General features: G+C 62.1%; 55 protein-coding genes (2 of these 55 only partly in view). 37 read left to right on the forward strand and 18 right to left on the reverse strand.

What is annotated here, in order from left to right; translation table 11 throughout:
- The 10 genes from ccoN to FXN63_RS05580 form a co-directional block, all read left to right on the forward strand.
- On the forward strand, positions 1–26 hold the end of the coding sequence (ccoN, locus tag FXN63_RS05535) for a cytochrome-c oxidase, cbb3-type subunit I (RefSeq protein WP_148813519.1). It extends 1,456 nt beyond the left edge of the window; 26 of the gene's 1,482 nt are visible here — the last part of the coding sequence; its start codon lies beyond the left edge, outside the window; it ends in the stop codon at positions 24–26.
- A 15-nt stretch (positions 27–41) separates the two neighbouring features.
- A complete protein-coding gene (gene ccoO / locus FXN63_RS05540; RefSeq protein ID WP_148813521.1) occupies positions 42–647 on the forward strand; it encodes a cytochrome-c oxidase, cbb3-type subunit II in 606 nt (201 codons plus the stop codon).
- Positions 648–657: 10 nt separating this feature from the next.
- A complete protein-coding gene (locus tag FXN63_RS05545; RefSeq protein ID WP_187395116.1) occupies positions 658–858 on the forward strand; it encodes a cbb3-type cytochrome oxidase subunit 3 in 201 nt (66 codons plus the stop codon).
- Complete coding sequence (gene ccoP, locus FXN63_RS05550; RefSeq protein ID WP_148813523.1) at positions 851–1,798, forward strand: cytochrome-c oxidase, cbb3-type subunit III; 948 nt, start codon at positions 851–853, stop codon at positions 1,796–1,798. Before FXN63_RS05545 ends, ccoP begins: the two co-directional genes overlap by 8 nt.
- Positions 1,795–3,315 carry a cytochrome c oxidase accessory protein CcoG gene (gene ccoG, locus FXN63_RS05555; protein WP_148813525.1) on the forward strand — a complete coding sequence of 507 codons (1,521 nt, stop codon included), beginning with the start codon at positions 1,795–1,797 and terminating at the stop codon, positions 3,313–3,315. Before ccoP ends, ccoG begins: the two co-directional genes overlap by 4 nt.
- Positions 3,269–3,493, forward strand: coding sequence for a hypothetical protein (locus FXN63_RS05560; protein ID WP_148813526.1), 225 nt, complete (start codon positions 3,269–3,271; stop codon positions 3,491–3,493). Before ccoG ends, FXN63_RS05560 begins: the two co-directional genes overlap by 47 nt.
- A 102-nt stretch (positions 3,494–3,595) precedes the next feature.
- The gene (locus FXN63_RS05565; RefSeq protein ID WP_148813528.1) at positions 3,596–4,168 is read left to right on the forward strand and encodes a sigma-70 family RNA polymerase sigma factor; all 573 of its coding nucleotides are present in this window, start codon (positions 3,596–3,598) and stop codon (positions 4,166–4,168) included.
- Positions 4,165–5,169, forward strand: coding sequence for a FecR domain-containing protein (locus FXN63_RS05570; protein WP_148813529.1), 1,005 nt, complete (start codon positions 4,165–4,167; stop codon positions 5,167–5,169). The genes FXN63_RS05565 and FXN63_RS05570 overlap by 4 nt, the downstream gene beginning before the upstream one ends.
- Positions 5,170–5,297: 128 nt before the next feature.
- The gene (locus tag FXN63_RS05575) at positions 5,298–7,733 is read left to right on the forward strand and encodes a TonB-dependent siderophore receptor (RefSeq protein ID WP_148813531.1); all 2,436 of its coding nucleotides are present in this window, start codon (positions 5,298–5,300) and stop codon (positions 7,731–7,733) included.
- A 3-nt stretch (positions 7,734–7,736) separates the two neighbouring features.
- On the forward strand, positions 7,737–8,972 hold the full coding sequence (locus tag FXN63_RS05580) for a PepSY-associated TM helix domain-containing protein (protein WP_187395117.1): 1,236 nt from the start codon (positions 7,737–7,739) through the stop codon (positions 8,970–8,972).
- Here the strand turns inward: FXN63_RS05580 and FXN63_RS05585 are convergent.
- From FXN63_RS05585 to fnr, 3 genes are all read right to left on the reverse strand, one after another.
- Positions 8,957–9,325 carry a ribbon-helix-helix domain-containing protein gene (locus FXN63_RS05585; RefSeq protein WP_148813535.1) on the reverse strand — a complete coding sequence of 123 codons (369 nt, stop codon included), beginning with the start codon at positions 9,323–9,325 and terminating at the stop codon, positions 8,957–8,959. The genes FXN63_RS05580 and FXN63_RS05585 overlap by 16 nt on opposite strands.
- Before the next feature lie 71 nt (positions 9,326–9,396).
- Positions 9,397–9,978, reverse strand: a complete 582-nt coding sequence (locus FXN63_RS05590; RefSeq protein WP_148813537.1) for a DJ-1/PfpI family protein — start codon at positions 9,976–9,978, stop codon at positions 9,397–9,399.
- 181 nt (positions 9,979–10,159) lie between these two features.
- A complete protein-coding gene (gene fnr, locus FXN63_RS05595) occupies positions 10,160–10,912 on the reverse strand; it encodes a fumarate/nitrate reduction transcriptional regulator Fnr (RefSeq protein ID WP_148813539.1) in 753 nt (250 codons plus the stop codon).
- 93 nt (positions 10,913–11,005) lie between these two features.
- Here fnr and hemN point away from each other — a divergent pair, with 93 nt between their 5' ends.
- Positions 11,006–12,439, forward strand: coding sequence for an oxygen-independent coproporphyrinogen III oxidase (gene hemN / locus FXN63_RS05600; protein WP_148813541.1), 1,434 nt, complete (start codon positions 11,006–11,008; stop codon positions 12,437–12,439).
- Positions 12,439–13,239: a sulfite exporter TauE/SafE family protein gene (locus FXN63_RS05605; protein ID WP_148813543.1), complete on the forward strand. Its 801-nt coding sequence runs from the start codon at positions 12,439–12,441 to the stop codon at positions 13,237–13,239. The genes hemN and FXN63_RS05605 overlap by 1 nt, the downstream gene beginning before the upstream one ends.
- A 94-nt stretch (positions 13,240–13,333) precedes the next feature.
- Here FXN63_RS05605 and FXN63_RS05610 read toward each other — a convergent pair whose 3' ends face one another.
- The 5 genes from FXN63_RS05610 to yjgA all read right to left on the reverse strand — a co-directional run bounded on the left by FXN63_RS05610 (position 13,334) and on the right by yjgA (position 16,716).
- The gene (locus tag FXN63_RS05610; protein ID WP_148813545.1) at positions 13,334–13,840 is read right to left on the reverse strand and encodes a S8 family serine peptidase; all 507 of its coding nucleotides are present in this window, start codon (positions 13,838–13,840) and stop codon (positions 13,334–13,336) included.
- A gap of 321 nt (positions 13,841–14,161) precedes the next feature.
- Entirely contained in the window at positions 14,162–14,623 is a 462-nt protein-coding gene (locus FXN63_RS05615) for a universal stress protein (protein ID WP_148813547.1), read from the reverse strand.
- A gap of 132 nt (positions 14,624–14,755) precedes the next feature.
- Positions 14,756–15,430, reverse strand: coding sequence for an alpha/beta hydrolase (locus FXN63_RS05620; protein ID WP_148813548.1), 675 nt, complete (start codon positions 15,428–15,430; stop codon positions 14,756–14,758).
- Positions 15,427–16,065, reverse strand: a complete 639-nt coding sequence (mog, locus tag FXN63_RS05625) for a molybdopterin adenylyltransferase (protein WP_148813549.1) — start codon at positions 16,063–16,065, stop codon at positions 15,427–15,429. Before mog ends, FXN63_RS05620 begins: the two co-directional genes overlap by 4 nt.
- Before the next feature lie 33 nt (positions 16,066–16,098).
- A complete protein-coding gene (gene yjgA, locus FXN63_RS05630) occupies positions 16,099–16,716 on the reverse strand; it encodes a ribosome biogenesis factor YjgA (protein ID WP_187395118.1) in 618 nt (205 codons plus the stop codon).
- Positions 16,717–16,863: 147 nt separating this feature from the next.
- Between yjgA and pmbA the strand changes: the two genes are divergently transcribed.
- Positions 16,864–18,249: a metalloprotease PmbA gene (gene pmbA / locus FXN63_RS05635; protein ID WP_148813551.1), complete on the forward strand. Its 1,386-nt coding sequence runs from the start codon at positions 16,864–16,866 to the stop codon at positions 18,247–18,249.
- Between the two features lie 196 nt (positions 18,250–18,445).
- Positions 18,446–19,789 (forward strand): NAD(P)/FAD-dependent oxidoreductase, encoded by a 1,344-nt coding sequence (locus tag FXN63_RS05640; protein WP_148813553.1) that lies wholly within the window; start codon positions 18,446–18,448, stop codon positions 19,787–19,789.
- A gap of 159 nt (positions 19,790–19,948) precedes the next feature.
- On the opposite strand, the gene FXN63_RS05645 is transcribed toward FXN63_RS05640, so the two are convergent.
- Complete coding sequence (locus FXN63_RS05645) at positions 19,949–21,043, reverse strand: NADH:flavin oxidoreductase/NADH oxidase (RefSeq protein ID WP_148813555.1); 1,095 nt, start codon at positions 21,041–21,043, stop codon at positions 19,949–19,951.
- Positions 21,044–21,212: 169 nt separating this feature from the next.
- Positions 21,213–21,695, reverse strand: a complete 483-nt coding sequence (gene moaC, locus FXN63_RS05650) for a cyclic pyranopterin monophosphate synthase MoaC (protein WP_148813557.1) — start codon at positions 21,693–21,695, stop codon at positions 21,213–21,215.
- Positions 21,696–21,834: 139 nt separating this feature from the next.
- Here moaC and FXN63_RS05655 point away from each other — a divergent pair, with 139 nt between their 5' ends.
- Entirely contained in the window at positions 21,835–23,337 is a 1,503-nt protein-coding gene (locus FXN63_RS05655; RefSeq protein ID WP_148813558.1) for a M48 family metalloprotease, read from the forward strand.
- Positions 23,338–24,543: 1,206 nt separating this feature from the next.
- On the opposite strand, the gene FXN63_RS05660 is transcribed toward FXN63_RS05655, so the two are convergent.
- On the reverse strand, positions 24,544–26,514 hold the full coding sequence (locus tag FXN63_RS05660; RefSeq protein ID WP_148813560.1) for an APC family permease: 1,971 nt from the start codon (positions 26,512–26,514) through the stop codon (positions 24,544–24,546).
- A 281-nt stretch (positions 26,515–26,795) separates the two neighbouring features.
- On the opposite strand from FXN63_RS05660, the gene FXN63_RS05665 reads away from it, so the two are divergent.
- The 4 genes from FXN63_RS05665 (at position 26,796) to FXN63_RS05680 (ending at position 31,012) form a co-directional block, all read left to right on the forward strand.
- Entirely contained in the window at positions 26,796–27,185 is a 390-nt protein-coding gene (locus tag FXN63_RS05665) for a Rid family detoxifying hydrolase (RefSeq protein WP_148813562.1), read from the forward strand.
- A complete protein-coding gene (gene recG / locus FXN63_RS05670) occupies positions 27,186–29,324 on the forward strand; it encodes an ATP-dependent DNA helicase RecG (protein WP_425468662.1) in 2,139 nt (712 codons plus the stop codon).
- A 26-nt stretch (positions 29,325–29,350) separates the two neighbouring features.
- Positions 29,351–30,295 (forward strand): LysR substrate-binding domain-containing protein, encoded by a 945-nt coding sequence (locus FXN63_RS05675; protein ID WP_148813564.1) that lies wholly within the window; start codon positions 29,351–29,353, stop codon positions 30,293–30,295.
- A gap of 153 nt (positions 30,296–30,448) precedes the next feature.
- A complete protein-coding gene (locus FXN63_RS05680) occupies positions 30,449–31,012 on the forward strand; it encodes a Dps family protein (RefSeq protein ID WP_148813566.1) in 564 nt (187 codons plus the stop codon).
- Between the two features lie 89 nt (positions 31,013–31,101).
- Here FXN63_RS05680 and FXN63_RS05685 read toward each other — a convergent pair whose 3' ends face one another.
- Entirely contained in the window at positions 31,102–31,644 is a 543-nt protein-coding gene (locus FXN63_RS05685) for a MarR family winged helix-turn-helix transcriptional regulator (protein WP_148813568.1), read from the reverse strand.
- Between the two features lie 62 nt (positions 31,645–31,706).
- On the opposite strand from FXN63_RS05685, the gene FXN63_RS05690 reads away from it, so the two are divergent.
- The 3 genes from FXN63_RS05690 (at position 31,707) to FXN63_RS05700 (ending at position 34,011) form a co-directional block, all read left to right on the forward strand.
- Entirely contained in the window at positions 31,707–32,579 is an 873-nt protein-coding gene (locus tag FXN63_RS05690; RefSeq protein WP_148813570.1) for an EamA family transporter, read from the forward strand.
- 348 nt (positions 32,580–32,927) lie between these two features.
- A complete protein-coding gene (locus FXN63_RS05695) occupies positions 32,928–33,290 on the forward strand; it encodes a CidA/LrgA family protein (RefSeq protein ID WP_187395119.1) in 363 nt (120 codons plus the stop codon).
- The gene (locus FXN63_RS05700) at positions 33,283–34,011 is read left to right on the forward strand and encodes an LrgB family protein (protein WP_148813572.1); all 729 of its coding nucleotides are present in this window, start codon (positions 33,283–33,285) and stop codon (positions 34,009–34,011) included. The genes FXN63_RS05695 and FXN63_RS05700 overlap by 8 nt, the downstream gene beginning before the upstream one ends.
- A gap of 1,115 nt (positions 34,012–35,126) precedes the next feature.
- Here FXN63_RS05700 and FXN63_RS05705 read toward each other — a convergent pair.
- Both FXN63_RS05705 and FXN63_RS05710 read right to left on the reverse strand, forming a co-directional pair.
- Positions 35,127–36,725 carry an ABC transporter substrate-binding protein gene (locus tag FXN63_RS05705; protein WP_222864005.1) on the reverse strand — a complete coding sequence of 533 codons (1,599 nt, stop codon included), beginning with the start codon at positions 36,723–36,725 and terminating at the stop codon, positions 35,127–35,129.
- Positions 36,726–36,748: 23 nt separating this feature from the next.
- A complete protein-coding gene (locus FXN63_RS05710) occupies positions 36,749–37,282 on the reverse strand; it encodes a MarR family winged helix-turn-helix transcriptional regulator (protein WP_148813573.1) in 534 nt (177 codons plus the stop codon).
- A 344-nt stretch (positions 37,283–37,626) separates the two neighbouring features.
- Here FXN63_RS05710 and FXN63_RS05715 point away from each other — a divergent pair, with 344 nt between their 5' ends.
- The 5 genes from FXN63_RS05715 to FXN63_RS05735 all read left to right on the forward strand — a co-directional run bounded on the left by FXN63_RS05715 (position 37,627) and on the right by FXN63_RS05735 (position 42,581).
- Positions 37,627–38,598 carry an ABC transporter permease gene (locus FXN63_RS05715; protein WP_148813575.1) on the forward strand — a complete coding sequence of 324 codons (972 nt, stop codon included), beginning with the start codon at positions 37,627–37,629 and terminating at the stop codon, positions 38,596–38,598.
- Entirely contained in the window at positions 38,595–39,530 is a 936-nt protein-coding gene (locus FXN63_RS05720; RefSeq protein WP_246165041.1) for an ABC transporter permease, read from the forward strand. The genes FXN63_RS05715 and FXN63_RS05720 overlap by 4 nt, the downstream gene beginning before the upstream one ends.
- Positions 39,527–40,522 carry an ABC transporter ATP-binding protein gene (locus tag FXN63_RS05725; RefSeq protein WP_148813577.1) on the forward strand — a complete coding sequence of 332 codons (996 nt, stop codon included), beginning with the start codon at positions 39,527–39,529 and terminating at the stop codon, positions 40,520–40,522. The genes FXN63_RS05720 and FXN63_RS05725 overlap by 4 nt, the downstream gene beginning before the upstream one ends.
- Positions 40,519–41,610 (forward strand): ABC transporter ATP-binding protein, encoded by a 1,092-nt coding sequence (locus tag FXN63_RS05730; RefSeq protein WP_246165042.1) that lies wholly within the window; start codon positions 40,519–40,521, stop codon positions 41,608–41,610. Before FXN63_RS05725 ends, FXN63_RS05730 begins: the two co-directional genes overlap by 4 nt.
- Before the next feature lie 83 nt (positions 41,611–41,693).
- Positions 41,694–42,581 carry a polysaccharide deacetylase family protein gene (locus FXN63_RS05735; protein ID WP_148813579.1) on the forward strand — a complete coding sequence of 296 codons (888 nt, stop codon included), beginning with the start codon at positions 41,694–41,696 and terminating at the stop codon, positions 42,579–42,581.
- 146 nt (positions 42,582–42,727) lie between these two features.
- Here FXN63_RS05735 and FXN63_RS05740 read toward each other — a convergent pair whose 3' ends face one another.
- From FXN63_RS05740 to ugpB, 4 genes are all read right to left on the reverse strand, one after another.
- Entirely contained in the window at positions 42,728–43,810 is a 1,083-nt protein-coding gene (locus FXN63_RS05740; protein WP_148813581.1) for a sn-glycerol-3-phosphate import ATP-binding protein UgpC, read from the reverse strand.
- 74 nt (positions 43,811–43,884) lie between these two features.
- Positions 43,885–44,733 carry a sn-glycerol-3-phosphate ABC transporter permease UgpE gene (gene ugpE / locus FXN63_RS05745; RefSeq protein WP_148813583.1) on the reverse strand — a complete coding sequence of 283 codons (849 nt, stop codon included), beginning with the start codon at positions 44,731–44,733 and terminating at the stop codon, positions 43,885–43,887.
- A 78-nt stretch (positions 44,734–44,811) separates the two neighbouring features.
- Positions 44,812–45,714 carry a sn-glycerol-3-phosphate ABC transporter permease UgpA gene (gene ugpA / locus FXN63_RS05750; protein WP_148813584.1) on the reverse strand — a complete coding sequence of 301 codons (903 nt, stop codon included), beginning with the start codon at positions 45,712–45,714 and terminating at the stop codon, positions 44,812–44,814.
- Positions 45,714–47,039: a sn-glycerol-3-phosphate ABC transporter substrate-binding protein UgpB gene (gene ugpB / locus FXN63_RS05755; RefSeq protein ID WP_148813586.1), complete on the reverse strand. Its 1,326-nt coding sequence runs from the start codon at positions 47,037–47,039 to the stop codon at positions 45,714–45,716. The genes ugpA and ugpB overlap by 1 nt, the downstream gene beginning before the upstream one ends.
- A 129-nt stretch (positions 47,040–47,168) precedes the next feature.
- Here ugpB and ubiA point away from each other — a divergent pair, with 129 nt between their 5' ends.
- From ubiA to FXN63_RS05805, 10 genes are all read left to right on the forward strand, one after another.
- The gene (gene ubiA, locus FXN63_RS05760) at positions 47,169–48,047 is read left to right on the forward strand and encodes a 4-hydroxybenzoate octaprenyltransferase (RefSeq protein ID WP_148813587.1); all 879 of its coding nucleotides are present in this window, start codon (positions 47,169–47,171) and stop codon (positions 48,045–48,047) included.
- 161 nt (positions 48,048–48,208) lie between these two features.
- The gene (locus tag FXN63_RS05765) at positions 48,209–48,910 is read left to right on the forward strand and encodes a YggS family pyridoxal phosphate-dependent enzyme (protein WP_148813589.1); all 702 of its coding nucleotides are present in this window, start codon (positions 48,209–48,211) and stop codon (positions 48,908–48,910) included.
- A 144-nt stretch (positions 48,911–49,054) separates the two neighbouring features.
- A complete protein-coding gene (proC, locus tag FXN63_RS05770) occupies positions 49,055–49,888 on the forward strand; it encodes a pyrroline-5-carboxylate reductase (RefSeq protein WP_148813590.1) in 834 nt (277 codons plus the stop codon).
- A 96-nt stretch (positions 49,889–49,984) separates the two neighbouring features.
- A complete protein-coding gene (locus FXN63_RS05775; protein WP_148818978.1) occupies positions 49,985–50,515 on the forward strand; it encodes a VUT family protein in 531 nt (176 codons plus the stop codon).
- A 131-nt stretch (positions 50,516–50,646) separates the two neighbouring features.
- Complete coding sequence (locus FXN63_RS05780) at positions 50,647–51,765, forward strand: branched-chain amino acid ABC transporter substrate-binding protein (RefSeq protein ID WP_148813592.1); 1,119 nt, start codon at positions 50,647–50,649, stop codon at positions 51,763–51,765.
- Between the two features lie 88 nt (positions 51,766–51,853).
- Positions 51,854–52,780, forward strand: a complete 927-nt coding sequence (livH, locus tag FXN63_RS05785; protein WP_148813594.1) for a high-affinity branched-chain amino acid ABC transporter permease LivH — start codon at positions 51,854–51,856, stop codon at positions 52,778–52,780.
- Positions 52,780–54,030, forward strand: coding sequence for a high-affinity branched-chain amino acid ABC transporter permease LivM (locus FXN63_RS05790; RefSeq protein ID WP_148813596.1), 1,251 nt, complete (start codon positions 52,780–52,782; stop codon positions 54,028–54,030). Before livH ends, FXN63_RS05790 begins: the two co-directional genes overlap by 1 nt.
- The gene (livG, locus tag FXN63_RS05795; RefSeq protein ID WP_148813598.1) at positions 54,027–54,833 is read left to right on the forward strand and encodes a high-affinity branched-chain amino acid ABC transporter ATP-binding protein LivG; all 807 of its coding nucleotides are present in this window, start codon (positions 54,027–54,029) and stop codon (positions 54,831–54,833) included. Before FXN63_RS05790 ends, livG begins: the two co-directional genes overlap by 4 nt.
- The gene (locus FXN63_RS05800; protein WP_148818980.1) at positions 54,833–55,534 is read left to right on the forward strand and encodes an ABC transporter ATP-binding protein; all 702 of its coding nucleotides are present in this window, start codon (positions 54,833–54,835) and stop codon (positions 55,532–55,534) included. The genes livG and FXN63_RS05800 overlap by 1 nt, the downstream gene beginning before the upstream one ends.
- Before the next feature lie 72 nt (positions 55,535–55,606).
- Positions 55,607–56,201: the 5' portion of an IMPACT family protein gene (locus tag FXN63_RS05805; RefSeq protein ID WP_148813599.1), read on the forward strand. It continues 2 nt past the right edge of the window; 595 of the gene's 597 nt are visible here — the first part of the coding sequence; the start codon lies at positions 55,607–55,609; the stop codon is cut by the window's right edge — 1 of its three bases falls inside, at position 56,201.

A 56,201-nucleotide genomic window follows, 5' to 3' on the forward strand; every position in this document is an offset into this window, starting at 1 on the left:
CCGCGCCTGCCGTGGCGACGGTCTGAGCGAAAGGAATCGACATGGCATTCACACACGAAAAAATCGAGACCAACAGCTGGCTGATGGTCGTCCTGATTCTGCTGGTGGTCGCCGTCGGCGGCCTGGTGGAAATCGTTCCGCTGTTCTTCCAGCGTTCCACCACGCAGGCCATCGAGGGCGTGAAGCCCTTGACGGTGCTGCAACTGGCCGGCCGCGACATCTATCTGCGTGAAGGTTGCTACAACTGCCACTCGCAGATGATCCGCCCGTTCCGTGCAGAAACGCTGCGCTACGGCCCGTACTCAGTCGCTGGCGAATTCGTCTTCGACCACCCCTTCCAGTGGGGCAGCAAGCGTACCGGTCCTGACCTGCATCGCGTCGGTGGTCGCTACAGCGACGAGTGGCACCGCCTGCACATGAACAACCCGCGTGACGTGGTGCCCGAGTCGAACATGCCGGGTTATCCGTGGCTGCAAAAGACCGCGATATTCGCTGACGAAATGCCGGCGCGCATGCGTGCACTGCGCCGCGTGGGTGTGCCGTACAGCGATGAAGAAATCAACGGCGCTGCGGATGCCATCCGTGGCAAGACCGAACTCGACGCCTTGATTGCCTATCTGCAGAGCCTGGGCCTGGCCCGGAAGTGAGCACCCCATCATGGAAATCGATCTGAACACCCTGCGTTCCACCGTCACGGTGCTGGCATTTGCCTGCTTCATCGGGATTTTCCTGTGGGCCTGGTCCGGCCGCAATCGCGCGAGTTTCGACGAAGCGGGGCGGCTGCCTTTCGCCGACGACACGCGCCCCGCGCCGGACGCGGGCAATGTGCCTAACCTCAGGAACAGCAATCATGTCTGACGCCGATTTTTTCAACGAGTTGTGGACGTACTTCATCGCCATCATCACGGTGGTGGGCATGTTGGCCTGTGCCCTGTTGCTGTGGCAGCAAGGCCGCCAGAAAGTGGCTGCACCGGGCGATGCCGACAACACCACCGGCCATGTCTGGGATGGTGACCTGCGTGAACTGAACAACCCGCTGCCGCGCTGGTGGATGTGGATGTTCTACCTGACCGTGGTCTTCAGCCTGGGTTACCTGGTTGTGTATCCGGGCCTGACGACTTACCGCGGCAGCTTTGGCTGGACCTCTGCCGGTGCCTATGAGCTGGAACGCGCTGCGCTGGAAAAGCAGATTGCACCGCTGTATGCAGGCTTCACGGCGAAGTCGGCTGAACAGCTGGGCCAGGACCCGGAAGCCATGGCCGTCGGTGGTCGCCTGTTCCTGAACAACTGCGCGCAATGCCACGGTTCGGACGCACGAGGCAGCAAGGGCTTCCCCAACCTGACCGACAGTGACTGGTTGTACGGCGGCAGCGCCGAGGCGATCCGCACGTCGATCACCGATGGTCGCAACGGCTTCATGCCGCCGATGGGCGATGCCATTGGTGGTGAAGACGCTGCACGCAACGTGGCGCAATACGTGCTGTCGCTGTCAGGCCGCGAGAACGATCCGGTACGTGCCAATCTTGGCCGGTCCAAGTTCTCTGCCTGCGCTGCCTGCCACGGTGCTGACGGCAAAGGCAATCCGCTGCTGGGTGCGCCCAACCTGACTGACCGCATCTGGCTGCATGGCGGGCGCGAAGCCGACATTGTCCAGACCATCATGCAAGGTCGCTCGGGCACCATGCCGGTTCACAAAGACCGCCTGACCGAAGCACAGATCCACGTGCTGACGGGTTATCTGATGAAAATTTCGGGCGCGTCTGAAGCGGCGACACCGGTCGCGAGCACCAAGCCATGAAACCACCCGATGGACCGACAGAATCGCGCTTGGGTCGAGTGATTCCGATCGTCGAAGCCAGGCGCGAAGCTCAATCAGATGACACGCGTGAAAAATCGCGTGGCAAGGGTGGGGACAAGGCAAGCGAGCCCGAACTGGTCTCGCTTTACGAGAAGCACCGCAAGATCCACCCGCGCTCGGTCAGCGGCTTGTTCGCGACCTGGCGCTGGGCGATGGTCTGGGCGACGCAGATCTTTTTCTACGGTCTGCCCTGGCTGACCTGGAACGGTCGCCAGGCCGTGCTGTTCGAGCTTGAGACGCGACGCTTTTATCTGTTCGAACTGGTGTTCTACCCGCAGGACTTTGTGTACCTGGCGGGCTTGCTGGTGATCAGTGCGCTGGCCTTGTTCCTGTTCACGGCGGTGGCTGGTCGGGTGTGGTGCGGCTACGCTTGTCCACAGACGGTCTACACCGAGTTGTTCATGTGGATCGAGCGCCGCGTCGAAGGCGAGCGCCATCACCGCATGCGCCGCGACGCCGGACGCATCAACGCCGATTACGTGTGGCGCAAGACCCTGAAGCACATCATCTGGGGCTTGCTGGCCTTGTGGACCGGTTTCACCTTCGTGGGCTACTTCGTGCCCATCCAGGTACTGGGCTTCGACCTGCTGTCCTTGCGCATGGGGCCGTGGGAAGGCTTCTGGGTGCTGTTCTATGCGTTCGCCACTTACGGCAACGCCGGCTGGCTGCGCGAACAGGTCTGCAAGTACATGTGCCCGTATGCGCGCTTCCAGAGCGCGATGTTCGACAGCGGCACCCTGATCGTCGGCTACGACACCAAACGCGGCGAACCGCGCGGTGCGCGCTCGCGCAAGCAAGACCCGGCCACGCTGGGCCTGGGCTCGTGTGTGGACTGCACCTTGTGCGTGCAGGTCTGTCCGGTCGGCATCGACATCCGCGACGGGCTGCAGTACGAGTGCATCAGTTGCGCCGCCTGTATCGACGCCTGCGACACCGTGATGAAACGCGTGGGTTATGCCCCTGGCCTGATCCGTTATGCAACCGAAGACACACTGGCCAACCCGGGTGGCAATCGCAGCCTGCGCAAGACCTTGCTGCGGCCGCGCGTGCTGATCTACAGCGGCTTGCTTGCTGCCATCTGCCTGGCCTTTGTACTGAGCATGTGGCTGCGTGTACCGCTGAAGGTCGACGTGATCCGGGATCGTGCCACGCTCAGTCGCGTGATCGAAGATGGCGTGATCGAAAACGTGTATCGCCTGCACTTGATGAACGCATCAGAGAAAGCACAGCGTCTGCGTATCGACGTGTCGGGCTTGCCCGGACTGTCCGTGCCCGAGGCTGAACGTCTGTCTCCGTTGCTGGCACCGGCACAGGCCGTCAACGTGGTGATCCACGTGCATTTGTCCCCCGATGAAGTGCTGGCCGCTGGCTCGCACCCCATCCAGTTCACCATTCAGGAGATTGACGCTCATGACATCCGCGTCCTCGAAAAATCCGTCTTCCTCGTCCCCCGCTGAGACCTTGTCGGCAGGGTGGTGGCGCACGCCGTGGATGTGGCTGGTGGTAGGCGGCCCGGCGGTGGTGATCGTGGCCAGTTTCATCACGCTGGCGATTGCGATTGCAGGTGCTGATCCGGTGGTGGGCGGCTCGTCGGTGCAACCGGCGCATCTGCGTCAGGCCACCGGCAACCAGTGACGCGAGTGATCTGACCCGGTTGGCGCGTGTCTTGGCGCGTATCCCCTGGTGCTTGGTGTCATGCAATAATGGGTATCATTATCATTTCTGAGATGCATCACCGTGAGCGACCCGGGGTACGCCTTCACCGACTCGGTGCGGAGTCTCTATAGCGATCATTTCCGCTGGTTGCAGGCTTGGTTGCATCGTCGTCTCGACGATACGCATCAAGCTGCCGATCTCGCGCAGGACACCTTCGTCAAAGTACTGGCACGCCGGGGCTTTGCTGCGCCGGTGTCCGAGCCGCGCGCGTTTCTCAGCACCGTTGCGCGGGGCTTGTTGATCGATTTCTGGCGTCACCGCGACATCGAGCAGGCATGGTCAGACACGCTTGCCATGTACCCCGAGGCCTTGCATCCATCTCCTGAAGATCAGGCGCTGGTCCTTGAGGCGTTGGTTGCGATTGATCGCAAGCTTGCCCGCCTGGGCACGCGCACCCGGCACGCCTTTTTGCTGCACAAGATTCACGGCATGACGCACCCGGCAATCGCCGCCGAGTTGGGCGTGTCGGAGCGGATGGTACGCAAGTATGTCGCGCAGGCGATGCTGGCTTTTCTGGTGGATGACGCATCGTCTACTGACAGGGTTGGTTCGTCAGCTTCCCCACTTGCTGTCGGGGCAGACTTCCAGCAATGAGCCTCGCTCACGACAGCGTGCCGCTCGACCACAAAGTGCTGGCAGCCGCGGCAGAATGGTATGCGCTGCTTAGCTCGGGGCAGGTCACCGAGCGTGATCGGTCGGACTGGCAGCAGTGGTTCGAACGCAGTGCGGCGCACCGTGCCGCCTGGCAGCGGGTAGAAGCCGTCAGCCAACAATTCGAGCCGGTAGTCGCTGGACGCATCGAACGCATGGCAAGTGTGGCGGGGCTGGATACCGCCGCCAGGCAGCGCCGGCAACGACGCACCGTGCTGCGGTCGTTTGCGTTGCTGGGCACGACCGGCGCATTGGTCTGGGGCGGCGCGCAAACCGCGCCGGGGCAGCGTTTGCTGGCGGCTGCGCGTGCCGATCATGCCACTGGCGTAGGTGGCTTCCTGGCGCTGCGCCTGGAAGACGGCACGCAAGTGTGGCTCAACACCGATACCGCCTTGCGTGTCGATTACCGCAGCGACCTTCGCCAGCTTGTCTTGTTGCGCGGAGAAGTCTCGATTGCCACGGCTGCCGATGCGGCGCGGCCGTTTGTTGTGCTGACTACCGAGGGGCATTTTCAGGCATTGGGCACGCGCTTCAATGTGTCGTCGTCGGCCGACGAAACCAGTTTGTCGGTGTTTGAAGGGCTGGTGCGGGCGCGCTTTGCGCCTGCTGGCGAAGCCGCTGCACCGGCCTACGACGTGGCCGCAGGCATGCAATTGCGTGGCAATCGGCGGCAGGTGTCTGCAATGACTGCGGTGACAAACGATGCCGGTGCCTGGACCCGTCGCATCCTGCAGGTGCAAGAGGCACCGCTGGCCTCTGTGGTGGCCCACCTGGCGCGCTATCGGCCCGGCCATCTTGGTTATTCCGATGACATCGCTGCCTTGAGTGTGACCGGAACCTTCCCGCTCGATGACATCGATCGTGCGCTGCATATGCTGACGCTGGTGTTGCCGGTGCAGGTGCGATCACCGCTGCCTTGGTGGACGACGATTCAAGCGCGTTGATTGTGCGTAGGGCAGGCTGAGCATTCATCGTTGTCCGTGAATCCTCGCCACTGTTACAAATTCGTGTTCCGGTTTTGGGAATCCCATCCGGCCTATGGGTAGTTCCCCATCCACGAGATCCCGCGTCCATGTCTTCTCTCTTTCCCGCCCGGTCTTCGCGATTCCGGCTTTCGTCGCGCCTGTTGTGGGTCGCAGGCTTGGCCATCGCCGCGCCGGTATCTGCACAAAATGCGGCCGATGCACGCAGTTTCTCGATTGGCCCCGGCCCGCTTGCACAGGTGTTGAATCAGTTCTCGGCTGAAGCGGGTGTGTTTGTCGCCAGTTCTGGCGAGCTGACACAGGGCAAGCTCAGCGCGGGCTTGGTGGGACGGTATGGCGTGGAGCAGGGGCTGGAAACCTTGCTGCGCGGCACGGGATTGCACGCGGTGACGCGGTCGCAGGGGGCGTATGTATTGCAACCCATTCTGCAACCCGCACAACAGCCCGCCGTATCGGGCGCAGCCAACGGCGTAACCCGCCTGACCCCGGTAGCCGTGACCGCCTCCCAAGAGCGCCCCGACGGGCCGTTGCTGGGGCTGGTCGCCACGCGCAGCGCCACGGCAACGAAAACCGACACGCCCATCATTGAGACACCGCAGTCGATCTCGGTGGTGGGGGCCAGCCAGATCCGCGACCAGAAAGCGCAGTCTCTGCAAGAAGCACTGGGCTACACCTCGGGCCTGATGTCGGGCATCGTCGCCAAAAGCTCGATGTTCGAAGACACCATGAGCATTCGTGGCTTCGAGGCCAATCCGCAGACGGGCAGCTACTACCGCGACGGCATGCGTTACATGATCAACCAGTACAACGGCAAACAAGAGCCGTATGGGCTGGAACGCATCGAAGTGCTCAAAGGACCATCGTCGGTGTTGTACGGCGCGGCCGCACCGGGCGGCATCGTGAACACCGTCAGCAAGCGTCCGACCTCTGAGCGCCTGCGCGAAATCAACGTCGATGCGGGCAGTTTTTCGCGCCGCCAATTGTCTGCGGATTTCGGCGGGCCGCTGGATGACGAAGGTGTGTGGTCGTACCGGTTGACAGGCCTGGTTCGGGACGCCAGGCAGTTTGTCGACCACAGCCGCGACGACCGGACCTATCTGGCACCGGCCTTGACCTGGCGACCGTCGGCCGCAACGTCCTTGACCTTGTTGGCAGCGTATCAGCGCAGCGAAAGTGTGTACCCCACTGCGGTGCCCGTGACGGGTTCCCTGCGGTCCAATCCGAACGGCCAGATTGCCCGCGAACGTTTTCTGGGCGAGCCCAATCACAACACCTTCGAGCTGGAATCGACCTCGGCATCTTTGCTGTTCGAGCACGCGTTTTCCGACAGCCTGAAAATCCGCCAGTCGGTACGCCAGTACAACGCGGATCTGAATCTTCGGTATGTGCTGCTGCAAGGTGACGTGGATCGCGCAACGCAGCGTCGGGTGGCACGATCGGCGCGTGGTTTCGACGACACCACGGGCGTGTTCACCAGCGACACCAATATCGAAAAACGATTCCAGACCGGTCGGGTAACGCAGACGGTGCTGGCCGGCATGGACTACACACGCTCGACCTATGACAGCGACCGGCTGCGTGGCAACTTGCCTGCCATCGACATCTACAACCCGGTCTATCAAAACGGCACGGTCACGGCCTTGCCGTGGCAACAGCGCCGCAACAAGGAAGCGCGCCTGGGCTTTTATCTGCAGGACCAGATCAAGATCGACGACAAGCTCGTGATTCTGGTGGGCGGCCGCCGCGATCAGGTCCGTGCTGAAAATCGGGCGTTGCATGCACCGTCCACCGACAGCAATGAAAAGGATTCGGCATTCACCGGTCGTGCCGGCGTGGTGTACTTGGCCGACAACGGCTTTGCACCCTATGCAAGCTTCAGCCAGTCGTTCGAACCCACGTCTGGCCGTGACCGCAATGAAACCCGCTTCGATCCCAGCCGGGGTCAGCAGGTCGAAGTCGGTGTGCGCTACCAGCCAAAGGAATCCGACACCTTGCTGAGCGCCAGCGTGTTCGACCTGACGCGCAAGAACGTACTAAGCCCGGACGCGGTAGACCCGACCTTCCTGGTGCAGACCGGCAAGGTGCGCTCACGCGGCGCGGAATTCGAAGCACGTGCACGCGTGACACGCGAACTGGATGTCATCGCCGCCTATACCTACACCGATGCCAAAGTGCGTGCCAGCAACGTGCCGGGCGAAGTCGGTGAACGCTTCAACACGCCGCGCCACATGGCGTCGCTGTGGGCCGATGTGAACCTGTCGTCGGCCGGATTGCCGGGCTGGCGCACCGGCATGGGCATCCGCTACGTGGCCGCACGACCCGACCGCCCCGCCAGCGGCTCGTTCGGCGGCCCGGGTTACACCTTGCTCGATGCCCGACTGGAATACGAAAACGGTCCGTGGAGCTATGCACTGAACATCAGCAACCTGACCGACAAGACCTACATTCCGTCCATTTGCTACAACAACGTGTGCGACTACGGCGAGCCGCGACGCATCATCGGGACCGTCAGCTACCGCTGGTAAATCGTGCGCGCACGACTTGTCCTGCTGCACCGATGGCTGGGTCTGGCCACGCTGGCATTTTTGATTCTGGCATCTGCCACCGGGTCGATACTGGCGTGGCATGACGAACTCGATGCCTGGGTTGCGCCGGAACTGCTGCGCACACCCGCCACATCAGTAGCATTGGCACCGATGGTGCCGGCCGTGCTGCGCGACATCGTGGTTGCCGCGTATCCGCAGGGGCGGGTGCTGGCCATCCCGCTTGCGCGGCATCCCGGCAAGACCGTGGCCTTTCCGGTCTGGCTGACCGACCCCGGGTCAGCATCGCCGGTGTTGCTGGAAGTGTTCATCGACCCGGCGACCGGCCTGATACAAGGTGACCGTCGCTGGGGTGACCCCACCGATGGGCTGAAAAATCTGCTGCCTGTGATCCACCGGCTGCACACCTCGTTATTGGCCGGCTCGACCGGTGAATGGGTGCTGGGCGTGGTGGCCTTGCTCTGGACGCTGGACTGTTTCATTGGCGCATTTCTGACCTTCCCCGCGCGGGCAGCAAAACGGCGCGCGGGTGGCCCGGCCAAGTCGTGGTTGGCGCGATGGCGCGCTGCGTGGGCATTGCGCGTCAGCAGCCGTGGCTACAAGCTGGGCTTCGATCTGCACCGGGCGTCCGGCCTGTGGTTGTGGGTGTTGCTGCTGGGCATGGCCTGGAGCAGTGTCGCCTTCAACCTGCCAGCGGTATACCGACCGGTGATGGGGGTCTGGTTGGATCAGCAGCCCGACCTTCGCCGCGCGCTCAGGCAGTCTGCGTCTGGATCAAAGACGAGCATGGACTGGGAGCAAGCCCTGACGCAAGGGCGTCGTCACATGGCGACCATGACGGAGGAAAAGCAGCTTGGGATCGTTGGCGAACATTGGCTGGCTTTCGATCCGCGCGCCAATCTCTATCGTTACACCGTGCGCAGCACGCAGGACATCCGCGACAAGACGGGTAGCACCCACGTGTTCTTCGATGCCGCAGACGGAAAGCTGCGCGGTGTTCAGTTACCCACCGGTGGCGTGGCGGGCGACACCGCGACCCTGTGGCTGACCAGCCTGCACATGGCGGCGCTATGGGGATGGCCGTTGCAATTGGCGGTGTCGATACTGGGGATCGTGGTCGTTGTCTTGAGCGTGACCGGGTGGATCATCTGGCGTCGAAAACGGCAGGCGCGCACCACGCGTCCGGTGCACGCTGCCCCTCGTGCTCAAGCTGCGCGGTGAGCCTCGGCAGCTTGCATTGCCTCTGCCGGTTCAACCGCGCCTGTGGACGCGATGGCCCGTCGCCAGACCTCGCGCCCATCCATGCTGGCATCGGCTTTCAATGCCATGTACCGCAGGCAGCTGACCCGCAGGAACGACGTGAAATTGGTGGTCTCGCCGCGGAACGCGTAGACCTCTTCAAACAGCTTGGCGATCAGCTGGTTGGTGGTCATGCCGTTCTCATTGGCCAGCTCGGTGAGCGTCTGCCAGAACAGGTTTTCCAGCTTGATGCTGGTGACCGCCTTCATGATGCGGATCGAACGCGTGCGCGATTCGTAAAGAATCGGGTCGGTGTGCGAGTAGATGCTGCACATGGGAAGCCATCTCCTTGAGCGTCACACCCGCCGCCGGAACAGTCCGGCGGCGCGGCGGCGCACGCTGAGTTTTACAGCGTGATCTTGGTGCCCAGCAAGGCCAGGAATTGTCCGATCCATGCCGGGTGTGCCGGCCATGCGGGCGCGGTCACCAGGTTGCCGTCGGTGTAGGCACCGTCGATCGGCACGTCAACGAATTCACCGCCCGACAGACGCACTTCCGGCGCGCAAGCCGGGTAGGCCGAGCTTTTGCGACCCTTCAGCACGCCGGCTGCGGCCAGCAGTTGCGGGCCGTGGCAGACGGCTGCGATGGGCTTGTTGGCATCGGCAAAGTGTTTGACGATTTCCAGCACGCGCGGGTTCAGGCGAATGTACTCGGGGGCGCGGCCGCCCGGGATCAGCAGCGCGTCATACGAAGCCGGATCGACATCGGCGAAGCTGGCATTGAGCGTGAAGTTGTGGCCGCGCTTTTCGCTGTAGGTCTGGTCGCCTTCGAAGTCGTGGATGGCGGTGCGGATCTGATCGCCCTTGGCCTTTTCCGGGGCCACGACATCGCACTGGTGGCCTACGGCGGCGAGCGCCTGGAACGGGACCATCAGTTCGTAGTCTTCGACGTAATCGCCGGCCAGGAAAAGAATGCGTTTGGCTGCCATGTCCAATCTCCAGAATGCGCCCGCTTGAGGCGGACGTCAGGGTGGAGGCGCAAGAGCCTGCGCCTCGGGGGCGTGTCCCCCCGGCAGGAAGTATCCGCCCGCTGTGGGGGCGGGCGGGTAGCACCGGGGTGCTACATGCGCATGCAGACGGCTAGTGTTTTCCGCAATGCAAACCGCTGGCTCAAGCGTGCGTGCCGACCATCTGGCGCAACTTCTCTGGCTGCTCGATACGGATGTGGCGCTGGTTCACCGAGATCAGTCCTTCCTCGGCAAACTTCGAGAAGGTGCGGCTGACGGTCTCAAGCTTGAGGCCCAGATAGCTGCCGATTTCTTCGCGTGTCATGCGCAGCACCAGTTCGCTGCCCGAGAATCCGCGTGCCCGCATGCGGGTCACCAGGTTGAGCAGGAAAGCGGCCAGACGTTCCTCGGCGCGCATGCTGCCCAGCAGCAGCATCACGCCGTGGTCGCGCACGATTTCGCGGCTCATCAGGCGGTGGAAGTGCTGTTGCAGGGTGGTGCACTCGCGCGACAGCTCTTCAAGGCGGTCGTACGGAATCACGCAGACTTCGGAATCTTCCAGCGCCATCGCGTCGCAGGCGTGTTGTTCACCGCCCATGCCGTCGAGGCCGACGATTTCGCCGGAGATATGGAAACCCGTCACCTGATCACGGCCATCGGCCGTGTTGATGCGTGTTTTGAAGGTGCCGGAGCGAATGGCATAGATCGCGCCGAACTTGTCGCCGTTGCTGAACAGAGGTTTGCCGCGCGGCACGCGTTTGCGATTGGCGATCAGGCGATCGAGGACATCGAGTTCGTCCTCGCGCAAACGGACCGGCATGCAAAGCTCGCGCAGATTGCATTTGGAACAACTGACCTGGACTTCTTTCAAAGCGGGCGGGTCGTGACGCAGGGGTGACGTGGTGGCATCTGACATGTGTTCTCCTGACGCAAGTGTACGGTGTAACGACCTGCAAGCGGGTTGACCTGGATCAAATCACACCTGTAGCCAGTGGGGCAAAGTTGCTGCATGGAACCGATCAGCAATCCCGATCCCACCCGCCAGACGTCCGCGCATCGGGGCGCGGGATTCGTCCCCGACACCGCGCTGCTGGCGCGGCTTGACGCCCCTGGCCCTCGCTATACATCCTACCCCACGGCCGATCGCTTCACGGAAGCCCACGATCTGGACGCCCACCGCCACGCGCTCGCCGTGCGCGGCATCGGTGGTCTTGCCCGGCCGCTGTCGCTGTACGTGCATGTGCCGTTCTGTGAGTCGATCTGCTATTACTGCGCCTGCAACAAGGTTGTCACACGCGACAAGACCAAGGCACGCCGTTACCTGGCCGCCTTGTTCCGCGAGGCCGAACTGACGCGCCAGGCCATGTCGCACACCTCGCCAGTCACCCAGCTGCATCTGGGGGGCGGCACGCCGACTTTTCTGGACGACGATCAGCTTCAGTCGCTGGTCTACAAGCTTGAAAGCCTGCTCCCGTTCGCCGCAAATGCCGAACGTTCGATCGAGGTCGATCCGCGTACGGTCGATGCTGAACGCCTGCATGCGCTGCGCCGCATGGGCTTCAATCGCCTGAGTTTCGGCATTCAGGATTTCGACCGCGATGTGCAGGCAGCGGTGCACCGTGTGCAGTCCGAAGATGAGGTATTCAGCCTGATGGCAGCGGCGCGTGCCGAAGGCTTCGAGTCGATCAACGTAGACCTGATCTACGGTCTGCCCAAGCAGACCCCCGACTCGTTCGTTCGCACGCTGGACACGCTTGCCCGGCTGGCACCCGATCGTGTGGCGGTCTATGCCTACGCGCACCTGCCGGATCGCTTCAAGCCGCAGCGCCGCATTCATGATTACGATCTGCCCAGCGCCAGTGCACGGGTCGCCATGTTGCACAGCGCGATCACCCGTCTGGGCGATGCGGGTTGGGATTACATCGGCATGGACCACTTTGCACGCCCCGATGACGCGCTGGCGATTGCCAAGCGGCAGGGTCGCATGCACCGCAACTTCCAGGGTTACACCACGCAGCCGGACTGTGACCTGATTGCGCTGGGCGTGTCGGCCATCAGCCGCGTGGGCGCCACCTATGCGCAGAATGTGCGCACGCTGGACGAGTATTACGACGCCATCGAAGGCGGCCGCCTGCCGGTGTTCCGTGGCCATGCCATGAGCGCGGACGACCTGCTGCGCCACGCCGTCATCATGGCAATCATGTGCCAGGGCGTGCTGAATTTCGAGGTCATGGACATCTCGTATCTGATCGACTCGCGCCGGCATTTCGCCGAAGAGCTGGCGATGATGGATACCTTCGTGTCCCAGGGTCTGGTCGAAATCGATGAGGAAGGTTTGCGTGTCACGGAAGCCGGCTGGTTCCTGGTGCGCGCGATTGCGCGGGTGTTCGACCGCTATGCACAACGTGCCAGCGCACAGGTGCAATTTTCGCGGATCTTGTAATGCTTAACCTGTCGGTGGTGACGGCGACTGCCTTGCTCGGACTGGCCGGCGGTGTCCACTGTGTCGCCATGTGCGGCCCGGCTTCCGTGGCGATAGCGCGTACGCCTGCCGACGCTGCCTGGTTTCACCTGGGGCGTTTCCTCGGGTATGGGGTATTGGGCGGGCTGGCTTCGGCTGGTGCGGTGGGCATGGCGCATGTGGCCGGCGCGGCCGCGTGGCTGCATCCGATCTGGTTGCTTAGCCATGTGTTGCTGGCCATGCTGGGTGGCTGGATGTTGCTTACCGGTCGTCATCCACGCTGGGTACAGGAAGGCTTGCTGCGCGCGGCGCGCAGCGTGTTGAGGGCCAGCAGTGGGCCAGCGTACGCCGGCAGCGGTGTTACGCAGCGCGTGATGACGCCGGCTGCCGCCGGCGCTGGCATGGGGCAAACAGTGGAAGTGCGTGTCCCGGTGGCGGGCATTGGCCGAAACACCAGCCCGGGCAAGGCTCCCACACGCTCTACTTTCCTGATTGGCATTGCATGGGCGCTGTGGCCCTGTGGCATTCTGTATTCGGCGATTGCCATTGCCTGGCTGACGCAGGACGTGCTTACCGGCACGGTAGCCATGATGGCGTTTGCTGCTGGCTCTGGCGTACAGCTATGGCTGGGTCAACGCGGATTGATGGCCTTGATGCGAGCAGGCAAGGAATCGCTTGGCATCCGTCTGGCCGGCGCACTGACTTTCAGCTTTGCACTGGCATTGATCGTGTGGGTTGCCATGGGCAACCTGCCGTCGGATTTCTGTCTGCCGGGCAGCTGACACTGCCTTGCATCGCGGCATAGATCCGGTCGGCGACAGCGCCGCTGGACTCATGCCGTGTACGAGGTTCAGTGTTGAGGCTCAGCGGCAAAACTCAGTGCATTGCAACCGTATCAGGCTCGGTTGCCACCGCGTTCGGCGACACATTGATCACGCCAGGCAGTGCCTGATAACGAGCCACCGCTTCCGGCACACTCATGCCAGCCGGCAGCGCCACCAGCGCACCACGCATCACCGGAAACGCCTGGATCACTTTCGCGCCGATCTGCTGATTGGCAGCACGGGCGGCGGCAGAGCGGTGACCATCCTGGTACATGACAATCAACTGGCCGTCGACGTAATGACGCCACGGTGTCATCAGCGGATCGCCGGCTGGCGTCTGCGCAGCGGTCTCCACTGCAGGCGCAACTTCGATCTTCACGATCTGGGTCGGCTGCGAGGGCGGGGCGGGTGGGGCATTGGTGGACTGCGCCACCAGAATGTCGTTATTTGTACCCGATGCCAGGGGTTCGTCCGGCATCGCGGTGCAAGCGGTACACGCAATCGCCAGCGAGGCAGCGATCAGCGGAAATGACGTGCGGAGGTGGGGATGCAGGTGCATGGAAGTCTCCGTCGAAAGATGGAAAGCATTCAGCAATCAGCGTGCCCAAGCATTGCGACCGCATTATTGCGGCAGCACGGAAATGGCGATATATCGGGGTTTCAAGAGGATGGGTGAGGCTTGGTGCCTGGTTGCTCGGGCAGAACGCCGTTGCGGTGTTGCTGCGCCGCCGCGTGGGCGGGGGCGCAGCAAAAAGTGCCATATTCAGTTGCGCACCTTTAAACGCTCAGATTGAGCGCCGGTGTTGAACGCTCAGTTTCAATGCTCAGTTTCAACGCTCAATTGCAACGTTAAGGCTCAACACTCACTGTGCACACTGACTTATTTTTCTTCGCGCACGCGGTAGACCAGCACGCCGATGGTCGCAAGCGACAACACCTTGGCCGTCACGCTGCCCAACAGCAAACGCGACAGGCCGCTGCGGCCGTGGCTGCCGATGAAGATCAGGTCTGCACCGGTTTCTTCAGCCGCCTGGACGATGCCATCGGCTACGTTGAAGTTCGATACCGTCAGTGATGTTGCAGTAACGCCAGCCGTGTGCGCACGGTCGATCACGCCAGTCAGGAAGCGCTTTGCCTGGTCGGCAGAAGCTTCTTCGTAGGCTTCGTCGGTGATTGCATAGGCCGCTGCCATGCCATCGAAACCGATGGTGGCGGCAAAGGGTTGAGTGACATGCAAGGCGACGACTTCAGCGCCGATCGAGCGCGCGAAGGTGACACCGGCATTGGCGGCTTGGGCTGATAGCGGGGAGCCATCCGTGGGAAGCAGGATCTTCTTGAACATGGTGTTGGTTCCTCCTCGGGTAGGGCATGCCCAGGCAGGATAGCCGAGTTCTTCATGGCAACGCCATGACCCGGATCAACGGAAACACCTGGGCAGAAGAATCTGCCCAGATGCCGAGGCCAACGGCCTGCGTCAGGCCAGTGTGCGGCGCAGGAACTCGGCCACGTCGGCAAGCTCTGCGGGTGAAACCGAATGCGGGATCTGATAGGTATGCCATTCAACCGGCTGCCCCACGCCTTGCAGCAGCTTGTGCGTGTGTTCGGCGCGGGCGAACGGCACCACCGGGTCATGCACGCCATGCGCCAGGAATACCGGCGTCTTGGCGTTGACGGCAGCGCGTTCCGACGCGAAGTCGGCCGGCAGGACCACGTAGCCAGACAAGCCGACGATTCCTGCCAGGCGGCGGGGGTGGCGCAAGCCGGTGTACAGCGCCATCGCACAACCCTGCGAGAAGCCACCCAGCACGATGTTCTCGCTGGGAATGCCGCGCGCGTTTTCACGGGCGATCAGGGCTTCGATCATGCCCTGCGATTCGCGGATGCCGTCGGCGTCTTCCTGGCGCACCAGATCCATCACCCTGATGTCGTACCAGGCGCGCATCTTCATGCCGTTGTTCACGGTGACCGAACGCACCGGGCCGTGCGGAAACACGAAACGCGTGGCGGGCACGCCTTTCAAATCCAGCGCCGGAACGATGGGTGCGAAGTCGTGACCATCGGCACCCAGACCATGAATCCAGATGACGGCGCGGGTGGGATTGGGGGCGGTTTCGATCTCGACGCAGTCGAGCAGGGCAGGAGTGCTCATGCTTGGGCCTTGGCGCGCAGCGCAGTTTTTGGACGGAACGCCGCACACACGGCAGGGTCGGTTTCGATGTAGGGGCCAGCGATCAACTGGATGCAATAGGGCACGGCGGCGAAGATGCCGGGCACTTGCAAGGTGCCGTCAGCCGCGCGCAAGCCTTCCAGCGTTTCGCGGATGGCCTTGGGCTGGCCGGGCAGGTTGAGGATCAGCGTGGCGCTGTCCGCCTGTTCACGGATCACACCCACCTGGCGCGACAGAATGCCCGTGGGCACGAAGCGCAGGGATATCTGGCGCATCTGTTCGCCAAAGCCAGGCATTTCCTTGGTCGCCACTGCCAGCGTGGCCTCGGGCGTCACATCGCGACGCGCGGGGCCGGTGCCGCCAGTGGTCAGGATCAGATCGCAACCGACCTGATCGGCAAGCTCGATCAAGGTGGCGGAAATGCCTGCCTGTTCGTCCGGGATCAGACGCTCGACAAAACGCACCGGAGTGGTCAGCGCTTTCGCCAGCCATTCACGCAGTGCGGGAATGCCGGCGTCGTCGTAGACGCCTTGCGAGGCACGATCACTGATCGACACCAGGCCGCACACCAGTTCATCGGGATGGCTGCGTGCAATACGCAGGTCGGCAGCGGTCATCCGCGAATCTCCTGGCTGGTGTCAGTGCTGGTGTCAGTCTTGATCGTCGTTGTCCCGGGCCGAGCCGGGTTCCTCGTAATCATCGCCTTCCACCAGGCGCTTGATCTCCTGGAACAAGGAACGATAGGCCTTGCGTTGCGGCTCATTGCCCTGGGGCAGGTCGCGATTGAAAGCCTGTTCCTTGCGCGCCGAGCGGATCAGCGCGCGCAGTTGCTGCGCATCGCCTGCCGGGTTGGCGTTCATGAAGGCGGTGAAGTGCTCGTCACTGTCGATCAGACGATCGCGCCAGCGCTCAAGGCGGTGATAGGCATCGACCGAGGTCTGTGTCTCGCCGTCCCACTCGGCCATCTTGGCGCGAATGGGCTCGGCGTGCACGTGGCGCATCAGCTTGCCGACGTATTGCAGTTGGCGGCGCTTGCCTTCGTGCGCAGTGATGCGCTGCGCCTCCAGGATTGCCTCGAAAAGCAATTCCGGCAGGGGCAGTTGCACAAGTTTGCCGCGCGACAGTTTTATCAACCGTTCGCCTAGCTCTTGGAGTTCCGTCGCTTCGCGTTTTACCTGCGATTTGCTGGGCGGCATGCCCGAGTAATCAATTTTCTCGGGGGTCTCGCCGTTGACGACGTATTGGGAGGACCGCTTGGATCTGGGCATGGAAACCATACATACTGGGGGTTGGCTATGATAACCGCCCCGGCGCAGTGGGTGGCGCAGCCCCCCGCATTGCGCGCATGAAACGCGCACAAAACGTTGTACGCAGGTCGGCATCAGGGCCGGTTTGCACGAACCCCTTGGAACACGATGGTCAAGAAGTCCTCCTCTGCAAAGTCCTCTTCTGCTCGTCCCGCGATTCTCGCGAACCAGGACCAGTTCCGTGAACTGGTCACCCGTGTCCTGGAGGAATCCCGCCGGGTCGGTGCCTCGGACGCGGCAGCCGAAGTGTCGGAAAGCCAGGGTTTGTCGGTCAATGCGCGTGGTGGCGACGTGGAAACCGTCGAGCAGACGCGCGATCGCTCGCTTGATGTCACGGTTTATCTAGGTCGCCGTCGCGGCTCGGCCTCGACCTCGGATTTCTCCGATCAGGCGTTGCGCGACACCGTGAAAGCAGCATTCCACATCGCCAATCACACGGCAGAAGACCCGTGCGCGGAATTGCCGGATGCATCGTTGCTGGCGACCGATGTGCAGGATCTGAAGCTGCATTACGAATGGGACATCGACGCGGAACGCGCCACGCAACTGGCCATCCGCGCCGAGCGCGCCGCCTACGACACTGACAAGCGCATTCGCAATTCGGACGGCGCGTCGGTATCGAGCTTCGAAGGCCACTTCATGATGGGCAATACGCGGGGCTTTTTGAACGGCTACCCGTATTCCCGTCACAGCCTGTCGGTGGCACCGATTGCCGGTCGTGGCAATGGCATGCAACGCGACGACTGGTACACCAGTGCGCGTGACCCGAAAAAGCTGGCCGACCCGGAAGCCGTGGGCCGCTACGCAGCAGAACGCGCCTTGTCGCGCCTGTCGGCCAAGCGCGTGCGCACCGGCAAGTTCCCGGTGCTGTTCGAGGCCCCGCTGGCCGCTGGCCTGCTGGGTGCCTTCACGCAAGCCGTCAGTGGCGGCGCGCTGTATCGCAAATCCAGCTTCCTGATGGACAGCCTGGGCACCCAGGTCTTCCCGGACCACATCGACATCGGCGAAGACCCGCACGTGATCGGCGGATTGGGCAGCTCGCCCTTCGACGATGAAGGCGTGCGCACGCAGGCCCGCAAAGTGGTTGAAGCCGGCGTGGTCGAAGGTTACTTCCTGTCGTCGTACACGGCGCGCAAGCTGGGCATGCAAACCACCGGCAATGCAGGCGGTTCGCACAACCTGACACTGCGCTCGCGTCTGACGCAAGACACCGACGACTTCCGCGAAATGCTGCGCAAGCTTGGCACCGGGTTGCTGGTAACCGAGCTGATCGGCCAGGGCGTGAACTACGTGACTGGCGACTATTCACGTGGTGCCTTCGGCTACTGGGTGAAAAACGGTGAAATTCAGCACGCCGTGCAGGAAATCACCATCGCAGGCAACCTGCGCGACATGTTCCGCGAGCTGGCTGCCATTGGCGCAGACCGTATCGTGCGTGGCACCAAGTCCACAGGGTCGATTCTGATCCCTGAGATGTCGATTGCCGGGCAATAAGCGGCTGCTGTCAGTGACCGCGCTTGCCGCACCACGCGGCAAGCGCGATGTATTCGGCGCACCTGCATCGAAGCACTAGCGCTTCCGGGCATGGTGTGTGCTTGTTCGTGACATGGGAATTTCAGCAAGCTTCGGGTAGTATCTAAGGGTAAACCCTGTGGTGTGTAGCTGCCGGGAGCAAGCCTAAAGGAGATACATGAACACAGCTCAATCGCATCGCGTGGTGATCGTCGGCGGCGGTGCCGGTGGCCTGGAACTGGCCGCCCGCCTGGGCAGCCGCTTTGGTCCCAGTCACATCACCCTGGTTGACGCCAATCCCTTCCACGTCTGGAAGCCGTCCTTGCACGAAGTGGCCGCAGGCACCCTCGATATTCACCAGGAAGGCCTGTCGTACCCGATGCTGGCACGCGATCGCGGTTTCCGTTTCGTGATGGGCGCATTGCGCGGCCTGGACCGCGAAGCACGCGTGATTCACATTGCCCCAGTGGTTGCACCCGATGGCGAAGAAGTGCTGCCGGCACGCCAGCTGCATTACGACACGCTGGTGATGGCGGTAGGCTGTGGTGCCAACTTCTTCAACACCCCTGGCGCTGCCGAAAACGCGATTGCGCTGGATTCCACTGCAGCCGCTGAGCGTTTCCGCCTGTCGCTGCTGAAGCTGATTGCACGTCGTGAACTGAGTTCAGCAGGCGAAGCTGTCGATATGACTGCCGAAGAACGTGACGCTGCCGCACGTGCGCTGCACATCGTCATCGTGGGCGGTGGCGCAACCGGTGTCGAGCTGGCCGCAGAGCTGCACGAGTCGACCCAGAGCATTTATTCCTACGGTCGCGCACCCGAATCGCTGAGTTCACAGGCGCAGATTGCCGTGATCGAAGGCGGGCCGCGCCTGTTGGTGCCGCTGCCCGATTCCGTCGGTGAAGCTGCCCGTCAGTTGTTGATCGAACGCGGTGTGAAAGTGCACCTGAGCACCCGGGTCGCCGATGTGTCGGAAGAGGGCGTGCGCGATTCCAATGGCAACTTCTATCCGGCTGATCTGGTGGTGTGGGCGGCGGGTATCAAGGCATCGCCGTTATTGGCGACGCTGGGTTTGGCGGTGAACAAGCTGAACCAGATCGAAGTCGACAAGCGCCTGCGTACCGAGGACACGAACATCTACGCCTTGGGTGACTGCGCGGCAGCACCGTGGGGCAACGAAGGCAAGACTTTGCCCGCACGTGCCCAGGTGGCAAACCAGCAGGCATCTTGGCTGGCCAAGCTGATTGGTGCGCGCATCGAAAACAAGCCCGAACCGGGCGGCGAGTTTGTCTATCGTGACCACGGTTCGCTGGTGTCGATCGGGCAGGGCGGTGGGGTCGGGTCGCTGATGGGCGGCTTGGCTGGCCGCAATATGTTCGTGCGGGGCATCATTGCCCGCATGATGTACATGAGCCTGCATTTGATGCACCACGCGGCTGTACTGGGTATTTTCCGTACTGGGACGCTGGCGCTGGGGCGATTTTTGACCAAGCGGTCGCGGCCGTTGGTGAAGCTGCATTAAGTTCAGTCCTCATTGAGGGACTGGTCTGGCAGTAAGAAAAGCGGGCATGCAAGCGGTGGATCACCGTTTGCATGCCCGCTTTTTCGTCTGACAATTCGGTTTGCGCTGCCTTGCCCGACCCGTAGGCTACGGATCAGATCAGGTGATCACAACGCTGACTCAGCCGAACAGATTGCGATAACGCGAAGGCTGCGAGCGCAGGTACTGCGGCGGAGCTTTCACGGTGGCACCCAACTGGGCAGCCGCGTGCCAGGGCCAGCGCGGGTCGTACAGAATGCCGCGTGCCAAGCCGATCATGTCGGCGTCGCCAGTGGCGACAATCGCCTCGGCCTGCTCGGCTTCGGTGATCAGGCCCACGGCAATCGTCGGCACACCCGTCGCTTCCTTGACTGCGCGGGCAAATGGCACCTGGTAGTTCGGGCCGACCGGAATCGATTGGTTGGACGCCAATCCGCCCGTCGACACGTGAATGAACGACACGCCACGTGCCTTCAATGCCTGTGAGAAGGCAACCGTGCCTTCCAGATCCCAGCCGCCTTCGGCCCAGTCAGTGGCCGACACACGAATGCCCACCGGACGACCCGCCGGCGTGACGGCGCGCACGGCGTCGAACACTTCCAGCGGAAAACGCATGCGGTTTTCCAGGCTGCCGCCGTATTCGTCGGTACGCTGGTTCGACAGCGGCGACAGGAACTGGTGCAGCAGGTAGCCGTGAGCACCGTGCAGCTCGATCACATCGATGCCCAAACGGGCAGCGCGCACGGCAGCATCGGCAAACGCCTTGCGGACGCGGTCAAGACCGGCCTTGTCCAGGGCGGTGGGCTTGCGTTGGTCGTTGGTGAAAGGAATGTCAGACGGGGCAACGGTCTGCCAGCCGCGATTGTCCAGCGCCAACTGCTTGCCACCGCGCCAGGGCGCGTCGCTGGATGCCTTGCGGCCTGCGTGGCCGAGCTGCATGCCGATCGGCATGTCGGAATACTTGCGCACTGCCGCCAGCACACGGGCAAGCGCCTGTTCGTTTTCGTCGTTCCACAGACCCAGGTCATCGGCACTGATGCGGCCTTCGGGTTCGACGGCGGTGGCTTCGAGAATCAGCAGCGCCGCGCCCGACAAGGCCAACTGGCCCAGGTGCATGACATGCCAGTCGGTGGCCGAGCCGTTGTCGGCCGAGTACTGGCACATCGGCGCGATCACGATGCGGTTATGAAGCGTGAGGTCGTCTAGCTGGAAGGGCTGGAAAAGCTGGCTTGTCATGGGAACCTAGTGAAAGTGAGACGCGCCGGAACGAGACCGGGCAGCGGAATAAGGAACGCGATAGCGGGAAGAGTAACAACGCGGCGGCCTGCATGGCACATCGATCATGCCCGGCGTCGCTGTCGCAATAGCCGGGGTACTCAGGCGCTGGAAGGAGGATTGCGGTCGATCAGGCTTCCGGCGCAATCCACACGCCCGACTTGCCGCCCCGTTTCTCGCGCAGGGACACATCGGTGATGGTCATGCCGCGATCCACTGCCTTGCACATGTCGTAGATCGTCAGCAGGCCGACTTGCACGGCGGTCAGCGCTTCCATTTCCACCCCGGTACCGCCCACAGTTTCGGCGCGCACGGTGCAGTGCACGGCGTTTGCCTGCTCATCGATGGCGAAGTCGCAGGCCACGTGGGTCAGCGGGATCGGATGACAGAGCGGGATCAGCTCAGACGTGCGCTTGGACGCCATGATGGCGGCGATGCGGGCAATGCCCAGCACGTCGCCCTTGCTGGCATTACCGTCGCGGATCAGCGCCAGGGTGGTGGCTTGCATGCGGATGCTGCCGCGGGCAATGGCCACGCGTGAGGTAGGGGCTTTGGTGCCGACATCGACCATGTGGGCTTGGCCCGCCTGGTCGAAATGGGTGAGTCCGGACATGGAATTCCTGCAAAAACGGGCAGGCAGGCAAGCGGTCGGCGGGCAAAAAAGGCGGTCGCCGCAGGCTGCCGGAGAACGATTCCGGGCGTTGGCGCAGATGATGCGGGAACCCGGAGGCCAGGCTGGCTATCATACCTGTATGCCCAGCCGCCAAACGCCCTCGCTTCGCCTGCGCCGAACTGTTGCCGCAGCCCTCATCCCGCTTCTGCTGGCGACGCCGCTTGCGCCGGCTTTTGCCCAGCCTGCCGGCTTGCCGGACCTGGGTGAAATGTCTGCCCAGGACTTGTCTCCCCTGCTGGAACAGCGTCTTGGCCGCGCCATCATGGTGGAGTCGCGGCGTGATCCGGCCTATATCGACGACCTGGACCTGCGTGCCTACCTGAACCGAATCGCCCAGAAACTGGTGGCTTACGCCCCGGGGGGCGGTATCGATATCGAGGTGTTCCCGGTACGTGACGGCTCGGTGAACGCATTTGCGATGCCGGGCGGTTTCATCGGTGTCAACGCCGGCCTGGTGACCAGCACACGGACCGAATCGGAACTGGCCGGGGTGGTGGCGCACGAAATCGGCCACGTGGTGCAGCGTCACATTGCGCGGGGCCTGTCGGCGCAGAAGGACACCATGGTCATCATGCTGGCCAGTCTGCTGGCAGCGCTGGCCGCATCGCAGGCGGGCGGGCAGGGGCCAGAAGCTGCGCTGGTGATCGGGCAGGCCATGGCAGTGGATTCGCAGATGACTTTCTCGCGCGCGGCAGAACGCGAGGCCGACCGCACCGGCTTTTCAATGCTTCAGGGCGCAGGTTTCGACCCGGCCGGCATGGTGAGCTTCTTCGGGCGCATGGCGCAGATGTCGAGCCTGAATGAAGGCACGGGCCAAGTGTTCGCGCGCAGTCACCCCTTGTCGCTGGAGCGCATGTCCGACATGCAGAATCGGGCACGTGAACTGAGTGCATCACACTACGTCGACAGCATCGATTATCTGTACGTGCGCGCCAAGCTGCGGGTGCTGCAGGCCGATGGGGTGAATGCGCTGTTGGAAGCAATTCGGGCGCTGGGCTACCAGGCCGAGGAAAGCAAGGGCACGGCGCGCAGTGCGGCGTTTTATGGCGCTGCGGTTGGCTGGGTGTTGCGCAAAGACGCGGCGCAGGCGCAGGCTGCGTATGCCAAGGCGACGGCGGGTGGCGTGGAGCACCCGATGTTGGCGCGCTTGGGGGTGGAAATTGCGTTGCTGGAAAATCGGCCTGACGATGCGGTGAAACTTGCGCAAGCTGCGCATGCGCGTTGGCCGGATCAACATAGTTTGGGTTTGGCGGTGGCGCAGTCTTTGCAGCGTGCCAATCGGCATGAGGAGGCGATTGTCGAGCTGAATAAGCTGGCGTCGGCGTGGAGTGATGAGCCGAGGATTTATCAGATGCTGGCGGATAGTCACGCAAAGCTCAGGCATCTGATTCCGGAGAAGCGGAATCTGGCCGAATACTACCGTCGGGTGGGGGCGTTGCCTGCGGCGGTCGAGGTGTTGCAGCAGGCGAGAATCGCGTCGAAGGATTTCTATGAGCAGTCTTCGATTGATGCGGCGTTGACGGATGTGAAGCGTGAAGTCGATGACGAGCGGGAGTTGTTGCAGCAGTTCAGGAAGAATTGATAACGGGTTCTCGATTTGAATTTGCTGTTTAGCCGGTTGCGGTATCGATTCGAACGTCGCTATGTAGCCAGGCGCGGGTGTCGGGGGCGCGTCGCCTGCCCCGCTTGACTTAGGCGTCGGGTCTTCGCCCTCCACCTCGTCCAGAAGGGCAGTCGCCCCGCCCCCGACACCCGCGCCTTCAAGGTCGTTTGGTTAAAAGCTGATCCCGCCTTTGGGCGTTTGCCGTTTTTTCGGCTGCTTGGTGCTGCAAGCGGTTCTCGGCATTCCGTGGTCACCATTCTTGATCGCCACGCGGCTGGCCTTGGGGATTGGCTGGCCAGGTCGCCACGAAGCGACTCAACGGCTCACGCGTCTGGCCGTATATCAGTGGCCTTTTACGGCATTTCCACTTAAGGAAATTTGCACTTCTGCTTGATGGTGGGGTGACATCGAAGCGGGTGGCCGCACGGCAATGGCTTGCGGAGAATGGCTGTGATGCAGGCGGTCGCTGGCTAGATGTGCTTGGCTTGAACGTTTGTTGAGTCAATCGGGCGCATTGTTGAGTGCTAAAGCCGACGCGCGTGCCACGGCAGAACGTTTCAGCCGCACCAATAAGACCGTTCATTGCTGCTCCACTTCTGCACCAATGCGTTCTCTCAACGTTCGCGGTGCTTCAACTTTTTTAGCGACGAAGAAGCGCCTTCCTAACGCTGCTTGGTCTACGACGTATATGACGCGCCGCGCAATGGATAGCTGCTTAAAGCCGTCAGCGCCCCAGCCTTTCTCCCGCAAGCCGTTTAAGTGCGGCCACCCGCTTCGGTGTCACCCCACCATCAAGCAGAAGTGCAAATTTTCTTGAGTGGCGTTGCCGTAAAAGGCTATTGAAGAACCCACCGAATCGTGAGCCGCAAAAACCGCTTCGTGGCGACCTGGCCAGCCGATCCCCAAGGCCAGCCGCGTGGCATTAAAGGACGGTGGCCACCAAATGCCGAGAACCAAGTCCAGCACCTAGCAGCCAGAAAAACAAACGCCGCCCAAAGGCGGCATACGTTTTTAACCAAGAAAGCTTGAAGGCGTGGGTGGTGGGGCCGTGGCGGCTGCCCTTCTGGACAAGGTGGAGGGCGGAGACCCGACGCCTAAGTCAAGCGGGGCAGCCGCCACGGCCCCACCACCCACGACTGGCTACGCAGCAACAACACCGCCACATCCAAGCCAGTCCAAACAAACTCAATCGATCCGCATAGGCAACACCATCATCTGCTGCCCATTCAAATGCAACCTCTGCTGCAACGACGTCACCGCCTGGTTATGCAGCAACTTCGTCACGAAATTTTCCCGCTTGAACACCAACTTGCTGACAAAGAAAATCGCATTCGGAAACTCCTCCTGCACCTCCGCCGACAAAGTTTCCAAGACATCAATCGCATCCGTCCCAAAGCCCAGCTTGCTCGTCGCCGCCAAGCCATAACTGTTGCAGAAACGCTCAAAGTACTTCAGCGAAACGGTAGCCTGCATCTTCAAGGTCTCAAGCGCCTCCTGCCCACCGTACACCCGGGCATCCACCGTACGCGCATTGATAAACACGAAATTCTTGAAATGATCCGGGAACATGCGCTGCACCCACAGCAAAGCATGCAAACCACCGCCACGACTCGAACCGACCACAAACACCGCCGTCGGCGCCATCGGCTCCAGCTTCGGCGGATTGCTTTCTGATCCGAACGCCTGATCCGCAAAGATATCGTCCACTTCCGCAATACGCCTGCGCGTATCCCGGTAGTGACTGTTGATACCCAGACACGCAAAAATCAGCACACCCGTGATCAGCAAGGTCGCCCAGCCACCTTCAAAGAATTTTTCCACCACCGTCACCACCAGAATCGAACTGGTGATGAACAAGCCCAACAAAGACAACGCCACGCGACGCTTCCAGTGTGGCTTGTGCAGCGGGCTGCGACGGTTCTTGATCCAGTAGCGAGTCAGGCCCGCCAGGGACAAGGTGAAGGTCAGGAACACGTTGATCGAATACAGCACCACCAGCAGCGACACATCGCCGCCGGTCAGCAGCACGATGAACAGCGCCGAAATCCCCATCAGCAAAATGCCGTTCTCGGTAACCAGCCGGCTCGACAGATAACGGAAGCGGTGCGGCACCCAGGAGTCGGCGGCCATGTTGGCCAGCACCGACGGGCCGCCCAGGAAGCCCGTGTTGGCCGCCACGAACAGCAGGCCGGCCTCAGTCGCCAAGGTCAGAGTCAGGCCGATGGTCAGCCAATGGCCGGTGAAGCCCATTTCCGACAGCACGCTGCCGAACACCACGGCGTTCAGCGTCTGCCCTTCGACCGGGGCGGCGTCCCACAACAGGTACAGCAAGATGATGCCGGCCGCGGTGAAGGCCAGGCTGGCGGCCATCATCATCATGGTGGCCTTGCCGGTTTTCACGACAGGCTCGGCCAGACGCTCGACGTTGTTCGATACCGCCTCGATCCCGGTGTAGGTTCCGCCACCCAGCGAGTAGGCTTTCAGGAACAGCGCCACCACGAAGATCCAGCCGGTTTCGGCCGACAGGGTCTGCACTTCCTTGATGGTGTCCGGGAACAGCGCGGGCAGGCCTTGCGCGTGGGCAAAGATGCCCCACACGATCAAGATGAAGTGGGTGACCACAAAGCCCAGGAAGATCGGCAGCAGGAAACGGATGCTCTCCTTTGCGCCGCGCAGATTCATCCATAACAGCAGCATCACGATCGCACACGCGGCCCAGAGCTTGTAGGGCAGCCAGCTGACCGGCAGCAGCGAGAACACCGCGTCGGCCCCGCTGGCCACCGAGATCGCAATGGTCAGCACGTAATCGACAATCAGCGCCGACCCGGCCACCAGCCCGGCGCGTGGCCCAAGCAGGGCCGTCGACACCCGGTAACCGCCGCCGCCGGTTGGGAACAGTTCGATGACCTGGTTGTAGGCCAGCGCGACGATGAACACCGTGATTGCGGTAGCAATCGCCAGGAACAAGGCCAGATGAGTATGGGTCCCCAGCGCGTTGAACGCTTCTTCCGGTCCGTAGGACGACGAGGACAGGCCGTCGGCACCCAAGCCCACCCAGGCAAGGAAGGCGGCCAGAGCAAGAGAGTGCTTGGTGTCCGGCGACAGGGGGTCGCGGGCTTTGCCAAGCAGGCGTTCGCGCCAGGATGAATTTTTCATGCTATTCCAAGCAAGTTGGTGCGCGAGCGTACGCCCGCCGTCAGGCAAACGGAACTCTTTCCGATATCCTCACGGTGATTTTTGGTGTTTTCCCCACGCGCGTGCAAGACTATTAATATTGGCAGGTCGATAGTTCGGTATCTGTCGCACGCCTGTCGTGAATCTGGCATGCAGATGGCGCTGTCTTCCAACACTGTGTGTGCGCTTACATGGTGCTTAAAAAACCGCCGCATCTGGCCAATATTCGTATCCGCTCAACCACTTTAAAACGGACTTCCGCGATGCCCAAGCAAATCATCAGCACCGAATCGGCACCCGCCGCCATCGGCCCTTATTCGCAAGCGGTGTCGGTGGATGCCGGTGGCAAGACGGTCTACCTGTCTGGCCAGATCGGCCTGGTGCCGGGGACCGGCGAACTGGTGTCCGCCGAGTTCGAGCCGCAAGTGCGCCAGGCATTCGCCAACCTGACGGCAGTGACCGAAGCCGCTGGCGGCAGCCTGGCCAACGTCGTGAAGTTCACCCTGTTCCTGACCGACCTGAGCGAGTTCGCCGTGGTCAACGGAATCCTGGCTGAACTGGTGCCGCAACCCTTCCCGGCGCGTTCCACCGTGGGCGTGTCCAGCCTGCCCAAGGGTGCGAAGTTCGAAGTCGAAGCCATTCTGGTGATTTGATTGTCCAAGCCGCTTGACGCATCTTCCTCGGCCGCAGTGAAATCCGCAGCCAAACCAGCGGTACAACGCGCAGCGGGTCGTCCCGCTGCCCGGGCCGCTGGCAGCAAAGGTGCGTCTGCGGCCGATCACGCCAAGCGGTTCGAGCGCCTGGGCTTGCGCCGCCCGGAAGATTTCGTTCTGCACTTGCCCATGCGTTATGAAGACGAAACGCAAGTCACCCAGATCGGCAACCTGTTGCCCGGCCAGTGGGCGATGGTCGAGGGTGAAGTGCTGCGCTGCGAACTCGCGTTTCGTCCGCGCCGCCAGTTGCTGGCCGCCATCTCGGATGGCAGTGGTGAACTGGCGCTGCGTTATCTGAATTTCTATCCCAGTCAGCAAAAGCAGCTGGCGGTGGGCAAACGTATGCGGGTACGCGGCGACGTGCGCGGCGGCTTCTTCGGGATCGAGATGGTGCACCCCCGCGCCACCTCGGCCGACGTGCCGCTGCCCAATGCGCTTACCCCTGTCTACCCGACTACGGACGGCTTGCCGCAGCCTGTATTGCGTCGCGCCATCGGCGAAGCGCTGTCGCAAGTCAGCCTGAGCGACACCTTGCCCGACGCGCTGCGCGAGCGGCTGCACCTGATGCCCTTCGACGCGGCTGTGCGCATTCTGCATGCGCCACCACCCGATGTGGTGGTGCACACGCTGGTCGAACGCGCCCACCCGGCGTGGATGCGCATCAAGTTTGATGAGCTGCTGGCCCAGCAGTTGTCGCTTGCCTTGGCACGTGCCGGTCGACTGGAAAAACAATCGCCACGTCTGCCGCGCAAGGCTGGCAAACAGACGGTCAGTGCGCGCTTGTTGGCCGCGCTGCCGTTCGGTTTGACAGGCGCGCAGGGCAGGGTGGTCGACGAGATCGCCACCGACCTGGCGCGACCGCATCCGATGCAGCGATTGCTGCAAGGTGATGTGGGCAGCGGCAAGACCGTGGTGGCCGCGCTGGCTGCTGCACAGGCCATCGACAACGGCTATCAGGCCGCGTTGATGGCCCCAACCGAAATCTTGGCCGAACAGCATTTTCGCAAGCTGGCCGGGTGGCTTGAACCGCTGGGCATCTCGATCGCATGGCTGACGGGCAGCCTGAGCGCCAAGGCCAAACGTGAAGCTACCGCGCGGGTGGAAGACGGTTCTGCCCAGTTGGTGATCGGCACCCAGGCACTGATCCAGCAGAACATCCAGTTCGCGCGGCTGGGCCTGGCGATCGTGGACGAGCAGCACCGTTTCGGCGTGGGCCAGCGCCTGGCCTTGCGCAGCAAGGGGGACAAGGATCAGGCCGTGCCGCATCAACTGATGATGACGGCCACGCCGATTCCCCGAACCCTGGCCATGACCTTCTTTGCCGATCTGGACGTGTCTGTGATCGACGAATTGCCACCGGGCCGCACGCCGGTGGTTACCAAGCTGTTGTCCGATGCGCGCCGCGACGAGGTGATCGTCCGGGTGCACGAAGCCGCGCGTGCCGGCCGGCAGATCTACTGGGTCTGCCCCCTGGTGGAAGAAAGCGAAGCGCTGGAATTGCAGACCGCCGTTGATACCTGTGAAGCCTTGCGGGTGGCGCTGCCCGACTTGAACATCGGCCTGGTGCACGGGCGTTTGCCGACTGCCGAGAAGGCAGCGGTAATGTCGTCGTTCACCAAGGGCGAAATGGAAGTGCTGGTGGCCACGACCGTCATCGAGGTGGGGGTGGATGTGCCCAACGCATCGCTGATGGTGATTGAACACGCCGAGCGCTTTGGCCTGGCGCAGTTGCACCAGCTGCGTGGCCGGGTAGGACGTGGTGCCAACGAATCGGTCTGCGTGCTGCTGTACCAGACTCCCTTGTCGATGATCGCCAAGCAACGCCTGCGCACCATGCATGAAACCACCGACGGTTTCGAGATCGCGCAGCGCGATCTGAGTTTGCGCGGCCCCGGAGAATTCCTGGGTGCGCGTCAGTCCGGGCTGGCCCTGATGCGGTTTGCCGATCTGGACGCCGACATCGAACTGGCCGAGCATGCCCACGAGGCTGCTGCCTGGTTGCAAGCCCATCATCCCGACGCCGTCGACGCGCATTTGGCGCGCTGGATGCACGGGCGCGAAGATTTCCTCAAAGCCTGACCCGCTTTCCTGCAAAGGCCGTCGCCATGACCTTGACCGAGTTGAAGTACATCGTTGCCGTTGCCCGCGAACGCCACTTCGGCCACGCCGCCGAAGCCTGTTTCGTCAGCCAGCCAACCCTGTCCGTTGCCATCCGCAAGCTGGAAGAAGAATTGGGTGTGACCTTGTTCGAACGGGGCGGCAATGAAGTGGGTGTCACGCCCATCGGTCAGCGCATCGTGACCCAGGCGCAGAAGGTGCTTGAGGAAAGCGCCAACATCAAGGAAATCGCCAAGCAAGGTCGTGACCCGCTGGCTGGCCCGCTGCGCGTGGGCGTCATCCACACCATCGGCCCGTACCTGCTGCCGCGCCTGATCCCGTCGGTGATCGAAAACACGCCGCAGATGCCCTTGCTGTTGCAAGAGAACTTCACGGTGCGCCTGCTGGAATTGCTGCGCCAGGGCGAGATCGACTGCGCAATTATGGCGCTGCCCCTGCCGGATTCCGGCCTGATGATCCGCCCGCTGTACGACGAAGACTTCGTGGTGGCCGTGCCCAAGCGTCATGCATGGGCCACGCGCAGCTCGGTGGCGGCGTCCGAACTCAAGACCGAGACCATGTTGCTGCTCGGTTCCGGGCATTGCTTCCGTGACCAAGTGCTTGAAGTGTGTCCCGAGATGTCGCGATTCTCTGCCGCCAGTGACGGCATTCAGCGCACTTTCGAAGGCTCGTCGCTGGAAACCATCCGCCATATGGTCGCGTCGGGAATCGGCGTGACCGTGTTGCCACGCAGCTCGGTACCGGTGGATGGAAGCGGTGGTGGGCTGACTGTTTACGTACCCTTCGAAGCCCCGGTTCCCGACCGGAGAGTGGTGCTCGCATGGCGCAAGAGTTTCCCGCGTCTGCCTGCCATCGATGCCTTGATCGACGCCGTGCGCGGAGCGGAATTGAGTAGCGTTCGCATGCTTGATCTGCCCGCACAGTCGAGCTGAGCTGACAGCCGTCTGACGGCCGTATGGACTAGTTCCAATGGCCTGTCCGGTAACCCTTTGACATTCGGATTGTCGTCCTCATCTAGTATTGTGGAACGCATCCGATTACCCGCGTGAACACCCACAGAATTGCGCATACTGAAGGAGTCAGGCATGTCCAAGAAATCCAAGCTGCTCGCCCTCGAACCTCTCCCCACCGATGTCTCCACCCCGCCCACGCAGACTGCGCCCGTGCAGAACTCCGGCGCACCGCGTATCGACATCGGCATCTCCGACAAGGACCGCGCAGCTGTCGCTGCCGGCCTGTCCAAGGTACTGGCCGACAGCTTCACGCTGTATCTGAACACCCACCGCTTCCACTGGAACGTGACCGGTCCGCTGTTCAACACGCTGCACCTGATGTTCGAAACGCAATACACCGAACTCTGGGCCGCCATCGACCCGCTGGCCGAACGTATTCGCGCCCTGGGCCACTACGCCCCCGGCACCTACGCCGAATACACCGCGCTGTCGTCCATCGCCCAGCCGGAAGCCATTCCGGAAGCGCTGGAAATGGTGCGCCTGCTGGTCAAGGGCCACGAAGCCGTTGCCAAGACGGGCCGCGAGATCATCGCCGTGGCCGACAAGGCCGATGACCAGCCGACTGCTGACCTGTTGACCGAACGCCTGAACTACCACGAGAAGACCGCGTGGATGCTGCGCAGCCTGCTGCAGTGATCTGCTGTCACCGGCTCCTTTGATGGAGCCTGTGCCGCATCAATGCCCCGCTTTGTGCGGGGCATTTTTTTGGGCGCTGCGGCTTAGTTTTATTCCGGCAGCCCGAATGCTGCACTGTCCGCGGGGCCTTCAAGCGTTTGCAGCAGCGCGGAAAGATTCGCATCGAGGCTGGCCAGTGCATCAGCAGACAGGCTCGACAGCAAGTTGTGCTCGTTCTCGACATGCGCCTCGACCGCACGATCGATCAGCACCAGGCCAGCGTCCGTCAACTGCACCAACAGGCTGCGCGCATCCTGTTCGTTCGATACGCGCGCGATCAGGCCCCGCATTTCCAGGCGCTTGAGCCGATGCGTCATGGTCCCCGAGGTGACCATCAGCGTCGAGAACAACGCAGTCGGGCTGAGACAGTGCGGCGCACCGGCGCGGCGCAGCGTTGCCAACATGTCGAACTCCCACATGCTCAGGTCGAACTGGGCGAAGCCCGACTCCAGGCGCTGATCAAGCAAGGCCGCACATCGCTTGATGCGTCCGATCGGCCCCATGGGGCTGGCATCCAGGTCGGGGCGCTCGCGCTGCCACTGTTCCAGGATGAGGTCCACCGCATCGCGCGGCTTGCTGGCTGTTTTTTTCATTTGTCTTGATGTCAAGATAATTCGTGTGCACAATCATATTATCTTGAATTGAAGATAATTACATGCACTCCGCACCCGCACCGCGCCAATGGCGCGACATTCTGCTCACGGCCTTGGCCCCCGCCATCTGGGGATCCACCTACATCGTGACATCGGAAATACTGCCGCCTGATCGGCCATTCACTGCCGCACTGATTCGAACCCTTCCTGCAGGCTTGTTGCTGTTGATGTTCACGCGACGCATGCCCGCCGGGCAGGACTGGTGGCGCGTGCTGGTGCTTGGCGCGTTGAACATCGGCGTCTTCCAGGCCTTGCTGTTCGTGGCGGCCTATCGCCTGCCGGGTGGTCTGGCGGCAGTGCTCGGCGCGATCCAGCCGCTGCTGGTCATGGTGTTGGCCTGGGCGGTGGACCACCGCGCTCCCGCACAGACAACGCTGTGGTCGGCGGTGGCGGGCGTGGCTGGCATGGCCATCTTGCTGCTGTCGCCGCAGACGACCTTCGAGCCGATCGGCGTGGCGGCGGCGCTGATCGGTGCGGCATGCATGGCAACCGGGGTCTGGCTGACCCGCCGCTGGAAAATCGATCTTCCCGTACTGCCGCTGACTGGCTGGCAATTGCTGATGGGCGGTGCCATGCTCGCACCGGTGGCTTGGCTGGTCGATGCGCCGCTGCCCACCCTGAGCCTGTCGCAATGGGCTGCCTACGCGTATCTCTGCCTGGCGGGCGCGCTGCTCGCCTATGCGCTCTGGTTCCGGGGCGTGGCCCGGCTGCCCATTGTGGCCGTTGCCTCGCTGGGCCTCTTGAGCCCGCTGTCGGCGGTGCTGCTGGGTTGGGTCTTGTTGTCGCAATCGATCACCGGCACCGCTCTCGTGGGATTGGTGATCGTTCTGGTAAGCGTCTTCGCCGTGCAATGGACCACGACGCGTGGTCGCTGACGGGCAGGCCTCCTCACACTTTGGTCGCGGTCGATCATTCGGAAGCCGTCAACTGGCTGCAGAAGCCACGCAAAATCTTGACGGAAGTGCAGGGCATCGCCTGGGCTTGGGGGTGTCTGTGAGGCTGTGCCGGCTGCGGTCGATACGCTGGATGGATTCTGAAGAACGTGTGCCACGTCGCGAGCACGACCGGGAATTTCCCCTGGCGCAGACTGGTCGGGCAGGAGGATGATGGGCCGCCCGTCTGTTTGCCCGTCTGTTTGCCCGTCTGGTCTCCCCGACCTATCTGCCCGTCTGTCCGCTGGTCCGCGTGTGGGGTTTCCCTGCCGTCTCTTCTGCGAGCTGTTCATGTTTCCGGTGCTTCTTGCCTTCGCCACCTTGGTCTTGTTTCAACTGGCCGGTGAGTTCCTCGCGCGTTGGCTGGATCTGCCGCTGCCCGGTGCGGTGGTCGGCATGATCCTGCTGTTCGTCGCGCTGGTCATCCGGGGGCAGGCACCGGCCCCGCTGCGTCGAGTGGCCAGCGGGTTGTTGCAACATCTGATGCTGCTGCTGATTCCCATCGTGTCGGGCGTGGTCATGCACACCGAGCGTGTGATGCGCGAGTGGTGGCCGTTCCTGGTGTCCAACGCGGTGGGCGGGGCCATCACGCTTGCGGTAACAGCCATCGTGCTGCGCGCCATGCTCGGTCGCAAGGGGACGGACAATGTCTGAGTTCATCCCGAGCCTCGGCGCGATCTGGTCTGCAGTCCTTGCCATCGGGTTGACCGCCGTGGTCTACCTGGCCGCGCGCGCGGTCTATCGCAAAGCCCGGTATGCGCCGGTCTTGATTCCGGTGCTGACCGGTTCGGCCGTGGTGGTGGCCGTGCTGATGCTTTCGGGCACCCCGTATCCCGATTACTTCGAGGCCACCGGGCCTTTGCGTCTGTTCCTGGGTCCAGCCATCGTGGCCTTGGCTGTGCCCTTGTATGGGCAACTGCCCCGACTGCGCAAGATGTGGCTGCCGTTGTGTGTGGCGGTGTTGGTGGGTTCGGTGGTGGCGATTGTGTCCGGGGTGGTGCTGGCGGGTATGTTCGGCGCATCGCGCGAGATGATGCTGTCACTGGCTCCCAAGTCGGCCACCATGCCGATTGCGATGATTGCTGCCGAGCGCATTGGTGGGGTGGCGTCGTTGGCGGGCGTGTCGGTGGCGGTGACGGGCATTCTGGTGCTGATTTTTGCCAATCCGTTGCTGAATCTGTTGCGGGTGCGTGATCCCATCGTGCGTGCTTTTGCGTTGGGCACTGCGGCGCATGCGTTGGGAACGGCTCGTTCGTTGCAGGTCAGTGAGGCTGCTGGAGCGTTTGCTGCGATGGCGATGGGGTTGAATGGGATTCTGACGGCGTTGCTGTTGCCGATGCTGGCGCATGCGATGCATGTGATGGGCGTGGGCTGACGTTCCCAGCGTTGACTGTTCTTTAGTCGGTCGCGAACGAGTTGAAATTCGCTGTTTGGCCAGTTGCTGGTATCGATTCGAACGTCGCTTTGTAGCCAGTCGCGGGTGCCGGGGGCGCGTCGCCTGCCCCGCTTGACCTAGGCGTCGGGTCTCCGCCCTCCACCTCGTCCAGAAGGGCAGTCGTCACGCCCCCGACACCCGCGCCTTCAAGATCGTTTGGTTAAAAGCTGATCCCGCCTTTGGGCGTTTGCTGTTCTGCTGGCTGCTTGGTGCTGGACACGGTTCTCGGCATTCGATGATCACCATTTTTGATCGCTACGCGGCTGGCCTTGGGGATTGGCTGACCAGGTCGTCACGAAGCGACTCAACGGCTCACCTATCTGGGCGTCCTTTAGTGGCCTTTTAAATTTCGGCAGTTCGGTACATCACCAATCCTTTGACGGGTGGGGTGACATCGAAGCGGGTGGCCGCACGGCAATAGCATGCGGAGAATGGGCGGGGCGCAGGCGGTCGCTGGCTGATTTGGCTTAGATCGAATGTTGCCAAAACACTGTTGAATTGGAAACGCTGCGTCGCGCGATGAATAGCGTCATGAAGCCACCTGCCTCTCAGCCCTTCTCCCGCAAGCCTTTTACGTGCGGCCACCCGCTTCGGTGTCACCCCACCACCAAGCAGGCGCGCAAGTTTTCTTGAGTGGCGTTGCGGTAAAAGGCCGCTTAAAAATCGGCCGAAACGTGAGCCGGAGAAATCGCTTCGTGGCGACCTGACCAGCCAATCCCCAAGGACAGCCACGTGGCGCTCAAGAACGGTAGCCATCGAATGCCGAGAACCGCGTCCAGCACCAAGCAGCCAGCAAAACGGCAAACGCCCAAAGGCGGGATCTGCTTTTAACCAAACGTCTTTGAAGGCGTGGGTGGTGGGGCCGTGGCGGCTGCCCTTCTGGACGAGGTGGAGGGCGGAGACCCGACGCCTAAGTCAAGCGGGGCAGACGACGCGGCCCCACCACCCGCGACTGGCTCCAATTACCAAGCTGCCGCCTAATAAAATACGGCCCGTCGTGCTGACGCATCGACGGGCCGTATTGGCAAACAATAGCCTGGTAATTAAGCGCGTTCTTACTTCGCCGGCTTGATATCCATCGCCAGCGTATCCTCATCCACACGCGGATTCTGCAAGGTCACCTTGCTCTTCTGCATTGCCCAGGCCGACATGATCGACGCCACCGGAATCGACGGACGATCCTTCGCCAGAATGGCCGCCGCCTCCTCAAGCTGCTTGCCACGCTTGGCCTCATCCATCTCCTGCCCAGCCTCCTGAATCAGCTTATCCACCGCCGGATTCCCATAGCCACTGACATTGAACGAACCCAGTTTCAGCTTCGGATCATTACTGTGGAACATGCCCGACAAGGTGTAATTAGCTTCACCCGTCAGTGTGCCCCAGCCGGCCATCGCCAACGCATAATCCCCACGCGTGCGTGCCGGGAAGAACACCGCGCTGGGCGTAGCAGCAGCCTGCACCTCGATGCCGATGGCCGCCAACATCTGCGTGATCGACGTGCCTACCGCTGCATCACCCGGCAGGCGGTCGTTGGTGAAACTGAACACCACCTTGAAGCCTTGCGGGTAGCCGGCTTCAGCCAACAGCGCCTTGGCGCGTTTCACGTCAGGCTGCGTCACCTTCAGCGATTTGTTGTAGCCAAAGATAGTCGGCGTCACGAACTGCGACACCGGCTTGCCCATACCCTCCATGGCCACATCGACCAGCGCTTCGCGGTCCAGGGCCAAATCGAAAGCTTCACGAACTTTCGGGTCGGCCAGCGGGTTCTTCGGCAGGGCGCTGCCATCCCGCGCCGTCACTTGCGCCACCTTGTCGCGAATGTCGAAAGCCACGTAGAACAAATACACGCTTTCGGACTTCACCACCGCAAGTTTGCTGTCGCGCTCCAGCGTGGGCACGTCCGAAGAAGGCACGCGCGAGATCAGGTCAACCTGGCCGGCCTTCAGGCGCGCAACGCGTGCGGCATCGTTCGGGATCTCTTTGCGAACCACCTTGGCCCAGGGTTCCTTGCCGCCCCAATAGCCATCGAAGCGTTCCAGCACCAGTTCTTCTTTCGGCGTCCAGGACACGAATTTGTACGGGCCGGTGCCGATGGTTGCCTTGCCTGAATTGAAGCCCTGGCCAGCAGTGTCGGCGGTGGAAAAGTCCTTCGCGGCGGTATGCGACACCACGAACAGACGGACAAAATCGTTGGGCAGATTCGGGGCCGGGCCGTCGGTCTTGATCTGAAGCGTCAGCGGATTGACGATCACGACCTCTTTCACGCGACGCACGTAGGTGGTGGTCGGGTTCGGGCCGGTGACCGCCGGAATGCGCTCGATCGAGAACTTCACGTCCTCAGCAGTGAAGTCGGAACCGTCATGGAATTTCACGTTCGGGCGCAGCTTGAATTCCCAGGTGGTGGCGTCCACCGAGCGCCAGCTTTCGGCCAAGCCGGGTTCCAGCTGCAACTGGTTGCCCGACTTCACCAAGGTGTCGAACACATGCTTCACCGCTTCAGCATGGGTACCCACCGCAGTGAAATGCGGGTCCATCGACAGCGGGCCGGCCCGCACGCCGATGTTCAAGGTCTGCGCCGACACACCGCCGCACAAGGACAGGGTCAATACGGCGGCGTAGGAAAGCTTGCGCACGATCTGGGAAATTTCCATCATGAAAAATCCTTGCGGTAGGTGGACTAGCGAGAGGGCGTCTGGATGGTTTCCGGCCAGTTCGGCGAATCGACGATCGCCTTGGCCAGCAATTCATAAAGCATGTGTTGCTCGCCAGGGGTAAGCGTCCCCAGCATCAGTTCTTCGCGTTCGCACATGATCACCATGGCGTCGTCATAAATCTTTCTGCCCGCGTCGGTCAGGCGCAGCACATAACTGCGGCCGTCGTGCGGATCGAGATCGCGGCGGATCAGTTGCCGTTCGAACAGCTTCTGGGTGGCACGGCTCAGGGTATTGCGGGGAAAACCAGAGCTGCGCGCGATATTGGTGGCGGCAGTGCCGTCTTGCAGGCCAACCGAATACAACACCACAAATTCAGGCCGGAGCAGCCCGTACTGTTCCTCGATCCAGCCATACACCGCACTGTTGAACTGCAAGGCCAGGTTGTTGATACGGAACGAAAACCAGCAGGGATTTCGCCACAGCTTGGTGGCCAGCAGCGTGTCGAGCTTGTCGGCCCCAGGCATTGGCACATGGTCGGAAACAGCGGGAAAACGCATGGCAGTACCTATGTCGAGACGGCTCGGTACACCGCTTTTTCGCGAAGCAAAGCAGGGAATGTCACTGAGCTAACTTGTTCCAAATGGATATTGACTAGTCGGTTTGAAGCTGTCAAATTTTAATTAATAGTTCCATCCGGGAGTATATTTAAATTCCCAAAAAGCATATGGGCGCACCGTTTCAGGACATTTTCCATGCCGACGTCTTTCATTTGCACCATGGCTGAGCATTTGATGTCGCCCATATCTGAAAAGGCGCGGGCTGCGCACCGAGTGGGCGCACCGCTGCGCTCAGCTACGGTGTGTTCCTGTTCACAGACAATGCCGCGCATGGGTAATGCGCGATGATCGGTTTCCTGATCAGCCGGGTGCTGCAGGCTGCCTGTGTCATTCTGGCCATGTCGGTGCTGGTGTTTCTGGGTGTCTACGCCATCGGCAATCCGGTTGATGTGCTGATCGCGCCCGATGCCACGCAGGAACAGCGCGCCATCGCCATTGCGCACCTGGGCCTCGACAAACCGCTGTGGCATCAGCTGGGCACTTTCCTGTGGCGGGCGCTGCACGGCGACTTCGGCAGTTCTTTTGTCTACGACATGCCGGTGGCCGACCTGATCCTGTCGCGCCTGCCGGCCACGTTCGAACTGACGGTGCTGGCGGTGGTATGCGCCACCTGTCTGGGGGTGCCGCTGGGCATGTACGCCGGCTATCGGCCGCAGGCTGCGCTATCCCGATTGATCATGGCGGTATCGATTGTCGGATTCTCGGTGCCCACGTTCTGGATCGGCCTGGTGCTGATCCTGGTGTTTGCAGTGCAGTTCGGTGTGCTGCCGGCCGGTGGCCGTGGTGAAACGGTCGAGGTCTTTGGTGTGCCCTGGAGCTTCCTGACCGCCGATGGTCTGATGCATTTGCTGCTGCCGGCTTTGAATCTGGCCTTGTTCAAGTTTTCGATGATGGTGCGCCTGGCGCGTGCTGGCACGCGTGAACTGATGTTGACCGACACCGTGAAATTCGCGCGGGCAGCTGGGCTGTCGGAATTCACGATTCTGGTTCGCCACGTGTTGCGCCTGATCTCCATTCCAATCGCCACGGTGTTCGGGCTGGAATTCGCGTCCACGCTGGCTTTTGCCGTGGTCACTGAAACCATCTTTTCCTGGCCCGGTCTGGGCAAGCTGGTGATCGATTCGATCACCTCGCTGGACCGTCCGGTGATGGTTGCCTATCTGATGCTGGTGGCCTTGCTGTTCATCGTGATCAACCTGATGGTGGACGTGGTGTATGCCTTGCTCGATCCCCGACTTCGCAAGGGGCGCGCATGATGTTCCGTCGTTGGTCCAAGGAACGCTCGGAGGGCAAGCCTGTTGAACAGGCTTCACACGGACAGTCGCCGTTTGCGCGTTTCATTGCCGAGTTCGCCGAGAACAAAGTGGCGATGGTTGCGTTGCTGGTGGTGCTGGCGATTGTGCTGGTGGCGGTGTTTGCGCCCTTGATTGCGCCGCAGAACCCCTACGACTTGGGGCAACTGACCTTGCGTGATGCACGCAAGCCGCCCGGTTTTGTTGGCACGGCAGGCTACACCCATTGGCTGGGCACCGACGCACAGGGGCGGGACCTGCTGTCGGCAATTCTGTACGGTCTGCGCATCTCGCTGCAGATGGGTCTGCTGGCCGGCAGCATTGCGCTGGTGCTGGGCTCGGTGGTGGGCACGACCGCTGCCTATGTAGGCGGCTGGGTCGAATCCGTGATCATGCGGGTGATCGACCTGCAACTGTCTTTCCCCGCCGTCTTGCTGGCCTTCGTGATTGCAGCCGTGCTGGGGCAGGGCGTATGGCAACTGGTGATTGCGCTGGTGGCTGCGCAATATGCGTACTTTGCGCGCACTGCACACGGCGCGGCCTCGGCCGAGCGGCGCAAGGATTACATCGAGGCCTCGCTGTCGGTGCCCTTGTCGACCGCGCGGGTGGTCTTGCGCCACATCCTGCCCAATTCGCTGCCGCCGCTGATCGTGGTGGCCACTGTGCAGATCGCCAGCGCCATCTCGCTTGAGGCCACCTTGTCCTTCCTGGGCGTGGGGCTGCCGCCCACCGAGCCGTCATTGGGCATGCTGATTTCCAACGGCTTCCAATACATGCTGTCCGGGCGCTACTGGATCTCGATCTACCCTGGCGTCATCCTGATCGTGCTGATCACGGCCATCAATCTGGTGGGTGACCAGGTGCGCGATCAGCTCAACCCGAGGTTGAAGCGATGAGCCAGCCACAGACCGGCCACGCGCTGTTGGAAGTTCAGGATCTCGCCACCCATTTTGCAACGCGCGCCGGGGTGGTCAAGGCGGTTGATGGCGTGTCCTTCAAGGTGGATCGCGGCGAGGTGCTGGGCCTGGTCGGAGAGTCCGGGTCGGGCAAGACCATCACCGGATTTTCCTTGATTGGACTGCTTGAGCTGCCTGGGCGCATCGTGGGTGGATCGGTGCGCTTCGATGGCCGAGAGTTGGTCGGGCTGGCGCCGGCTGCGCTGCGTGCCTTGCGCGGCCGTGCCATCTCGATGGTGTTTCAAGACCCGATGGCCACGCTCAACCCGGTGTTGACGGTGGGCGCGCAAATGCTGCTGGCCTTGCGGGCGCATGAACGTATCGGCACGGCGCAAGCACGAGAGCGCGCTGCGGCTGCGTTGGGCAAGGTGGGCATCCCTGACCCGACAGCACGGCTTGATGCTTATCCACACCAATTTTCTGGCGGCATGCGGCAGCGGGTGGCCATTGCGATTGCCTTGTTGCATCGCCCCGCGCTGATCATTGCGGATGAGCCGACCACGGCACTGGACGTATCCATCCAGGCGCAGATCCTGGTCGAGATGAAATCGCTGGTGGCCGAAAGCGGCACGGCCATGATCTGGATCAGTCACGACTTGGCCACCGTGTCGTCGTTGTCGGACCGCATTGCGGTGATGTACGCCGGGCGTATCGTGGAGTCGGGCAAAACTGCTGCGGTCTTGCGCAGCCCGCGCCATCCGTACACGCGTGGTCTGCTGGATTCCTTGCCCGCGCGTGCGGTGCCTGGGCAAGAGCTTGCCCAGATTCCTGGCACCACGCCGTCCTTGCTGCGCCTGCCGCCGGGCTGTGCGTTCGCCAGTCGCTGCGCAAATGCCCAGGCTGATTGCCTGGCCGCACAGCCGCCTGTCACCGCCATCGACGGGCGTACCTATCGCTGCTTCCATGCACTGCAACCGGAGCTTGCCTCGTGAATGCCACGGTGATTGGTCGAGCGGGTGATTCTTCGAACGGTGTACCGAGCGATTCCACCCGCAGCTTCGTCCGCATCGACCAGATCGATCGGCAGTTCGCGCCCAGTATCTCGATCGGTGATCGGATTGCTGCCAAGCTGGGCAGCAAGCTGGAGAAGCGCAGCGTGCATGCCGTCAACCGTGTCAGTCTGGACATTGCGCGCGGGCAGGCCGTGGGGCTGGTGGGTGAATCTGGCTGCGGCAAATCGACACTGGGGCGCATTGTTGCGGGCATCCTTCCGCCCAGCAGCGGTACGGTCAGCATCGACGGTGAGCCCGTGATGTCTGCGCAGCGCACGCCGGTGAAAACCACACGCCGCGTGCAACTGGTTTTTCAAGACCCGTTCGCCTCGCTGGACCCGCGCATGAAAGTGCGCGACATCATTGCCGAGGGGCCGATTGCGCACGGTCTGACGACCAAAGCTGATGCGGAGACTTACGTTCGGCGCTGGCTTGGCCTGGTGGGCCTGGACCCCGATCTGGGTTCACGTTATCCACACCAGTTTTCAGGCGGACAACGCCAGCGTGTAGCGATTGCCCGGGCGCTGGCGATGCAACCTGACATGCTGGTCTGCGACGAACCGGTGGCTTCGCTGGACGTGTCGATCCAGGCGCAGATCATCAACCTGTTGCTGAAGCTGCGACGTGAACTGGACCTGACGCTGCTGTTCATCTCGCACGATCTGTCGGTAGTGCATCACCTGTGCGAACGCGTGGCCGTCATGTACCTGGGCCGCATCGTTGAAGAGGGGCCGACCGAACAGGTCTATGCCGCGCCCGCCCACCCCTATACGCGTGCCTTGCTCGACAGCGTGCCAAAGCTGGTGATTGCGGACGACGTGAGCGTCACGTTCAAACCGATTCAAGGCGAATTGCCCTCGCCAATGAACCCGCCGCCAGGCTGCCATTTTCATGGCCGTTGTCCACACGCGGTAGAACGTTGTCGCGCAGAGGTACCGCCCCTGCGACAGATTGGCAACGCGCGTCTTGCCGCCTGTCATTTTGCCGAAGCCGTGCTGGCCGAGACACAGGCCGCTGCGGTGACGTGAATGACCTTACAGGCCGTTAGTCGCAAGCATGCCGACGCCTGCCTATTTCGATTTCATTGTGATCATCCACTTGGAGCAAGACCATGGAACCCTGGCAGTGGCCCGAAGAAAAATGGCGCGGCATTGTCGACAAAGTGCGTGCCGGTCGTAGCCTGAAGCCTGCGCAATGGAAAAACGGCGCGCGTTGCGCCGTGGCCCTGTCTTTCGATAGTGACCACGAAACCGGTGAACTGCGCGATGGCGGCGAGTCTCCCGGGCGCTTGTCGCAAGGCCAGTATGGCAATCGGGTCGGTATTCCGCGCATTTTGGCCACGCTGAAAAAACACGACGTGCCAGCCAGCTTCTTTGTGCCTGCGGTGGTGGCGCTGCTGTACCCGGACGAGCAACGCGAGGTAGTGAGCCGTGGTCATGAAATCGGCCTGCACGGCTGGATTCACGAACTGAACACCAAGGTGCCGGCGGCCGACGAGCGCGACCTGCATTTCCGTTCCGCCGATGCGATCGAACGGATCACCGGCGTGCGCCCCGTGGGCATGCGCACACCGTCCTGGGACTTCTCAGGTGCCACGCTGAGCATCCAGCGAGAACTGGGGCTGGTCTACGATTCGTCCTTGATGGCCGACGACGACCCATACGAAATCGTGCAGGAAGGCCAGCCCACCGGCATGGTCGAACTGCCGGTCGAGTGGATTCGTGACGACGCGGTTTACTTCAACATGAACCGCTTCACGGCACTGCGACCGTACACCTCACCCGAGGTGGTGCTGGACATCTTCCGCCGCGAGTTCGATGCCGCTTATGCTGAGAACAGCCTGTTCCTGCTGACCATGCATCCGCACATCATCGGTCACCGCTCGCGCATGTTCATTCTGGACGAGCTGATCGACTACATCAAAGGTCATGATGGCGTGTGGTTCGGCACGCATGCACAGATCGCGGAGTATGTGCGGGATGAGGGGTTGAAGGGCTGAGATTCAAAGCAGGAAGGGCAATGCCATATTTGCCCGGCTGCCTGCTCAGTCAATCGGCCCCTTCAATCAGCCACCCCAATCCACCAGCCCCAGATGCAAAAACGGCCTTCCACCAGGAAGGCCGTCTGTCTTCAGCACCAAGCCGGTCAGATATTTGCAACCCGTCGGCCCGTCTCTGCCGAGAACCAGTGCACCCGTGACGCATCATGGATGCCCACCGATATCTGCGAGCCCGGTGCCGGACGCGCAAGGCTGGCAGTGCTGCAGCGCAAAATGCACGGCTGCTTGCCGATGCGGCCGTGGACCAGCTGTTCCGATCCCAGAATTTCGACCATGCCAACCACAAGGTCCAGACCGGCCGAGCCTGCCAGCAGGTGTTCCGGGCGCAGGCCAAGCGTGGCACGTCCACCGCGAATGGAAGCGGGGGCCGGTGCCGGCAAGGTGATGACCGATCCGTCGGTGGTCCGCACATTGTTGCCGGTCGCGTCGATCTCGACGTCGATCAGGTTCATCGGCGGCGAACCAATGAAGCTGGCTACAAAGATGGATGCCGGCTCGTCGAACACTTCCTGCGGCGTGCCGATCTGTTCTGCTGCGCCCGCGTTCATCACGATCATGCGATCGGCCAGGGTCATGGCTTCGATCTGATCGTGCGTCACGTACAGGCTGGTGGTGCGCAGGCGCTGGTGCAAGGTCTGCAGTTCCAGGCGCATCTGCACACGCAGCTTGGCATCCAGGTTCGACAGCGGTTCGTCGAACAGGAACACCTTGGGCTGGCGCACGATAGCCCGACCCATGGCCACGCGCTGACGCTGGCCACCGGACAGCTCACCGGGCTTGCGCTCCAGCAGCTTTTCCAGCCCCAGGGTCTGCGCCGCAGCACGCACCGTGGTGTCGATCTGCTGCTTGCTCATCTTGCGGATACGCAGGCTGTAGGCCATGTTGTCGTACACCGTCATGTGCGGGTACAGCGCGTAGTTCTGGAACACCATGGCGATATCGCGCTCGGCGGGTTCCAGCTTATTGATCACTTTGTCGTCAATGCGGATTTCCCCGCTGGTGATCGGCTCCAGCCCGGCCACCATGCGCAGCAGGGTGGACTTGCCGCAGCCCGACGGACCCACGATGACCATGAATTCGCCGTCGGGAATTTCAAGGCTCAGGCCGCGCACGACGGGCGTGCCGTTGGGGTAGGTCTTGGCAATCTGTTGGAAATGCAGGGTGGCCATGTCGGTGTCTTGTAAACGGTCAGAGAGTGAGGCGGGACGCCCAGCGTGCTTGCTGGTCAGACTGCAATGCAGTCCTACTTTTCGGCGTCGACCAGCCCCTTGACGAACCAGCGCTGCATCAGCACCACCACGGCTGCCGGGGGCAACATGGCCAGCATGGCAGTCGCCATCACGAGGTTCCATTCAGTCGCGGCGTCACCACCGGCAATCATGCGGCGAATGCCGATCACCACCGGGTACATGTCCTCCTGCGTGGTCACCAGCAGCGGCCACAGGTACTGATTCCAACCGTAGATGAACTGGATCACGAACAGCGCAGCAATGCTGGTACGCGACAGCGGCAGCAAGATGTCGCGGAAGAAACGCATGGGGCTTGCGCCGTCGATGCGCGCCGCTTCGGCCAGCTCGTCGGGCACCGTCATGAAGAACTGACGGAACAGGAAGGTGGCGGTGGCCGATGCAATCAAGGGCAGCGTCAGGCCGGCGTAGCTGTTCAGCAAGCCCAGGCCCGCCACCACTTGGTAGGTCGGCGAAATGCGCACTTCTACCGGCAGCATCAGCGTGACGAAGATCATCCAGAAGCACAGCATGCGACCGGGGAAGCGGAAGTACACCACCGCAAACGCCGACAGCAGCGAGATCGAGATCTTGCCGATGGAAATCACCAGCGCGGTGATCAGGCTCACCCACATCATGCGGCCTACCGGTGCCGAAGAACCGGTGTTCGAGCCGCCCGTAATCACCTGGGTGTAGTTCTCGATCAGGTGGCTGCCGGGCAGCAGCGACATGGGGGCCTGCTGCACTTCAGCCGCAGTCTGGGTGGACGCAACGAAGGTTACGTAAACAGGGAAGGCCACCAGCAACACACCGATCAGCAAGATCAGGTGGGCCAGCAGGTCCAGCATGGGACGTCTTTCAATCATGGGGCGGAATTCCCGATGCCCGATACGGATCGGGACAGCAAAACAAAGTCAGCAAGACAAGTCATGGAAGGCAACTCGTCAGTACTGCACACGGCGGTCGATGAAGCGGAATTGCATCACGGTCAGCACAGTCACGATGAGCATCAACACCACCGACTGCGCGGCCGACGAGCCAAAGTCCAGCCCCTTGAAACCGTCTTGATAAACCTTGTAGACCAGCACTGCCGTCTGTCCGCCCGGGCCGCCTTGCGTGGCCGCATCGATCACCGCGAAGGTATCGAAGAAGGCATAGATCACGTTGACCACCAGCAGGAAGAAGGTGGTCGGCGACAACAGCGGGAACACGATGGTGCGGAAACGACGCCAGGGGCCTGCACCGTCGATGGCCGCTGCTTCCAGCAAGGAACGCGGGATCGACTGCAAGCCAGCCAGGAAGAACAGGAAATTGTAGGAAACCTGCTTCCATACCGAGGTGATCACCACCAGCAGGAAGGCCTGGTCACCATTGAGCAGGTGATTCCAGTCGACGCCGACGTGGCGCAATGCAAGCGCCAGAATGCCGACGGCCGGCGAGAACAGGAACAACCACAACACCGCCGCAATCGCCGGGGCGACTGCGTACGGCCAGATCAGCAAGGTCTTGTACGCGGTTGCCGCGCGAATCACCCGGTTGGCCATCACCGCCAGCAACAGCGCAATGACCAGGCCGGACACGGCGACGGCGGTGGAAAACGCCGCCGTCAGCCGGAACGATGCAAGATATTCGGGCGTCGAGAACAAGGTCGTGAAGTTCTCGAGCCCGACGAACTCGCTGCCGATGCCGAAGGCGTCCTGCATCTGCGTCGATTGCCACAGGGCTTGCGCCGCGGGCCAGAAAAAGAAGACCACCGTAATGATCAACTGAGGCGCCAGCAAGAGGTAAGGCAACACAAGGCCGCTGAATACCACCCGTTTTTGCCCTGCCACTGCTGACGTGTTCATTAACGGTTACCGCGCTCGAAACGGGTGAGCAATTCGTCGCCGCGTTGAACGGCACGATCCAGACCTTGCTTGGCAGTTTGCTTGCCGGCCCAGACGTTTTCGAGTTCTTCCTCGGTCACGTCACGGATTTGCGGCAGGAAGCCCAGACGCACGCCACGCGACTTGTCGGTGATCTTGACGATCATCTGTTCCACCGACACGTCGGTGCCCGGATTCTGCTTGTAGAAACCAGACTTGCGGGTCAGGTCGTAAGCGGCGGTGGTGACCGGCAGATAGCCGGTTTCCTGGTGCCACTTGGCCTGGACTTCAGGCTTGCTCAGGTAGCTGAAGAACTTGGCAACACCCTTGTATTCAGGCGCGGTCTTGTTGGCAAACACCCACAGCGATGCACCGCCGATGATGGTGTTCTGCGGTGCGCCGGCCACGTCGGGGTAGTAGGGCAGCGAAGCGATGCCGAACTTGAAGGTGGCGTTCTTCTTGATGTTGGCGTAGCCCGAGCTGGACTCGGTCAGCATGGCGCACTCGCCCGAGAAGAAGCGGGACACGGCTGCATTGCCGCGGCCACCATAGGTGAACAGACCTTGCTTGGACAGGTTGGCCAGGTTTTCGATGTGGCGAACGTGCAGCGGCGAATTGATCTTCAGGCGTGCGTCCAGGCCACCGAAACCGTTGTTCTTGGTGGCGTATTCAACGTTGTGCCAGGCCGAGAAGGTTTCCAGCTGGATCCACGACGGCCAGGTGGTGGTGTAGCCGCAGCGCTGGCCCGAGGACTTCAGCTTGGCGGCGGCAACCGCCAGTTCGGTCCAGGTCTTCGGCGGGGCTTCCGGGTCCAGGCCGGCCTTGGCGAAGGCGTCCTTGTTGTAATAGAAGACAGGCGTGGAGCTGTTGAACGGGAAGGACGCCAGCTGACCGTTGGCGGTGGCGTAGTAACCGGCGACGGCAGGCACGTAGGCTGTGCGGTCGAAGGGTTCGCCCGCTTCCTTCATCATTACTTCAACCGGCTTGATGGCACCCTTGGCGTTCATCATGGTGGCGGTGCCGACTTCGAAGACCTGCAGAATGTGCGGGGCAGTGCCGGCGCGGAAGGCGGCAATGCCTGCGTTCAGCGCTTCGGGGTAGCTACCCTTGTAGACCGGGTTGACGTGATAGTCTGACTGGCTCTTGTTGAACTCTTCCGTCAGGCCGACGATGCGCTCGTTCAGCGCCCCCGTCATGGCGTGCCAGAGCTGGATTTCAGTGGCGGCCAGGGCCGGTGCAGCCGAGGCAACGGCGACAGCGCCTGCCAGACCAAGCACGTACTGACGGAAATGCAAACGGATACGCATGAGTTCTCCAGAAAAGCGGGGTGGGCGGTACTGGTTGCCGGGGTGATTTATTGTCTTTCCCCGAGGGACGCAGCACCTTATTCGCTTCGTATTACTGTTTTGTGACTGCGTTATAACCTTACTTTCACCATGTCCGCCATTATCGAACGCCTGGGCTTGTACGCCCGCTTGGTCCGTATTGACAAACCCATCGGCATTTTGCTGCTGATGTGGCCCACGCTCTGGGGCCTGTGGACCGCAGCCGATGGCGAACCCCCCTGGCACATTTTTGTCATTTTTGTCCTCGGCACCGCGCTGATGCGCTCGGCGGGTTGCGCCATCAACGATTACTTCGACCGCGATTTCGACCTGCATGTGCAGCGTACCGAACAGCGTGTGCTCACCACCGGCCGCATCCGGCCGGCTGAAGCGTTGGGCGTGGCGGCAGTGTTGGCGTTGATCTCGCTGGCATTGGTGATTCCGCTCAATCCGCTCAGTTGGGCACTGGCCGTGGTGGCCGCCGTGCTGGCGGGCACCTACCCCTTGTTCAAGCGATTCTTCGCGATTCCCCAGGCTTATCTGGGGATTGCATTTGGCTTCGGCATCCCGATGTCCTTTGCCGCCTTGCAAGGCACGGTGCCGCTGGAAGCGTGGCTGATGCTGACCGCCAATGTGGCGTGGGCGGTGGCCTACGACACCGAATACGCCATGGTGGACCGGCCCGATGATCTGCGGCTGGGCCTGAAGACCTCGGCGATCACCTTCGGTCGTTGGGACGTGGCGGCAATCGCGCTCTGCTACGCCATCACGCTTGGTCTGCTGGCCGTGGTCGGCAAGATGCTTGGCTACGGTATCTCTTATTACCTGGGCCTGGTGGTTGCGGCAGGCATCGCCGTCTTGCATTTATGCTGGATTCGTGACCGCGAGCCGCGTGCGTGTTTCCGTGCGTTCATGCACAACACCTGGCTGGGTGCGGCGGTCTTTGTCGGCATTCTGGTTGATAGCTGGGTGAGGGCTGCTGCTTGGTAGAGGCGAGCGCATTCATGGAAGGACTCATGGATGCACTCAGCCTTAACAACCGACTTTTAAGCTGCTCGTCAGCCGTAAATGAGCGGCCGGCATCGGCCTGACTTGCCGCACCCACGCGCCGTATAATTCGGGCCTCGTCTTCCCCTCTGGCCGCTTTCCCCATGTCGATTGCCGAGCAACTGCACGCCGTTCGGCAGCGCATCGCGCAAGCCGCCGCCCAGCATGGGCGCGCGCCCGATACCATCGAGCTGCTGGCTGTCTCCAAGACTTTCAGTGCCGATGCGATCCGCGACGCTTACGCCGCTGGCCAACACGCTTTTGGCGAAAGCTACGTGCAGGAAGCTGTGGACAAGATCTCGACGCTGGCCGATCTGCCTGAGCTGGTGTGCTGGCATTTCATTGGCCCGCTGCAAAGCAACAAAACCCGGCAGGTTGCCGCCCACTTCGATTGGGTGCACGCCATCGACCGCCTGAAGATTGCCGAGCGCCTGTCCGAGCAACGTCCGGTCGGGCTGCCGCCTTTGCAGGTCTGCGTCCAGGTCAATATCAGTGGTGAAGCCAGCAAAAGTGGTGTCGAGCCTGACCAGGTGGCTGCACTGGCCCATGCCGTCGCCGCACTGCCCAACTTGCGCTTGCGCGGCCTGATGGCCATTCCTGCCCCGTGCGACGACCCTGCGCAGGCCCGTGCGCCGTTTGCGCGCCTGGCGGCGCTGGCCCAGGCGCTGCGCGCCGATGGGCTTGACATCGATACCTTGTCGATGGGCATGTCCGACGATCTCGATGCGGCGATTGCCGAAGGTGCAACGCTGGTCCGGGTGGGTACGGCAATCTTTGGTTCGCGCACTTACGCAACGCCTGTCTGATGTCTCGGCTGGCCTTTTATCGCCTGCTGATCGCCTGTTTGTCTGATTGCTTGTCTGTTGGGCCTTGTTTCCTGGTCCTCGTTTTTTGGTCCCCCTCTCTTCGTCCTCGTATCTTCATCCGTTTCCTTTCTTCCCGGATCTCTCATGAACTCTGAGCTTTCGATTGCCTTTATCGGTGGTGGCAATATGGCTGCTGCGCTGACCGCTGGCCTGGCCGGTACGGTCTGCCCCGCCTCGCGCATTCACGTGATCGACATCAACGAATCCTCGCGCCGCAATTTCGAAGCGCTGGGCATGAGCACGGCCGCCGCCCCTGACGAGACGCTGGCGCGTTGCGCCGTCTGGGTCTACGCAGTCAAGCCGCAGAACATGAAGGAAGTCGTGGCCGCCACCCAGCCCTGGCTGCGCGACAGCCTGATCATCAGCATCGCCGCGGGCATTCGCGGCGGTGATCTGGCACGCTGGCTGGGCAAGGATGGCAGCTCGTGGGGCCGCGTGGTGCGCTGCATGCCGAACACGCCGTCGCTGATCGGCGCAGGTGCCACTGGCCTGGCCGCTTTGCCCGGTGTCAGCGACGCAGACCGTGCGCTGGCCGGCACCATTCTGGGCGCGGTCGGCACCACCACCTGGGTCGATGAAGAATCCCTGCTCGATGCCGTCACTGCCTTGTCGGGCAGCGGCCCGGCCTATGTATTCCTGTTCATCGAATCCCTGATCGCCGGAGGCTTGGCGGTGGGCTTGAACCAGGAACAGGCGCGCGAACTGGCGCTGGCCACCTTGTCGGGCGCGACCCGCCTGGCTGCTGAGTCCAGCGAGCCGCCGTCCGTGCTGCGTGAACGTGTCACGTCCAAGGGCGGCACCACCAAGGCCGCACTCGACGTGTTCGAAGCCGCTGGCTTGCGCGACATCGTTGCCCAGGCCATGCAGGCCGCCGCCAAGCGTGCCCACGACATGGGTGAAGAGTTCGGCAACGCCTGATGTTGCTTGCGCAGGATTCGCCGATCCGCCACGGCCGTTTGAAGACTCTGGAGGGCTAGGCCCGTGTCCCACGCCAACTCGACCCGTTTCGAATTCATGCACACCTGGCAGACCTGCCTGGCCGTTCTGGCCATGGGCGCGGTGGTGCTGGCGTCCAATGTGCTGGTGCAATACCCCATCAACGACTGGTTGACCTGGGGGGCCTTCAGCTACCCGGTGGCGTTCCTGGTCAGCAATCTGGTCAATCGCCGTTTCGGGCCGCAGCCGGCGCGGCGCGTGGCCTGGGTGGGCTTCGCGCTTGCCGTGCTGGTATCCGTCGCCGTGGCTACCCCACGCATTGCGATTGCGTCCTGCCTGGCGTTCATTGCTTCGCAACTGCTGGATATCCAGGTTTTCGACCGGCTGCGCATTGGCAGTTGGTGGCGCGCACCATTTATTGCGACCTTGTGCAGTGCAACGCTGGACACCGCGCTGTTCTGGACCATTGCGTTTGCAGGTGCCGATCTGCCTTGGATCAGTTGGGCTTTCGGGGATCTGGCGGTCAAGCTGGGCATGGGCATTTTCCTGCTCGGACCCTTCAGGGCATTGATCCACCGCACGCGGCCATCGGGAGCTTCCCAGTCTTGACAGCACAAAGGCCGTCGCTTAGCGTCTGGGCCTTACGCAAGGTGTCCATAATTTGGCACCTGGTTTTTGGCTTTTCAGCCACGCCGCGCGCCCCTTTTTTGTTTTCCCCACGCCCTAGCGGAGATCTTCCAATGAAACTGTCCCGTCGACTGACCCCGATCGCCTTCGCGCTGGGTGCCGCGATGCTTGCTGCTGGCGCACAGGCCCAGACCATCAAGATCGCGATTGCAGGCCCGATGACCGGTGCGGTCACGCAATACGGCGACATGATCAAGGCCGGCGCGATGACCGCGATCGAGCAGATCAATGCTGCCGGTGGTGTCAACGGTCAAAAGCTCGAAGCCGTGGTGTTCGACGACGCCTGCGAACCCAAGCAAGCCGTGGCCGTTGCCAACCGCATCGTCAGCGACAAGATCAAGTTCGTGCTGGGCCACGTGTGCTCGGGTTCGACGATCCCCGCTTCCGACATCTATGAAAACGAAGGCGTGGTGATGGTCACCCCGTCGGCCACGTCGCCGGCCCTGACCGACGGCAAGAAGCGCACCCTGATCTTCCGCACCATCGGTCGCGACGATCAGCAAGGTCCGGCTGCTGCCAAGTACATCATCGAGAAGGTCAAGCCGAAGAAGGTTGCGGTGCTGCATGACAAGGCCTCGTATGGCCAAGGCATTGCCACCTCAGTGAAGACGGCACTCGACGCCGCCAAGATCCCGGTTGCCATCTTCGAAGGCATCAACGCGGGCGACAGCGACTACTCGGCGGTCATCACCAAGCTCAAGTCGCAAGGCGTGGACTTCGTGTACTTCGGCGGCTATCACCCGGAAATGGGCCTGTTGCTGCGCCAGGCGCGTGAACAAGGCGTGAAGGTCACCTTCATGGGCCCGGAAGGCGTGGGTAACGCCGACATCACCGCCATTGCCGGCCCGTCGTCCGAAGGCATGCTGGTCACCCTGCCGGCCGACTTCAGCCAGGACCCGGCCAACGCGCCGGTGGTCAAGGCCTTCCAGGACGCCAAGCGCGAGTTCAACGGTGCCTTCCAGATGACCGCCTACACCGGCGTCAAGGTCATTGCCGACGCCATCGCCGGTGCCAAGACTGCTGACCCGACCAAGGTCGCTGCCTACATGCACAAGAACAGCTTCCAGACCCCCATCGGCAAGGTCGAATACGACGCCAAGGGTGACCTGAAGGCCTTCAACTTCGTGGTCTACACCTGGCACAAGGACGCGACGAAGACGGCCGCTCCGTAAGTCTGCCGGGCCGTGCCCGACTCGCCCCGTGATCTGTCAGCACGGGGCGATTTTTTTTGTTTTCACCAGCCAGTACGGGTGGACAGTCATGAATGAATTTCTTCCGCAGTTCACCCAGCAATTGGTGAACGGCTTGAGCCTCGGGGCGATCTATGCCCTGATCGCCATCGGCTACACGATGGTGTACGGCATTATCGGCATGATCAATTTCGCCCACGGCGAGATCTACATGATCGGTGCCTACATCGGCCTGGTGACCCTGACCGCCATCGGTGTGCAAAGCGGCTTGCCCTTGCCATTGGTGCTGGGCGGCGCGGTCATCGTTGCGGTGCTGGTCACCGGTCTATATGGATACACGGTCGAACGGGTGGCCTACCGGCCATTGCGTGGCGGCCCACGCCTGGTGCCGCTGATCTCGGCGATCGGCATGTCGATCTTCCTGCAGAACTACGTGCAGATCGGGCAGGGTGCCCGCGACGTATCGGTGCCGCTGATGGTGTCCGGTGCCTTTGAATTCTCGATGGGCGGCGGCTTCAATGTCACCGTGCCGTATTCGCGCCTGCTGATCGTGGGCACCACGCTGGTGTTGATGATCGCACTGACCATGTTCATCGGTTATTCGCGCATCGGCCGCGCCTGCCGCGCGTGTGCGCAAGACATGCGCATGGCCAATCTGCTGGGTATCGATACCAACAAGGTGATCTCGTTCACCTTCATCCTGGGTGCCATGCTGGCAGCCGTGGGTGGGGTGCTGATCGCGCTGACGGTGGGCAAGCTCAATCCCTTCATCGGTTTCATTGCCGGCATCAAGGCCTTCACTGCCGCCGTGCTTGGCGGCATCGGCAGCATTCCCGGCGCGATGCTGGGCGGTGTGCTGCTTGGCCTGGCGGAAACCTTTGCGGCCGGTTATCTGCCGTCTGAGTACAAAGATGTGGTGGCGTTTGCGCTGCTGGTGTTGATCCTGCTGTTCCGCCCGACCGGGCTGCTCGGCAAACCTGATGTGGAAAAAGTCTGATGGCATCCGCATACCCTCAAGGCTTCGCCTCTCAATTGAAGTACGCCGGCATTGCCGCTGTACTGACCGCCATTCTGGTTACCCCGATCTTCGGCCTGCATCTGCTGCGGGTGGGATATCGGATCGAACTTCAGGCCGACTGGACACCGGTGCTGCTTGCCGCGCTGGCCGTGTTCGTGTTCCAGATGCTCAAGCCCTTGCTGGCCAAGCAGGTCAAGGCAGTGCCCTGGCCCAGCCTGCCCAAGATCCAGCCCGACCAGCAACGCCACGCAACCCTGGCGCTGCTGGTATTGGCGCTGGTCTGGCCCTTCATCGGTTCGCGCGGCGCCGTCGACATCGCCACCCTGGCGCTCATCTACGTGGTGCTTGGCCTGGGCCTGAACATCGTGGTGGGTTTTGCTGGCCTGCTCGACCTGGGCTATGTCGGTTTCTATGCCGTGGGTGGCTACACCTACGCCTTGCTCAACAGCTATTTCGGCCTGAGCTTCTGGGTGTGTCTGCCGATCGCAGGCGGCATGGCAGCGCTGTTCGGGTTCCTGCTGGGCTTCCCGGTCTTGCGATTGCGCGGTGATTATCTGGCGATCGTCACGCTGGGTTTCGGGGAAATCATTCGCCTGCTGCTGAACAACATGACCACCATTACCGGTGGTCCGGACGGCGTGTCGGGCATTCCGAAGCCGTCGGTGTTCGGGATCGAAATGGCTCGCAGCGCCAGCACGGAAGGGGGCACTACCTTCCACGAGTTGCTGGGCATGGACTACGACGGCATGCACATGGTGATTTTCCTGTACATGCTTGCGCTGCTGTTGGCTGGCATTACCTTGTTCGTGTCGAACCGCTTGGTGCGCATGCCGATCGGCCGTGCATGGGAAGCGCTGCGTGACGACGAGATCGCCTGCCGTTCGCTGGGCCTGAGCCCCACCAAGGTCAAGCTGTCGGCCTTCACGCTGGGTGCGATGTTCGCTGGATTTGCTGGCAGCTTCTTTGCCGCCCGCCAAGGGCTGGTCAACCCGGAGTCCTTCACCTTCATTGAATCGGCGCTGATCCTGGCGATTGTGGTGCTGGGTGGCATGGGCTCGCAGCTGGGCGTCATTCTTGCCGCAATACTGTTGACCGTGCTGCCGGAACTGGCACGCGGGTTCGCGGAATACCGCATGTTGATCTTCGGTCTGGTGATGGTCTTGATGATGATCTGGCGTCCGCAGGGCTTGATGCCTGCCACCCGCCCGCACCTGGAGTTGCCGCGATGAACGCAACGGTCCACGGAGCCGGCACTTCGGGTGCTACCGGCAAATCCTTGTTGAAAGTCTCTGGCCTGCAGATGCGCTTCGGCGGTCTGCTGGCAGTCGACGGGGTGGAATTCGATGTGCGCGAAGGTGAAGTCTTCGCCATCATCGGCCCCAATGGCGCGGGCAAGACCACGGTGTTCAACTGCGTGGGCGGTTTCTACCAGCCCACCGCAGGCAGCGTGCTGCTGGACGGCAAGGCCATCGATGGCCTGCCCAGCCACATGGTTGCGCGTCAGGGGCTGGTGCGCACCTTCCAGAACATTCGTCTGTTCAAGTCGCTTACCGCCGTTGAAAACCTGATGGTGGCGCAACACCAGGAAATGAAGTCCGGGCTGTTGGCGGGCTTGTTCTCCACCCCGGCGTTTCGCAAGTCCGAACACGATGCACTGACTCGCGCTGCGTTCTGGCTGGAACGGGTGGGTCTGCGGGATCTGGCCAACCGGGAAGCGGGCACGCTTGCCTACGGCCACCAGCGCCGGCTGGAGATTGCGCGCTGCATGATCACGCGCCCGCGTCTGCTGATGCTCGATGAGCCGGCTGCCGGTCTGAATCCGCAAGAGAAAGTGGAGCTTCAGACGCTGATCGACCAACTGCGCCGTGAACACGGCGTGTCGGTGTTGCTGATCGAACACGATATGAATCTGGTGATGGGCATTTCAGACCGAATCCTGGTCATGGAATACGGCAAACCTATCGCCACCGGCGTTCCCGAGGTCGTGCGCAACGACCCACGGGTCGTCAAGGCCTACCTGGGAGAGGAATGATGCTGCGACTCGAACAGGTCCATACGCATTACGGGGCCATCGAAGCGCTGCACGGCGTGTCGGTGGAAGTGAACAAGGGCGAGATCGTCACCCTGATCGGTGCCAACGGTGCCGGCAAGACGACCTTGCTGACCACGGTCTGCGGCTCGCCGCGTGCGTCCAGCGGCACCATCACCTTCGAAGGCGAGGACATCACCCGCGCCCCGACGCATGAAATCATGCGCCGGGGCCTGGCGATCTCACCAGAAGGGCGGCGGGTGTTTCCCGGCCTGACGGTGGTCGAGAACCTGCAAATGGGCGGATTCTTCGGCAGCCGGGCAGAAGTGGCCGATGGCATTGAGCACGTCTACACCTTGTTCCCGCGTCTGAAAGACCGTGCGGCGCAGCGGGCGGGCACCATGTCTGGTGGCGAACAGCAGATGCTGGCCATCGGCCGCGCACTGATGAGCCGACCGCGTCTGCTCTTGCTTGACGAGCCGACGCTGGGCCTGGCTCCCTTGATCATTGCGCAGATTTTCGAGATCATCCGCACGATTCGCGAAGAGGGCGTCACGGTGTTCCTGGTTGAACAGAACGCCAACAAGGCGCTGCAGGTTGCCGATCGCGGGTATGTGCTGGAAAACGGCCATGTGGTGCTGGCCGACACCGGTGCCAATCTGCTGGCCAATGCCAAGGTGCGTGAGGCGTATCTGGGTGGTTGACATGCTGCTGCGCGGAAAACGCGCAGTCAGCAGGTGCGGGGTTATCAGCAAGTACGGGGTTATCAAGAACTGATGTCTGCAGAGTTGTTCACGCTGGCAGGGCCGGCGCGTTATGTCGAAGAAATTCGCAAGAGCCGTTTTTTGACATTGGCTGCGCCGGTCGCGTCTCCCGACGCTGCACTCGCTTTTTTTGCCAGTGTGTCCGACCCCACCGCGACCCATAATTGCTGGGCCTACCGCATCGGGCAGACCTATCGTTTCAACGACGATGGTGAGCCTGGCGGTACGGCTGGCCGACCGATGCTGCAGGCCATCGACGGCCAGCAATGCGATCGGGTGGCCGTGCTGTGCATACGCTGGTACGGCGGCATCAACCTGGGCACGGGTGGTTTGGCTCGCGCTTACGGGGGCGGTGCTGCACAGTGCCTGCGATTGGCAGAACGCCTGCCCATCATCGACACCGTGGCGGCAAGTTTCCATTGCACGTTCAGCGAATGGCCAGTGCTGCGCGCCCGGCTGGCTATGCTGGACGCGGTGTTTCGTGACCCGGTATTCCAATCGGATGGCGTTGACGTCACGCTGGATATTCCGCGCATTCGTGTCGATGAACTGCGCACCCTGGTGTCGGATCTCAGCCGGGGCAGAGCGGAAGTGATTATCGAGGCGT

Source organism: Pigmentiphaga aceris (assembly GCF_008119665.1).
GTDB classification, from domain to species: domain Bacteria; phylum Pseudomonadota; class Gammaproteobacteria; order Burkholderiales; family Burkholderiaceae_B; genus Pigmentiphaga; species Pigmentiphaga aceris.

Bases quoted from the DNA above. Each gene is read 5' to 3' on its own strand.
- ccoO (WP_148813521.1), top strand. From the start codon at position 42: ATGGCATTCACACACGAAAAAATCGAGACCAACAGCTGGCTGATGGTC.
- FXN63_RS05545 (WP_187395116.1), top strand. From the start codon at position 658: ATGGAAATCGATCTGAACACCCTGCGTTCCACCGTCACGGTGCTGGCA.
- ccoP (WP_148813523.1), top strand. From the start codon at position 851: ATGTCTGACGCCGATTTTTTCAACGAGTTGTGGACGTACTTCATCGCC.
- ccoG (WP_148813525.1), top strand. From the start codon at position 1,795: ATGAAACCACCCGATGGACCGACAGAATCGCGCTTGGGTCGAGTGATT.
- FXN63_RS05560 (WP_148813526.1), top strand. From the start codon at position 3,269: ATGACATCCGCGTCCTCGAAAAATCCGTCTTCCTCGTCCCCCGCTGAG.
- FXN63_RS05570 (WP_148813529.1), top strand. From the start codon at position 4,165: ATGAGCCTCGCTCACGACAGCGTGCCGCTCGACCACAAAGTGCTGGCA.
- FXN63_RS05575 (WP_148813531.1), top strand. From the start codon at position 5,298: ATGTCTTCTCTCTTTCCCGCCCGGTCTTCGCGATTCCGGCTTTCGTCG.
- FXN63_RS05585 (WP_148813535.1), bottom strand. From the start codon at position 9,325: ATGTGCAGCATCTACTCGCACACCGACCCGATTCTTTACGAATCGCGC.
- FXN63_RS05590 (WP_148813537.1), bottom strand. From the start codon at position 9,978: ATGGCAGCCAAACGCATTCTTTTCCTGGCCGGCGATTACGTCGAAGAC.
- fnr (WP_148813539.1), bottom strand. From the start codon at position 10,912: ATGTCAGATGCCACCACGTCACCCCTGCGTCACGACCCGCCCGCTTTG.
- hemN (WP_148813541.1), top strand. From the start codon at position 11,006: ATGGAACCGATCAGCAATCCCGATCCCACCCGCCAGACGTCCGCGCAT.
- FXN63_RS05605 (WP_148813543.1), top strand. From the start codon at position 12,439: ATGCTTAACCTGTCGGTGGTGACGGCGACTGCCTTGCTCGGACTGGCC.
- FXN63_RS05610 (WP_148813545.1), bottom strand. From the start codon at position 13,840: ATGCACCTGCATCCCCACCTCCGCACGTCATTTCCGCTGATCGCTGCC.
- FXN63_RS05615 (WP_148813547.1), bottom strand. From the start codon at position 14,623: ATGTTCAAGAAGATCCTGCTTCCCACGGATGGCTCCCCGCTATCAGCC.
- FXN63_RS05620 (WP_148813548.1), bottom strand. From the start codon at position 15,430: ATGAGCACTCCTGCCCTGCTCGACTGCGTCGAGATCGAAACCGCCCCC.
- mog (WP_148813549.1), bottom strand. From the start codon at position 16,065: ATGACCGCTGCCGACCTGCGTATTGCACGCAGCCATCCCGATGAACTG.
- yjgA (WP_187395118.1), bottom strand. From the start codon at position 16,716: ATGCCCAGATCCAAGCGGTCCTCCCAATACGTCGTCAACGGCGAGACC.
- pmbA (WP_148813551.1), top strand. From the start codon at position 16,864: ATGGTCAAGAAGTCCTCCTCTGCAAAGTCCTCTTCTGCTCGTCCCGCG.
- FXN63_RS05640 (WP_148813553.1), top strand. From the start codon at position 18,446: ATGAACACAGCTCAATCGCATCGCGTGGTGATCGTCGGCGGCGGTGCC.
- FXN63_RS05645 (WP_148813555.1), bottom strand. From the start codon at position 21,043: ATGACAAGCCAGCTTTTCCAGCCCTTCCAGCTAGACGACCTCACGCTT.
- moaC (WP_148813557.1), bottom strand. From the start codon at position 21,695: ATGTCCGGACTCACCCATTTCGACCAGGCGGGCCAAGCCCACATGGTC.
- FXN63_RS05655 (WP_148813558.1), top strand. From the start codon at position 21,835: ATGCCCAGCCGCCAAACGCCCTCGCTTCGCCTGCGCCGAACTGTTGCC.
- FXN63_RS05660 (WP_148813560.1), bottom strand. From the start codon at position 26,514: ATGAAAAATTCATCCTGGCGCGAACGCCTGCTTGGCAAAGCCCGCGAC.
- FXN63_RS05665 (WP_148813562.1), top strand. From the start codon at position 26,796: ATGCCCAAGCAAATCATCAGCACCGAATCGGCACCCGCCGCCATCGGC.
- FXN63_RS05675 (WP_148813564.1), top strand. From the start codon at position 29,351: ATGACCTTGACCGAGTTGAAGTACATCGTTGCCGTTGCCCGCGAACGC.
- FXN63_RS05680 (WP_148813566.1), top strand. From the start codon at position 30,449: ATGTCCAAGAAATCCAAGCTGCTCGCCCTCGAACCTCTCCCCACCGAT.
- FXN63_RS05685 (WP_148813568.1), bottom strand. From the start codon at position 31,644: ATGAAAAAAACAGCCAGCAAGCCGCGCGATGCGGTGGACCTCATCCTG.
- FXN63_RS05690 (WP_148813570.1), top strand. From the start codon at position 31,707: ATGCACTCCGCACCCGCACCGCGCCAATGGCGCGACATTCTGCTCACG.
- FXN63_RS05695 (WP_187395119.1), top strand. From the start codon at position 32,928: ATGTTTCCGGTGCTTCTTGCCTTCGCCACCTTGGTCTTGTTTCAACTG.
- FXN63_RS05700 (WP_148813572.1), top strand. From the start codon at position 33,283: ATGTCTGAGTTCATCCCGAGCCTCGGCGCGATCTGGTCTGCAGTCCTT.
- FXN63_RS05705 (WP_222864005.1), bottom strand. From the start codon at position 36,725: ATGATGGAAATTTCCCAGATCGTGCGCAAGCTTTCCTACGCCGCCGTA.
- FXN63_RS05710 (WP_148813573.1), bottom strand. From the start codon at position 37,282: ATGCGTTTTCCCGCTGTTTCCGACCATGTGCCAATGCCTGGGGCCGAC.
- FXN63_RS05715 (WP_148813575.1), top strand. From the start codon at position 37,627: ATGATCGGTTTCCTGATCAGCCGGGTGCTGCAGGCTGCCTGTGTCATT.
- FXN63_RS05720 (WP_246165041.1), top strand. From the start codon at position 38,595: ATGATGTTCCGTCGTTGGTCCAAGGAACGCTCGGAGGGCAAGCCTGTT.
- FXN63_RS05725 (WP_148813577.1), top strand. From the start codon at position 39,527: ATGAGCCAGCCACAGACCGGCCACGCGCTGTTGGAAGTTCAGGATCTC.
- FXN63_RS05735 (WP_148813579.1), top strand. From the start codon at position 41,694: ATGGAACCCTGGCAGTGGCCCGAAGAAAAATGGCGCGGCATTGTCGAC.
- FXN63_RS05740 (WP_148813581.1), bottom strand. From the start codon at position 43,810: ATGGCCACCCTGCATTTCCAACAGATTGCCAAGACCTACCCCAACGGC.
- ugpE (WP_148813583.1), bottom strand. From the start codon at position 44,733: ATGATTGAAAGACGTCCCATGCTGGACCTGCTGGCCCACCTGATCTTG.
- ugpA (WP_148813584.1), bottom strand. From the start codon at position 45,714: ATGAACACGTCAGCAGTGGCAGGGCAAAAACGGGTGGTATTCAGCGGC.
- ugpB (WP_148813586.1), bottom strand. From the start codon at position 47,039: ATGCGTATCCGTTTGCATTTCCGTCAGTACGTGCTTGGTCTGGCAGGC.
- ubiA (WP_148813587.1), top strand. From the start codon at position 47,169: ATGTCCGCCATTATCGAACGCCTGGGCTTGTACGCCCGCTTGGTCCGT.
- FXN63_RS05765 (WP_148813589.1), top strand. From the start codon at position 48,209: ATGTCGATTGCCGAGCAACTGCACGCCGTTCGGCAGCGCATCGCGCAA.
- proC (WP_148813590.1), top strand. From the start codon at position 49,055: ATGAACTCTGAGCTTTCGATTGCCTTTATCGGTGGTGGCAATATGGCT.
- FXN63_RS05775 (WP_148818978.1), top strand. From the start codon at position 49,985: ATGCACACCTGGCAGACCTGCCTGGCCGTTCTGGCCATGGGCGCGGTG.
- FXN63_RS05780 (WP_148813592.1), top strand. From the start codon at position 50,647: ATGAAACTGTCCCGTCGACTGACCCCGATCGCCTTCGCGCTGGGTGCC.
- livH (WP_148813594.1), top strand. From the start codon at position 51,854: ATGAATGAATTTCTTCCGCAGTTCACCCAGCAATTGGTGAACGGCTTG.
- FXN63_RS05790 (WP_148813596.1), top strand. From the start codon at position 52,780: ATGGCATCCGCATACCCTCAAGGCTTCGCCTCTCAATTGAAGTACGCC.
- livG (WP_148813598.1), top strand. From the start codon at position 54,027: ATGAACGCAACGGTCCACGGAGCCGGCACTTCGGGTGCTACCGGCAAA.
- FXN63_RS05800 (WP_148818980.1), top strand. From the start codon at position 54,833: ATGCTGCGACTCGAACAGGTCCATACGCATTACGGGGCCATCGAAGCG.